The following is a 57,671-nucleotide window of genomic DNA, read 5'->3' on the forward strand; positions in this document are numbered from 1 at the left end:
CGCCTAACTATGAATGGGGGCCTGAAACTGTCCCCACCGAAAGTTATCTCGTTTTTGGCGATAACCGTAATAACAGCGTTGATAGCCATGCCTGGCGTGAGCCGTTTTTGCCTGAGGATCAGATTATTGGCAAAGCTGTTGTCCGGTTTTGGCCTCCCAGTCGAGTAGGGTTACTCAACCGAGACTAGCGATTGAAGCTGAGCCAGGCCAGTCTCAGCTTGCTGAGTCATTTTGAGCGGTATTGCTGATCCTCAGGATGGCTTTAGATATGAGAGACTTTTAATTTAAATAGCAACGGTTCTAGACCGGTTCATCTTCTAAATCAGCCATCGCTTTTGAGTTTTCAGTTAACTGTCTGGCTGCAGCTGTGAAACCCAAATTTGTTTCGCTTTCCCATAAACGGTTTGATGGGCATACGGAGTGTTGATGGCATCACAGTTCAGCGTGTCGGCAGTAACAGTCCAGGCATGGTTGGGGTCAAATAGGACCAGATTAGCGGGACTATTAATCTGACAAGTAGCGGGCTCGATGGTCAGACATCGAGCCGGGTTTAAGCTGAGGTAGCGCCACAGTTGCAGAGCGCTCCAACGCTGGGTTGTGACAAACGTCTGCCAGAGAACGGGTAGAGCTAGCTGCAGACCCATGGCTCCTGGTGGGGCAATCCCAAAAGGAACAGCTTTTTCCTCGTAGGTATGGACACAGTGATCAACTGCGATCGCATCCAAGGTGCCATCTTCTATACCATCAATTAGTGCTGCTCGATCCTCAGGCGTACCCAGCGGGGGATCTAGTCGTAAACTTGGGGCATAGCTATCTAGCTCAGTCGTACTAAACAACAGATGTAGCCAGGTCACACTAGCCGTAATCGGTAACCCACGGTTCTTAGCGGCACGGATTAGCTCAACGCTGCGTGCCGTAGAAATTCGCATTAAATGTACCGGACGATGGGTGGTGGCCTCCTCCTCTATTAATGCTGTCAGGGGTATCGTTTCAGCCGTAGCTGGCAGCGGCGATAGCCCCAGGCGAATAGCGTCGGCTCCATCGCGACAGGTACCAGTTTGGTTGCGATCACACGCCCACAGCGCTACCGGTAAAGATAACGCCTGGGTGTAATCCAGCAAACGCTGCACCATCAATCCATTGAGCAGAGGCTGGCCATCACAAAATCCTGCAACCCCAGCTGCACTCAGCTCCATTAAATCCGTCAGCTGTTTGCCATCAGTTGCATAGGTAATAGCCCCCCATGGCAAAATTTGAGGCTGATTTGGCCTGCGATGCGCCAGACGCTGCACCACCTGGGCCAGGCTATCCACAGCAGGTGTTGTATTGGGCAACAGGCCAACTCGTGTAAAGCCCCCCTGAGCAGCAGCAGCTAGTAGTTGATCTAAAGTCTCGCGCGACTCATGCCCTGGTTCACCTGTCTGACTATACAAATCAACCAGCCCTGGCCCCAGCACACACCCCTGACCATTCACTTCCGTAATCTCATCATCAGCCACATCCAGAGAGTCACCCATGGCTTCGATGGTGCCATTACGTATCAGCACATCTCCTATCTGGTCCCGCTGAGTCAGTGGGTCCAGTATACGGACTTGTCGTATCCAGCTATTCATATTCCCTTAGGGCATCCCAATCGTTTCCTTACAGTGCACCTGCTGCCGTTGTATCAAACAGACTGCCGGATAGATGCGCGGTAATATTAGCAGCGCTCAGCATCGGCTCACTGCCAGTACCGTCTGGATAATCAATTACACTAACGGCCCCATTCCCCTGCTTAAAGCGCCAAAATGCATCTGGTCCCAACCCTGTGACATGGCACAAAATTGCTTTATTGATAGCATCATGGGCCACTACAAGCACCGTCTGAGGCATCTCATGTTGGTTATACTGCGCAACAATTTCGTCCCAAGCTTTAACCGCTCGCATCCAAACATCCTGCAGATTTTCACCATCAGGCATCTGAACCGTCTCAGGTTTTGTCTGCCAATCCTCTAACATACCTGGAAAACCGGCTTCAATTTCATGCTCAAACTTGCCTTCCCACTGACCATGACTGATTTCCCACAGTCCATCAGTCACCTCTAGAGAAACATCAGCATGAGGCTGCAAAATAATTTCAGCAGTTTCTTTAGGACGCATCATAGAACTGGAAACCGAACCATCAATAGGGATCTCCTTAAGAAACTCCCTTGCTTGAGTGGCTTGAGCGCGCCCGTTGTCATTTAAAGGAATATCAATTTGTCCCTGAAAGCGTGACTCTCGATTCCATTCAGTTTCCCCATGGCGTACAAGCAATAGCCTTGGCCCTTTAAATCCACGACGTAGAGCAGGCAATGAAGCTCCCGTATGACTCGTAATATTCATTGACTCCAGCTGAGCAGGCTCTCCCCAAGCCCCTGGGAAATTGAGCACGCTGATACCACAGTTTGCCTGATACAAACGGTTCAGCGCTTGGGGACCCAAACCAATAGCAGTACCGACTAAAGCGCGATTAATCGCACTATGAGCGACAACCAAGACAGTTTGTCCCCGATGCTGATTCAGTAATTCTTGCCAGAATTGAGCTGCCTGTTGCCATATAGTCCGCACTGGATAGAAATCCTGAGTTTCTCCATCCGCTTGCAGCAACGCCATTTTAAATTCATTAGGCTGATATCGCCAGGCTCGATATTCTTCAGGGTACTGAGCTTCAATATCAGCAAATGACATTGCCTCCCAGAGAGGAAGACTTATTTCCTTTAGTAGGTCGGTTGGTTGAGGCGTATGCCCTTGTTCCAGCGTTTCTGTAATCAACGCAGCTGTTCGCGCAGCCCGCTTCAAGGGGCTGCAATAGACAGTATCAATATCAATCCCCTGCAAAAACTTCCCTACCTGGCTTGCCTGGGCCTCACCTGTTGCCGTCAGTAGTGACTCATCATGGTGCCCTTGAACAATACGCTTGACATTAAATGTACTTTCACCATGCCGAACCACAATCACACGGGTTTTCAAGGGTCTATCCTCTCTCAACTGTACTGTACTAGATCAATCAAACAGTGTGATTGTACGTGATATCCACCAGCCAATGGGGAGATTTCTCAAACTGAATCATTGAGCGTTACTATGACAATTTGCGCAAACTAATCCGATTATTAGCCGATGTTTTGTTATTTTTTGAAGCGGTTATAGGTAGTAGAAAAGAAATCTTTTAACAAGCTTAAAAATATTGACTTTCTCAGCTTAATATCTAGTCGTTAGAATTACGACAAGTCGTCCAAACGTTTCTTGAGACCTCAATCACAGAGAGTCTCCGCGTCCTAAATTATAATTTCAAAAATCAGGCATCTAAAATCCATAGTTTCACCCTGACAGTATTCGTTCACTCTGATGAACAATTAAACATATACCTCTATAAAGACAGCAATATGAGTTCTAAAAACAACCCTTTAGGATTAGAAAATAACGAGCATGCTAAAAAGAGCGGGAAAGGTCAGTCTTCTGGCACAACAGAGTCTGCACGAGGCAACACTATTTCTCTGGTCTATCCTGATGGCCGGGTAACTAATGTCGAGGTTCGTCAGAAATAGCCCTAGGCTCAGAGCTTAGTAAGGTAACTTCAGCAAGGCTCATAGACGGCATGTCATTATCCAGACTACTAAATCGGTTGACTCAGGTCTTCCTGGCGAGTCCATGTCCACTTTGTCAGCGCTCTGCCTCATCTCTGCCACTGTGCAATAGCTGCTATCAACAGATGCTTATATGTCAGTGGTCTGACTCTAAACAAATTCACTCAATTCAACGTTTATCCAGCCAATTAACACTACCTGACACCGCTGTCGTACCAGTTTTCTCGTGGGGAAAATACCAGGGGGTCCTCAAACACGTCCTCGCATCATTAAAATACGAGCATCAAGCCGAGCTAGGCTTTTGGCTAGGTTGTCAATTAGGCCAATGCTGGCAGTTGAGTCTTAGTAAAGCGATTCCTCAGAGTATCTATCGGCAACGCCCCATAGTGATCCCCATTCCACTACACATTCAGAAACTTAAGCAAAGAGGGTATAATCAAGCCGCTTTGATCGCAAAGGGATTTTGTCGAGTAACAGGACTGCCTTTAATAGAGGATGGTCTAATTCGCATTAAAGCCACTGACGCGATGTATAGACTGGGAGTAAAAGCCAGGCAAGCAAATGTGACAGGTACATTTCAGCTAGGTCAAAATCTACCGCAACAGGGGAGACCGCTCCTATTGATTGATGACATTTACACGACAGGAAGCACCGCCAAGGCTGCAGCTGTTCCTCTAATGCAAGCAGGCTACACCATCATGGGTATTGCTAGCATTGCTCAAGCGGGTCTATCATCCCTACCGATCGCCTCAGCAGAATCCGACCCTGATCGTCAAATACTAGACTTGCATCCAAGCCTGTAATTTGCTCAAACTGTCCCGGCGTTAATGTTACGTTTATGGAGTCAGGATTTATAGGATTAGGATCAGCAACTCGTACCTCTATAGAGGTACCCCCTAACGTAGATGTTGGGGCAGACTTGCATGTACTGGATAACTGGGAAGATGGCCAAAGCTCAGGCTGCCAGGCACGTAGCCGTTCCTGCACACCCTGAATAAATGGCATACCTCTTTGCATAGGTACCTCTGACCAACCTTTAACAATGCTTTCTACCAAGGCAATCTCGACTAGAGATTGAGGGTAGATTTCCAGCAACTTAGTCAAATTATCTGCAAACGCATCGACATCACTACCATCTAGCCGATAGCTCTCAACAATATGCTTAACTCGCTGGCGGGTGATACGTTCTTGGATATCCATTATGCCTGGAGCTTTAAAGGTAGCAATGTGTGCAATCTGGCATGACAGGTAGAGGTGAGCAAGGGCTATCGAAAGCAGAAATTTCCTCAATACTGGTAACGGTATTTTTTTGAGGAAAGCTCCTCAAGCATGAAGGGCAGCCGCAATAATAGTCTTATTTATACTAGTCAATAAAAATTAAACCATTCAAAAAGTCTAACAATCTAGCATATCGCTCTATTTAATAATAGGTATAAAATACCTTACCCTGTCAATATTTAAGAGATACGATATCTATTCTTTCTTCGATTTTATAGTTTCTTTGGTTAACGCTCATCAGAGGAATTCAGCTTTTTCAGCTCTTTGTTCTTTCGAGAGAATGGTTGGGATTACTGGTTTGAGCATGATACAACGCCAGAAATACTTAACGAGGCTAGCGGCGATTTTTTAAGCTTATTCCTCTATTCTTACTGTTCGAGCACCAACCTCGAAAAGGCAAGAATGACTCTGAATCTATCGACTACTCCTCTTTAGAGGATAAAGCAGTCTTGAGAAGATTTTCGTTATCGCTTCTGAGAGTTCGGGAAACTTAAGGGAGCATTAATGGTTATTCGCCCATTAGTGAGACAGTTGGGCTCGACGATATTGTCTGCCCAAGAGGTTGCCTGGAACGTATTAAATATACTGGTTGGCTCCCTAAAGCCGCTGAGTTTAAGGGACTTTGAGATGGGGGTTCCCACCTACTTTGCAGAATAGGAGAGCATATCCAATGCTAAATACTACCTTTAAAGCACCCTCTAATATTTTAAATCTGCGTGTAGCGTTCCGTTGGAAAAGGTTATCTGTAAACGCTGTATTGAGAATGGTGATGGAGCGTATAAATGTCCTTAGCACTAGAGCGTTTGTCAACGTTTGGCAGCCAAAATTTGTGGTGGATATTGGGCATTTCCGTAGTTTTTGCCAATAAAACCAGAGCTGGGCATTCAAAAATATGACTGAGTCTGTACTTAATGTGCTGCCGTTAGAACATGAGTTTTCAGTGGCTACACTGACTAAAAACATCAAGGCGATTATTCAGACCCAGACTAATGGTTATATTCACTTAAAAACGATTACTGGGGAGCAGTGGTGGCTTGATTTTCGAGTTGGGCGGCTGCTATGGGCTGGTGGTGGGCAACATCGGTTTCGACGGTGGCAACGTTTGCTGCGGACACATTGTCCAGACTTACCGCCAGATGAGGTGCGGCTAAGGGAATCGGAAGTATTTGACCATTGGGAATATGTAGCGCTTTCAGTGCTAGTACGGAGACAACAGATGACGCGTGAGATTGCGATCGCTATCATCCAAGCCACCCTAACAGAAGTACTCTTTGATATTTGTCAGGCAGTCAGCAATATCACTCAGATCGCACACTCTATGGATCATCAGGCCCGATTAAGTGAACCAATGGCAATTTTGAGTAGTACAGCGCTGTTTTATCGAGTGAGGACAGAATTACAATCGTGGCAGAACGCAGAACTCAATGAAGCTTCGCCCAATCTAGCTCCAGTGATTATGGATGCTGAACGGTTAAAGCAATGTACCCAGCCACGTACGTATCAAATTTTGAAGCGGTTACTGCACGGTACGCGATCGCTGCGAGAACTAAGCCAGATTACAGGTCATGAAGTTTCTTCACTGGGATGTATGATATCGGCTTACGTAGACCGAGGTATGGTGATACTCCACCGCATTGATGATTTACCCAACCCATACGCTACGCCAGCCCCAAAAGCTCCCCTAAAAGCTGCCCAAAAACTACCGCTGATCTTTTGCATAGACGATAGTCCTCAAGTAGGCTATCTCATCGAGGAAGCACTGCGCCCAGCAGGTTACCGCTGCATCAGCATTCAAGACTCTATTCAGGCGCTAGCACAAATTATTCGGCATAAACCTAGTTTGATCTTTTTAGATTTAGTCATGCCCGTAGCCAATGGCTATGAGATTTGCAAGCAAATTCGTCGAGTCAAAACATTTCGCAAAACACCAATTGTAATTTTGACTGGCAACGACGGCATTGTCGATCGAATGCGAGCAAAAGCAGTAGGAGCAACAGATTTTATGCCTAAACCAGTTGATCCAGTAAAGGTCATTGAAATGGTGAGATATCAGTTGGCTAACGCAGAAAAGACCAATGAAGAAAATCTAAGATAGTCATATTTATTCAGTCATTTCTCTCACTCTTTGCTATCGCAAGCATTCTACCCTTAAACCAAGATACTATCGTTTTCTAACAAAGATTCACACTTCTGCAGCTTAGAATCGCTAAGATAGGAAAAATTTACTAGCGAGGCAGAAGTGACAAAAAAGCTAGTCCTACGATTAATCATTTTATTGGGCTTAATTCTGCCGTTTCTTCTACGCGAAGTCAGTAATAGTCTTGAGCCATATCCAGCCGTTTTACAACCATCAGGAGCAACAAAAATATCGACCTCAGAAGGAGTGCTCAGATTTTATAAAACCGAACTCCTTGCCATTGGCAATGATGGTACTGAACAGTTCCTCGATCCACGTCAATTTTTCAATACAATTCCTCATCAATATTGGACCCACATTGCCCGTAATGGCTTTGGTCTCAGTCAACCAAAATCCAGAAGCTTTTCAGTAGGCATTTGGACACTGAGTGCTACAACCATACTAGAAGCCTCTCCCGAAGAGCGAATAGCAGCTCTGGACTGGATGAAGGCACGACTAATTGAGTTGGAGATGCCAGAAACAGAGAAACTGAGGGTTCAACAAGTCAGAACCCTATTCGATATTGATAAAAGAATGATAATAGAAAATGAGATTACCGAACAAACAGATGTTGAACTTCGTTAGTAACTCATTATATTTCTTAGAAGAACAACTCAAACAAGCAACCCGCATTGACACTCAATCTCTTTGTTTATTTCGAATAATCTTTTGTTTGTTTATTTTATTCTTCAAATGGAGTAACTTTAGCTGGATCGGCACGATCCCCAATGCGTTTTACAATCCACCAATTCTCAGCCTATCGTCTTTATTCTCCAGCTTCCCGCATCAGTTTTTTTTCTATAGCATTGATTTCTTAATCGCAATTTTCACGATTACTCTATTAATCGGTTTAGCCACACGATTTTCAACATTTTCCCTGTTGCTGCTCTTAATCGTTGCTAACAGTTTTCAATATTCTCTTGGGAAAATTGATCATGACGCAGTGCTTTATCTCTGCGTGCTACTGGTAATGTGCTTTAAAGACTGGGGCAGATATGTTTCAGTTGATCATTTTCTCTTTTACAAAAACCGCAACCTACCTGAACCTGAACCACCTCAAGACAATCTTTGGCTGCTAGCCATACTAATCTCATTTAGTTTTTTTTCAGCAGGCTTTGGCAAAGCTCTTATCTGGGTCGATTTCGACTTATCTACCAGTGGTTTCCTCAGCTGGCTATATTCCGGCTACTTTAGTTTCGGTCGCACCCACTTACTGGCTCCACTGATTGTGGGTCTAGATTTACCGCTACTTTGGGAGCTAGTAGATACATCAGCTGTAATCTTTGAACTAGGCTTTTTAATCGCTATGTTCTGGCGTAACGCTTGGTATGTATGGCTCACTATAGCCTGTGTTTTTCACTTATCCAACGTTTTACTCTTAAATATTCCTTTTAATGCAAATGCCGTAGCTTATTTAGCGTTTATCCCTTGGTCACAGCTTGGCTGGTTTAGCCCTATTCTGATTTCCTTGTTCCGTCGATGGGTGTGGCTACTCATTGGCTGCTGGGCACTTACCCTTACTCTTAGCTTTTCCTTAGGTCACTCGTTCTCCGGTTTAGCTTACTATCTGGGTGAACACGTTGGCATTCCTATAGCTGGATTATGGATTAGTTGCCTATTATGGATTAGCTGTCTTGCTCTCTTCACATGGGTTATGGTAACTGGCAAACAGGACTACCCACTTGAGCCTGCTAATTTTCAATCTAAAGCCAACTAAAGCCGACTTTTTAATGACGCCTACCTCCGACCTGATCACTACTATCACTGCACATATTCAGTCTGCCCCACAACAACAGATTACCTTTGCGTCCTATATGGACCTTGTCCTCTATCATCCTAGTTATGGTTACTACACAACTAAGGCATCTGTTCTAGGACCTGAGGGAGATTTTATTACATCCCCTCACCTGGGTCATGATTTCGGCGAACTCCTTGCTGTTCAATTTGCAGACATGTGGTGCTCACTTGATCAACCGACTCCATTCCACTTGGTTGAAATAGGCGCAGGTCAAGGTCTGATTGCAGGTGATGTCCTCGCTCATCTACAGCAAAACCACCCCGATTGCTATACAGCACTTCGTTACATCATTATTGAAAAATCTCCCATATTACGAACCTTACAGCAAAAACTTTTAACCCACGAGAAAGTAAGCTGGAGTACTTTGGAAAACCTTCCACCAATTACGGGGTGTCTCTTCTCCAACGAACTGATTGATGCGTTCCCTGTTCATGTGATTCAAAAACACGACAACCAGCTTAGAGAAGTCTACGTTACTGTCGAAGACAATACTTTACACGAAACACTGGGTCCCTTGTCCAGCAATAGATTACTCGAATACTTCAAGCTGATCGGTATAGATCTGCTTACTGACGCCTATCCTGATAGTTATCGCACCGAGGTCAATCTGGCTGCCCTTGATTGGTTAGATACTGTTGCCAACAAGATTGATAGAGGCTTTCTACTAACAATTGACTACGGCCACACTGCCCAACGATATTACAGCCCCGCCCGCCATCAGGGTACTCTCAAATGTTATTATCAGCACCGTCATCACGACGATCCTTACGTCAACATCGGCCAACAAGATTTAACTACTCATGTAGATTTTACTGCTTTGGAACGTTACGGTGTAAAAGTTGGCCTTGCCCCCCTGGGCTTTACCCAACAGGGGCTCTTACTTATGGCACTTGGTCTTGGCGAGCGAATTGCAACTCTCACCCAAACAATCACTCCTGGACCTGATAGCTTTAACCAACTTATTCAGCGACGCCAGGTTCTTCATCAGCTCATGGATATGAGCCCTATAGGGCTCGGCACCTTTGGGGTGTTGATTCAAAGCAAGAGATTAACCGATAAGCCTACCTTAAAGGGACTAACCATACCGCCTTTGGGTTAAATACTGTTCCAAATGCACTGGTATTTCAATGCCATCAGACAGTTTGGGATCTACAATTGGCTCTCCTGGCTGTAGCCTCAAAGGAATCACTCCAGCCCAATAAGGTAACTCATAATCAGCGGCATCATCGGTCGGTGGTCCTGTTCTAATCTTTGCCGATGCCTCATTAATTGGCAGCGCCAATACAGTTGTTGCTTGCAGTTCTTGTTCATTCGGATCTCGCGTTTCAGCCCATCGTCCTGGCATAATATGTTCTGTCAATGCATAGAGTGCCTGTTGTCTTTGCTTCTGTTCACTGACCAACTCTGCTGTTCCAAATAACATTACTGAGCGATAGTTCATCGAATGATGCATTGCTGATCGAGCCAATACTAGTCCATCTAGTAATGTTACTGTGACACACACCTCAATCCCCTGCTGCAACGTTTTCAGCATACGACTGGCCGGTGAGCCGTGAATAAACAATCGATCATCCTCACGACCATAGGCCGTAGGAATTACATATGCTTGCTCGTCTACGACAAACCCTATGTGACAAATTAGGCCAGCGTCTAGGATAGAATAAACTGTTTCAAGATCGTAATGCCCTCGCTTAGGTACACGCTTTATCCGAGTACGTGCTGCTCTCATATCTTTACCTCTGTCTAAAGAACAACAATTCAACCGCTACATTAACTTTGCTAATTGGTCTCTGGCTAGAACCAATTTAAGATTTAATTATCAGTCCAATTTTGATAATCACCCATGGAATTGGCGTTAGTTATTGATGCTGCGTTGCCAGCGCCTCTGCATCAGCAGATTTATAGTCAACTACGATTGGCGATACTCTCAGGGCGGCTAAGGTCTGGGCAACGTCTGCCTTCCTCACGGATGCTAGCTAAGTCTTTAAGTTTATCACGAACAACGGTCATCCAAGGCTACGATCAGTTAATCAGTGAAGGTTACCTGGAGACTCGACCAGGGTCAGGCACCTATGTATGCAGCCAGTTACCAGAAATATCCTTAGAAGTAGGAATAGTGAATTGCCAACATCAGACCGATGTTCCAATCACCCTATCTATCAATGGCCAGCGGATAAAGCAGGCACAGTTTAGAACCTTTAGAAAGTCTTGTGAGATTAGCTTTCGCTACGGACAGCCTGCCCTAGAGCTGTTTCCAGTAGAACTATGGCGAAAACTGTTATCAAAACACTGTCGGGCAACAACCCAATGGCTTGACTATGCTGAAAATTCTTTGGGCTACTGGCACTTACGCAAGGCTTTAGCAGACTATCTGCAACATTCACGTGCTGTCCGCTGCACACCTAATCAAGTAATTGTTACTAACGGCAGTCAGCAGGCATTAAATCTGATTACCCAATTATTGGTAAATCCTGACGATAGTATTGCTATTGAAGAACCTGGCTATCGGGGTGCACGACATATATTGAAAGCGAGTGGAGCAAAACTGTTGCCTATACCATTAGACCGTGATGGGCTGATTGTTGATAAATTATCAGAGTATGATGTCTCCCCTCGATTAGTCTACGTCACCCCTTCTCATCAGTTCCCCACAGGCGTATTAATGTCATTACATCGACGATTAGCGTTATTGCAGTGGGCTTGGAGGACAGGAGCACTGATTGTTGAAGATGATTATGATAGTGAATACCGTTATGGTGGCCGACCGATTCCATCTCTGCAAGGGCTGGATAGTCATGCATCTGTACTATATGTAGGCACATTTTCCAAGGTCTTGTTTCCCAGTATCCGTCTTGGTTATCTAGTATTGCCAGAGACTTTAGTCAACGTATTTGGTACAGCTAAGTGGCTAGCCGACCGTCAATCACCCAGCCTGACTCAATACGCATTGAGTGAGTTCATTATAGATGGTCATCTAGAACGCCATATTCGTAAAATGCGTTTGTGTTATGCACAACGACGTGAGGCATTAGTCAACGCTTTACATACGTACTTCGGTACGGACGTGGAAATTTTGGGTGATAGTGCTGGTCTCCATGTGATGGCAAAACTACCGGTTAGCCTAAGTGATGATGAGGTAATCGCAAGAGCAGCAGGTGTTGGTGTAGAAATATGTAGCGCTCGTGTGCACTATGAAGTACCCAGTAATACAGGGGAGTTCGTATTTGGCTACACGCTTATGAATGAAGCGCAGATAGAAGAAGGCATACACCGAGTTTTTAAGGCATTACGGACATAATCTAACATTCGTCTCTACGATTGATGACGCCATGCTTGAGTTTGCAGGAACGTGAACCATTGATAAGTTTTTTGCCTAGACTAATACTCCGTGGAGAAAATATCTAATATTAAAATTGATAGCAACATTTGAGGACAAGGCTTTGGATATTACACTGCTTGCCCTGCTACTTATCAGCATGATTTTGTTTGGGCTGCACATGCCCTATGCGGTCCTAACCATGGCTTTGATTATTGTGCTTGCCACTGTAGCAACACGCTTATCTTGGTCTGTACTAAATGCTTTTGAGTCGATTGAAATCGATTAACAAAGAGCGATTTGTTGAGCAGCTTTACTTCTAAAGAACAATTACCCCTAGCAGTTCTGATGAGCTACTAGGGGTAATCATTTATTCTCCTATTGACTCAATCAACACCATCCTCTAATTAGCTCTAGGTGAAATGGTGCCAATCAGTGAGTAAACAGATAGGTTGCACTGGCTGCGTCTAAGCTATGGGGAAGTTAAGTGGTGAGATTGGATTACATAGACTAGAGATGTATCAGATTAAACCTGGCATACATCATCACTTCATGTCATGCCTGACAAACTGTCTGCCCTAGAATGGTGCATCCTAGTTTTAGCTCATTCATATGATTAGCAAACATGTAATCAAATCCTCACTATTCTTAACTTTGACCTAGCAACCGGCAAATGCACCCTTACAATGGATCGGTTGTATTCTGCGACACTAGTTTTGATTGAACGTTACACCCTGCCCGAGATGGGCGAACTCTGGACCGATGAATATAAATTCAAAACCTGGCTACAGGTTGAGATCGCCGTCTGTGAGGCCCAAGCCGAACTGGGCCGTATTCCTCAAGCAGCGGTGGATGAAATCAAAGCCAAGGCAAAATTTGATGTGGCAAGAATTTTGGAAATTGAAGCCGAAGTTCGCCACGATGTAATTGCATTTTTGACTAATGTCAACGAGTACGTTGGCGATGCAGGTCGTTATATCCACTTGGGTATGACTAGCTCTGATGTATTAGATACAGCACTATCTCTACAGATTGTCGCTAGTCACAAGATACTTTTATCCCATGTGGAAAAATTAATTCAGGTCATTCGCAACAAGGCTCAGGACCACCGTAATACTGTGATGATTGGGCGTTCTCATGGTATTCATGCTGAACCCATGACTTTTGGCGTTAAGTTGGCAGGGTGGCTAGCTGAGGTATTACGCCACCGTGAACGTCTATGTCGTATTCAAGACGAAATTGCCGTTGGACAAATTTCGGGAGCCGTGGGTACCTATGCCAATATTGATCCAGAAATTGAGGCTCTAACCTGTCAGAAGCTTGGATTAAAGCCTGATACGGCCTCCACCCAGGTCATTTCTCGAGATATCCATGCAGAATTCATGACGACCTTAGCGGGATTAGCTGCCTCGATCGAGCGGTTTGCAGTCGAAATTCGTAACCTCCAACGCACCGATGTGCTAGAGGTTGAAGAATTTTTTGCCAAGGGTCAAAAAGGCTCCTCGGCTATGCCCCATAAGCGCAATCCAATTAAATCTGAGCGTTTGACTGGCCTGGCACGAATTATTCGTACTAATGCTTTGGCTGCATTAGAAAATGTTGCGCTATGGCATGAGCGTGATATTTCTCATAGTTCCGTAGAGCGGGTTATCTTCCCTGATAGCTGTATTCTGATGCACTTTATGCTGGTAGAAACAACTAAACTCGTGCAAAACCTGCAGGTTTACCCCGAAAACATGAAGCGCAATATGAATATGTATGGCGGTGTTGTATTTAGCCAGCGGGTGTTGCTGTCTCTCGTAGAAAAAGGGATTACTCGGGAAGATGCCTATCGCATTGTTCAACGCTGTGCGCATGCAGCATGGAATGTTGAGGGTGGTGACTTTTATGGGTTAATTTCTCAAGATCCTCAGGTAAAGGAAAATTTATCACCGGAGGAAATTAAAGCAGCGTTTAACCCTGACTATCAACTCAGAAATTTAGATAAGGTTTACCAACGATTAGGGATATAGGTGAATTTCCTTTGGTGGGGCAACTCATATGGGAAGCCCCCTACCATAAAAAAACAGGGAGATGGTAAACCACTTCCCTGTAATGCCTACTATATGCTCACTAGACGCTTGCTAGTAGTAGGTAGCTCCAACCGTGTACCTACCAAATCTATAGACTTGGATCAATTATGTTTGTTCCGTATCCTCAACATAGTCCGCATCTTCGAAGTCAGCTGATTCAGCATCCATCTCCTCTTTGAATCCTCGTAGAGTTTTCCCAAGAGCATTACCCAACTCAGGAATTTTTTTGGGTCCAAAAATTAAGACAGCGACAATGGCAATAATGCCTACCTCTGGCCAACCTAAACCGAACATGGCACTTTCCCATGGATGTTTCAACTACTATACCGTAGTCAATCGAAGCATTAGCTGCATTGCAAGTGAAATGGGCACTCAAAATTCAACGCGATCTTGAGGCAGCTGGTCAAATTGCGTCGCTGATTGCGGTGTCTCAGCAGGACGATAGTTGACATCTGTTCCAAGGCGCTCTGACTCAGATATTTCTGATGGTCCACTGTAACAAAGGAGGGTCAGATCTAGGACTTCATTGGGACGTACTGGAACAGCTAAGCGCTGATTGTTGCTATCATTGACCAACGTACTGTCATTAAGAAACACTGGACAGGTCTGTGCTTGTATGTCTGACAAATGATGACTATGAGCGTTGATATTGTCCTGAGCATACCCAGCCAAAGCTATGGCCAATGTGCCTAATATTGCATTAGTAACAACAAGCTTAATATTCATAGTTACAGCATCCCTTTGAGCGACCTATATCTTTATTGAATCGCTAGCTTTTGGAGAGGGTGTGTAACGGTTGCAAAAATCAATGTACTTTGAAACACTTTAGAAGTTTTCAGAATACTTAGCTTAGCCTTGCAAATCCTGATACAGATTACAAAGCTAAGCTAAAGTACTAGCTACTGTAGCGCTGTTCTAGCCATACACGCAGCGCTTCTTCGGAATCAAACTGGCGGTGTAGACCACAGCTTGGGTCATATACACACCAGTAACTACCCTTTTTAGTCTCTTTAAGCCAAATCCGGAGCTGATTACCTTCAGTGAGGGATTGCACTAACCACTGACCAGCTGCGCGTAGCAAGTGACCGGATTTTTGTCTGAGGCGCTCTACTGGGGTGGGCTGCCACAGTCTTTCTAGTTGCCGACGCTTGACTTCAAGTTCTTGGAAGTTGGAGGGATAAGTATTCATGGAAACCTCCTGATGGAGTAGCGATTGCATACTCCCTAATCTATGTATGATTTTTTGAATCATCAAAGCATAAGATAGATGGGATCTATTGACGAAACTAATAGAGGTAATCGTTGAGTATGAAGAGTGGGAGAACAGTCAACCTGATGTCTATCGCACTCATCCTGTAAAATACTGGGCGGTCTGTACCTCGTTTGCGATGAGAAAGCTCTATTTTCTCCTACCGGGAACTACTCGCTCATTTTATTGTGGCGGTCTTTTTGCGGAATTAAATACGATTAAGTTAGCTAAACAGATTTGCGAAGTTGAAGTTGTTACGTATCGTCAACGAGAAGAGAATCATCCATTTATTGATGATCTTTTACAGAGGGTGAATCTTAATCATTATATTTTTGTTGTTAGCTGGGGATTTGATGTTCCTAGACAGCTGAAGAAACTCTCTCGTTGTCATGTGGTGTATCATGCCCATAGTTCCGGCTATGGCTTTTCAGTCCCTCCTGAGGTTCCAATCCTTTCTGTCAGTCGTAATACGATGGGGTATTGGGGATCGCGATCGCAAAACTCCCTCATCTACTGGCTACCTAATCAGCTCCCTGCAGAAGTCACCAATCGCCAGACTAATCGCGATATTGACATCCTAGTACAAGCCAGGAAATCGTCTGAGTATGTAAATCGACAACTCGTACCCCAACTACAACAACAATTCAATGTTGTTGTGATTGACTCATTTGTAGATGATCTGATGGCTTTATTTAATCGAGCCAAGATTTATCTCTACGACTCAGCTGAGTACTGGGTCCAGTATCGTTTGACGGAAGGGTTTGGTTTACCACCGATGGAAGCTTTGGCCTGCGGCTGTCAGGTGTTCTCTAGCATCAATCACGCCCTGGCCGACTATCTCGACCCTGGTGCTAATTGTCATAAAATTGCAGGGTATGCCACTGGCTATGACATCCAACGAATTACAACGGTGTTGGAAAACTGGCAGCCCAACAATCTGCCCGAAAGTTTTTTTGAACCCTACCGTTCCAAGCAATTAGTTCCTCGATTAGAGACCATTTTGATTGAACTCAACCAGTTCTTTGACTATCGACAGCAGTACCCTTCAGATATTCCTAGCCTCACCCGACAGCGACGGGTTTATCTGTTTTATAAACGCCTTCAGTCAAAACTAGTAAAACTAAGAAAAGCAAAGACTTAAAACACTATGCTCTCCCGCCACATTTCTCTCGCATCTTTTTTATTTGCATCACGAGAGCATCTGTACGCCCCAACTCAGAGCGATGATAGAGGCGCTCAAACTCCTGCTTAAAATGTTGGGCAACTGTTCTATTCTCAATGATTAACAAGTTCTCGTCATTCTTATGATTAGCAGCCTTACTCCAGTTGTGAGACCCGATAATCACAGTCCGATCATCCAATAGGGCAAATTTATGATGCAGTTTGTCACCGTCTGCCAATACTGGATAACCGACAGTTTTAAGAGCCGTACGCCATGGTCGATTATCTGTTTCATAGTTACAACGATGATCAGGTAAGGCCATCCCCAACATGTCCAGGGCTTCGCTGTGGTAACGATAGATAAAACTCCGATCGATCAAGGTGCGTAGTCGCAGATTAGGACGGGCAGCAAGCGTATCGACAATCCCCTGATCGGTAAAGACAAATAAGGCTAAATCAACGGATTGACTGGCTTGGCTCAAGGTCTGAGCAATGACACCATTAGTGGTTTGCTCACGTGGTGCATCAGCTCGGTGCGGTGAAAACTGGACCGTAATTTGGCTATTGGGAAGGGCAATGATTTTGGGTGGGCGGGCTGGTTTTGGAGAACCAAATAGGCTATTGGGCTGGATGCCAGGGCCATCGCCCCACATCAGATCAAATTCATGGGTGTAGGCTGCTGCTAGCTCCGGACTTTGAATATCTAGCAGGGCATTAGCATTACCCAGGCTTTCGGGAATCAGCCAGTCTCCATGCATACCAGACAGGGTAAAGTTGGCAGTTCCAGTAATGACGCGACGCTGATCGACAACGATGAACTTGTGATGCATCAGTCCGCTGCCCTTGGTGCCGTCATCAGTGTCATCCACAATCGGGATATCAGCCTGACGTAGCATCAGAATGGCATCGCGTTGGGCGGCTTCATCTAACGAAACATGACCGTTGCCATCAATGTCACCAAATGCCCACAAATTTTCGTATTTGCCGCGGCTGTAATCATCCTGTTGGCGAATCCAGTTGCGATCGCGCTGACTCCATGGGTCACTGTACTGATGCTCTAAAATCACCCGCACGGTTATCCCAGCCCGAGCCTGCTCAATCAAAGCATTGGCCACCTGCGGCAGATTTAGTTCCTGCACAGCTACATCAACGGACATAGTCGCCTGGTTAATGGCATCAAGCAAGACCTGTTCAAGATTATCCCCAGACCGACGCATACGCCGATAGGGGTCTTGATAGCGGCTGGTTTCCGACTGGTTAAAGAACACTTGAACATGGGGATCTTGAGGTAAGGGCTGTAGCTCTTCTCTGCTTTTCCAACCCAGGTAACCCAGCCCCAGCCCTGCCAAGACAACGGTAGACAAGCTGAGATACACCACTTGAGATCGTTTCAGCATTGCATCTCGATAAATTCTCTAGACAGTATTTAGTGAGCCCTCACCATAGAACGGTCTAACCTAATGATTGAAAGCAAGGAAATAACCTGTTATTCAAAAGGTATTGACCCATGAAAAGGTGTCCACTGATACGATTAATCGAGTTATGCTGATTACACATCAAAAGCGCTAGTTTGCTATGCCAACTCCTGAATTCTTTTTAGAAGCAACCAAGTGGATGGGTCTCACCACGCTAGCTTTTGCAGCATTGGCAGCACTGGCGTTTATTGCCAAGTGGGGTATTCGCTTTAGGCTAGTCGGTGTAACCGGATTCTGTGGTGTACTGACAGCAGGGCTGTTTGGCCTTAGTTTTCAGCCTTTAATTACCACTACAATTAAAGGCTCAGTGCCCTACACCACTGTTTATGATTCCGGGGCCGCTCAGCTTGTGATTTCAGTTCCTGCGGACATTACAGATGCTGAGCTAGAGGCAACATTGCAACAGGCAGCAGTCAATTCATTTAATCCCAGTCGATTAGGGGGTGGTGGCCAGACGCCTATGGTGCGGGCCCGCACCATTGTTCACCGTGATCCCGGCATCTCAGATTTACTATATGTGGGTCAAATTCAGCCGGATGCGCAGTCAGAGTCAGGCTATAGCATTACGCTATCTCGTTCTGCATTGGCTAAGACGCGAGCGGCACTCCAGGACAGTTAGCCTGAAGTGGGATAGGCTACTGTTCTGGCAGAACCCCATTTTTGTTAATCCCTAACGTGATAGTCAGACTGTAGGTTACAGATACTGTTTCAGTAGCCATCATGTTTCCCAAGATTTTTACTGATTGCTAAGAATCAACTATGTCTACGTTATCTACGTTGATGGTCGCTCCGGCTCAGGTGGTACGTGGCTCAGGAATTTTATCTGAGTGTGGTCCCCTAGTTGCTAGGTTAGGACAACGTCCTTTGTTGGTGGGGGGAGATCGCACCCTGCAAACAGCCATCCCTTTTTTAACTGAGATGCTCAGTGGCCTCAAAGTTGCGCAGGCGTCTTATCAGACTGACTGCTGTGAAACGGCGCTGGCAAAGTTGCGTCAGGCCGTCGCAGAACATGCGGCTGATGTGATCATTGGGGTGGGGGGCGGCAAAGCGCTGGATGCCGCTAAGCTGTTAGGCCATCAAGTTAAACGGCCAGTGGTCACAATCCCCACCTCAGCTGCAACCTGTGCGGCCTGGACGGCATTATCCAATGTATATTCTGAGCAGGGAGCCTTTCGTTACGATGTCGGGCTGCCGGTTTGTCCGACTTTGTTACTGCTGGACTACGATCTAGTAGCAACTGCCCCTAAACGCACGCTAATAGCGGGAATTGGGGATGCGATCGCAAAGTGGTACGAAGCCTCCGTTAGCAGTGGTCATTCCTCCCAAACCCTGATTATTGGAGCCGTGCAGCAGGCGCGAGTGCTGCGAGATATTCTCTTTCAGAAATCAGTCACAGCCTTAGAGAATCCTGGTGGAGATGACTGGCGCGAAGTGGTAGATGCTTCAGTGCTCATGGCTGGCGTCATTGGTGGCATGGGTGGAGCCCAGTGTCGCACTGTTGCCGCCCATGCGATCCACAATGGTCTCACCCAAATCCCTGCTAGCCACAACATGCTCCATGGCGAAAAAGTAGCCTATGGTATCTTAGTTCAACTGCGCTTAGAGGAAATGGAATCGGGCAATGCTCTCGCTGTAGCTGCCCGTCAGCAACTACTTCGGTTTTATACCCAAATTGGTTTGCCCATGACCCTGGGAGATCTAGGTTTAGGAGAGATGTCCTTAATTGAATTACGACAGGCTGCTGAGTTTGCCTGTCAGCCGAAGTCAGACATTCACCATTTACCGTTTGAGGTCAGTCCTCAGCAAGTAATGGCTGCAATGGTCTCAACGACAGCTCCCTGTAGACGCGCCCCATCGCCCGCGTCTACTTTAACCAAAGTCTAATCAACGTCACACTAGTCATGAGGAGGTAGGCCATGACCCCAGTTTGGATGAAAAAGGCACAGCGACTCGAGCAACTGCCTCCCTATGCCTTTGCGCGTCTAGATGAACTTAAAGCCAATGCCCGAGCCCAAGGTTTGGATTTAATTGATCTAGGCATGGGCAATCCCGGTGGTCCCACTCCCGCGCCAGTGATCGAAGCAGCCCAAAAAGCATTGGCTGATCCCAACCACCACGGCTATCCTCCCTTTGAAGGCACTGCCAGTTTTCGCAATGCGATTACGGCCTGGTATCATCGCCGCTATGGTGTCAGCCTTGATCCCGAGGGAGAGGCGCTGCCGCTGCTGGGTTCTAAAGAAGGGTTAACGCACCTAGCCTTGGCCTATCTTGATCCCGGTGATACGGTGCTGGTACCAACGCCGTCGTATCCGGCCCATTTTCGGGGACCCGCGATCGCCAACGCCCATATCCATCCCCTGATGTTGACCCCAGAGAACGACTGGCTGATCGACATCTCCACAATCCCAGAGCACGTAGCGCGTCAGGCTAAAGTCCTGTACTTCAACTATCCCAATAACCCGACTGGGGCTACCGCTCCCCGTGCATTCTTTGAAGAAATTGTCTCCTTCGCCAAGCACTACGAAATCATGCTCGTCCATGATCTGTGCTACGCCGAACTCGCCTTTGACGGCTATCAGCCCACCAGCGTCCTTGAAATTCCTGGTGCCAAAGAATTCAGTGTCGAGTTCCACACCCTATCCAAGACCTATCACATGGCTGGTTGGCGCGTAGGCTTTGTGGTTGGCAACCGCCATATTATTCAAGGGTTGCGCACCCTCAAAACCAATCTTGACTACGGTATTTTCTCCGCCATTCAAACTGCGGCAGAAACAGCCCTAAACCTCCCCGACTCCTATCTGGAAGAAGTACGTCACCGCTATCGCACCCGACGAGACTGTCTGATTGCCGGGCTAGCAGAGCTAGGCTGGGACGTCCCCAAAACCAAAGCCACTATGTATCTATGGGTGCCATGCCCTCCAGATATGACCGCGGCTGATTTCGCGTTCCATGTTCTGCAAACAACAGGGGTGGTCGTGACTCCAGGCAGTGCCTTTGGTGAAGGCGGTGAAGGATTTGTGCGCGTGAGCTTGATTGCTGAAGAAGAGAGGTTGCAAGAAGCGCTCCAGCGCCTCAAGCAAGCCGGAGTGCATTATCCGTCTTCGGTCACAGCTTAATAATGCGCGGATTTGCAACCAACGTTGTTACTTAAGTAGATAGCTCGTGCTGAGTCGAAACGCAGCACAAGGTTGTCTGCCTATGGTCATGGAACAGATAGCAATTTCCAGCTCTTAAGCAACTAACGGTTGCTCTGAATCTTCACCCCCTGACAAACTAGTCAGCTCAAAATTACGTGCTAATCTGAGCTGCAAAGGTCCCAAATCTCTAGCATCACTAAAGTCAGTTTCCCTGATGTTGGCCTGACCAAAATAGGCTCGATTAACCACAGTATCGGTGAGATTCGCCTTTTCCAAATTGGCGTGCCCAAAATAGGCCTCAGTCAAATTTGCCTGGGACAAATAGGCATGGTACAAATTCGCATTGGCTAAGTAAGCTTGCGTTAAATCAGAACCAATTAGACAGCAGTGGCTCAGATTCGCACCCTGAAAATTAGTTGCTCTCAGGTTGGCTTCAAAGAGATAAGCCCGGCTCAAATCAGCACAGCTTAGATAAGCCTGCTGGAGGTCAAATCCGGTTAAATCAACGCTTTTGAGATCGGCGGCTCTCAGATTTGGACGGATTTGGGCATTTTGTTGACGCCAGCGATTCCAAACTCTAACCCCAGCGTGCAAGAGTTCCAAGTGTTCTGGGTGGGCCATTTTGTGCGAAAAGTCAGAGACTTCAGGTTTTCAACAACGGCTTATAGCGCTGGTGACATCACCGTCGACCAGGTCGCTATTAGGAACACCACTGTTGCAATCATAGACAATATTCCGGCAATGACGTTTCCTAACAGGGAACTAACCACAATCGCCAGGCTGACTTTTGCTCCCAGTTGACATCGTGCTAACAATCCTAAGTCCCGCCGATGCAACATTTCACCGACAAACGCGCCCAGCATTGAGCCAAACAAAAGACCCAAAATAGGCCCGCCAATGGGGAGAGCAGGCAGAAAACCCACAAGGCCTAATAGCATACCAACCAAGGCCCCAATCTGTCCCCAGCTACTGGCTCCTACCTTTTTCGCACCGACATACCCAGCCAGGTAGTCAATCGCCGTTGTGATAGCAAATATGGCAATGGCAACACCTAGCGCAATATAGACTGCTTTTGTAAAACCTGCGGTCGCACCCCAAACGACAATGGCTGCAACAATTAAACCAATACCTGGAAATACAGGAATCAAGGAACCAACAATGCCAGCTGCCATGACAATGAGCAGGACCCAATAGAGAATAATTAGTCCTATAGCCATCTATGTCTATCTTGAGCACACGACTATGTGTACTCTAACGGGCGATGGATCAGCCTGACAATGCCACTTACTTCGGTATTCCCTACTGGCTGAGGGCTTTCAGAAACTTTTGCAGTTCACCGAGCAAGCTTTTTTTCGGCTTAGGAGCATCGTTATTGTCGTTATCTTCACCGTAAAGGACTTTTTCAAGCACTTCGCTAGAAGGACGTTCGGGCAGTTCGGCTTTAAGCTCATACTGGTCCCCCACTTCTTGCAAAACTTGCCAACCCTGAGGGTGACGACGCAGCACCGCAGCATCGGGCATTGGGCGGTAATAATAGGCCGAAGTCAATGTGCTTAAGAAGCGCTCACGCAGCTGACGAGCGGCGTAGCCAATGCCAACAATGCTGACATCTTCTAACTGAGGATTGAGTAAAATAACGGGGCGATCTTGAGCTTCATTACAGAGTTTTTCCACGTCCTGCACTTCAACAGCAGAAGGATTAACTATCAGAAAAGCCTCATCATCAGGAGTAATCCCAGCCTGACTTTCGTTGATCCCCCGAATCGTAAAATCTGGGTTACCCCAATCCCGCTTAGCCAGAGCTGCTGCCCCGGCATCAGGAAAATAAACCTTGAACTGCAACCCTAGATCTTGGAACAAGGTTAGGAAACGCTCAGCAATGGGCTGCTGCTTGAGTTCTGGAATCACCATTTCCACCTGCAAACGGGTGATACCATCTTCAATGGCTGCCTTAGTCGAGGCAATAGCTTGATCGATGGTTTCCTCAAGGCTAGTCGGCAGGTCAGACATGGTTAGATTTTTCGTTTCCAGAAATCGATCAACTTTGATTATCAGCTTTTTTGGAACCAAGCGTTTGAATTTCGTTATGGGATTATCATTGATATCCTGATCTAGCCATCACGGGCTGACTCGCCATCTCACGATCAACAATCTGCCTCAGCACAATCGCCGTCCAATCAACATCTGCTGCGGTTGTCTGATGCCCGAGGGTCAGACGTATACCGGTCTGAGCCTCTCGATCACTAAATCCCATGGCTTTGAGAATCGGACTCGGTGTGAGCTTGCCACTATGACAAGCCGACCCTGCACTAATGCCAATACCAGCCAGATTCAACTGACGCACCAGGGTTCTACCAGAGATCCGCTTCCCATCTGCATGGGGTAGGTAAAAGCTGACATGATGCGGTAACCGCTGCTGTAGGTGGCCAGTCAGCATTAACTCAGGATGATCGTGCAAGCGGTCAATTAAACGATCGCGCAACTTCAGCAATCGCGACTGTTCCTGAGCGAGTTCCTGACCAGCCAGGTCAGCCGCCACTCCAAACCCGGCAATGGTGGCCACAGCCTGAGTCCCCGATCTCAAATTATTCTCTTGCCCACCGCCATTAATCAATGGCAGCAGCTCAGTGGCCGGTTTCACATAAAGTGCTCCTGCCCCTTGTGGGCCATAAAGCTTGTGGCTTGAGATGGACAGTAAATCTACGCCCAGTTTTTGCACATCGATCGGTAATCGGCCAAGCACCTGAACAGCGTCGGAATGGAAGAGCGGCTTAGACAGGTGATCGCTCTCTTCGATCACATCGACTAGCTGTGCAATCGGCTGTACTGTCCCCACCTCGCTTTGCCCATAGATAATGGACACCAGGACAGTATCTTCACGTAATGCCCTAGCTAAATCTTCTGGATTTACCTGACCATAGGAATTCACTGGTAATCGGGTGATTTGCCATCCCCACTGTTCGAGTAGTGCCGCAGGCTTTGCGATCGCAGAATGCTCAACCGCCGAAATAATCATATGGCGCGGCTTACGATACTGCTGCGCCACCCCCATAACCGCCAGGTTATTGGCCTCGGTACCACTGGCAGTAAACACCACCGAATCTGCAGGGGCACCCATCAGATCAGCCACCTGCATCCGTGCTGTTTCCATAACCGTAGCTGCCCGACTACCCCAGCTGTGTAAACTCGATGGATTACCCCAGCTATCTTTCATCACCGAAGCCATCGCAGCGATGGCTTCGGGTCGCGGCGGTGTAGTGGCACTGTAGTCTAAATAGATCTGCATGACATGCTCTGTAGTGCCTATCTATAATAGTTTGCCGTTAGAGTGGCCAGAGCCCTATTCAGGCAATTGTCAGAGACTGCCTCGCCTAGATATCTTCTGGCTCCTTACCAGAAACAACCGGAGCTGTTTTACTCAACGCCAGTTTCGGATGATCCCCTTCCACTTGCTGACAATTCCACTCATTACGGAACAGCAACACCGGACGGCCATAGCTATCTTTAACGGTCACCGTATTAAACAACCGACCAGCCTCTTTTAATGCATCCCAGCCCCCCGTCACCCAGCGAGCCACACTGTAGGGCAAGATTTCCAGCATAGTCTCAACGTTATATTCATTCTTCAAACGGAACTGCACCACCTCAAACTGCAGCTGCCCTACCGCCGCCAGAATTGGATCCCGCTTCGACTCATCTGCCGAATACATAATTTGCACCGCCCCTTCTTCCCGCAGCTCAGATACCCCTTTGCGAAACTGCTTAAACTTAGAAGGGTTGGGATTCTTCAGGTAGGCAAATAACTCAGGTGAGAAAAATGGGATACCCTCATACTCCAGCTTTTTGCCCTGATAGATAGTGTCCCCAATGGCAAAGACACCTGGATTATTGAGACCGATGACATCGCCCGGGTAGGCCGCATCTAAGGACTCACGTCCTTGACCAAACAACTTTTGTGGATGAGATAACCGTACGTTTTTGCCAGATCGGGCATGGTTAACCACCATATCTTTTTCAAATCGACCCGAGCAGACCCGAACAAAGGCCACGCGATCTCGATGGCGCGGGTCCATATTTGCCTGCAGCTTAAATACAAACCCAGAAAACTCTTCTCGGGTAGGAGGTACTGGACCAACGGTGCTTTCTCGGGGACCTGGCTGTAGCGCAAAATCTAAAAACGATTGCAAAAACAGTTCCACACCAAAATTAGTCATGGCGCTGCCAAAGAAAACAGGAGTCATTTCACCTGCATGCACCAGCTCCAAATCTAATTCAGGACCTAGCTCATCTAGCATTTCCAGTTCTTCTAAAAACTGACTATAGACATCATCGTCATCAATCAATTCTTCAATGCGGGGATCACCCCATTCCAGCACTGTGTTAGCAGCGGCTTTACTACCGTGGGCCGAGCGCTCAAACAAATGAACTTGTTGCTTACGTCGATCAAAAACCCCTTTGAAGCGATCTCCCATGCCAATGGGCCAATTCACAGCATATGTAAATAGCTCCAGTTCTTTTTCAATTTCATCCAAGAGGGCCAGCGGCTCTTGACCAGGGCGATCTAATTTGTTGAAGAAGGTAAAAATTGGCAAACCACGCATCTTACACACTTCAAACAGCTTGCGTGTCTGAGGCTCCAATCCTTTCGCCGCATCTTCCAACATGACAGCGTTATCCGCTGCGGCCAGGGTGCGGTACGTGTCTTCACTAAAGTCTTGGTGACCTGGGGTATCCAGCAGATTGATGCGATAGTCACTATAGTTAAACTGCAGCACCGTCGAGGTAATCGAAATCCCCCGCTGCTGTTCTAGTTCCATCCAGTCAGAAACAGCATGGCGTTGAGCCCGACGAGCTTTGACCGAACCGGCTTCATGAATAGCACCTCCGTACAGAAGTAGCTTTTCAGTCAGGGTTGTTTTACCAGCGTCAGGGTGGGAAATGATCGCAAAATTACGACGCTGCTCAACAGCGGCATCAATAGTAGCTGGAGACGATAGGGTGGAGGTCATGGGGGTGATTCAGCTCATTGAGCGTTACACGATCCCCAGGTCTAGACAGATCTGAGGTAAATCCCATTGTACTGTCCAGTGCCTACTGTCTGGGAGACTACCAGTCAGCATCATGATGCTCAACCACCACACCTTGAGTAGTAACCACCGTGAGCGGTAACTCGGCCTCTGACTCACGCCGAGTAAACTGAACAACTTGCATACCTTGAGCGTCAGGCTCTACCACCATGACATAGTGATCATCCTGCCACTGTAAATCAACAACGTGATGATGTAATAACCAGGCTTCGGCCAGGGTACCATCATTAATGGCACTGCCCTGATCATGGCTATAGCAGCTGGCCCAAATATCGTCGGTCACAGACCATAACCCTGATAGGTTAATGGGCTCCATACGAGCACTCAGACCATAGGTTGTAAAACTCAGGACATCATGCTGCCAAAACTGATTGGCTAATTGCTGAAAATCTTTATCTTGCAGGAGTTCACTGTAACGTTCATCGTTAGCCAACTGCTTCTGTTGTTGGTCCTGGCTGGGGCGCTGCCAGTCATTGGCTTCACTACAGACAAAAAACTCCGTGGCACTTTGCACAGCGGCATTGGATGTCGCCTGGGGCTGGGTCATAACGGCATCTGCGACATTAATAAATTTGCTGGCAGCTTTAATGCCTCCGATGAGACTGACTATGCCTAATATGAGCAATCCCTGCTTACTTAGCTGCCCTAGTTTAGATGCGACCATAGCTGATTCCTATTCGCCCCTGTAACAATATTCTCTTTCAACCTAAAGTGACGACGTTTTAAGCACCTGAAAAACTGTGAGTACAGCCGCTGCTACTAAACATTCGATCAGCTTGAGGAAAGTTACTGCTTTTAACCTACGCTGGCGCGATCGCAAAACCGAACATTTCAGTCACTTCTCACTCAAAAAGATGCTGAGACTGACTCGATTTCCTAAAACCAGCATTTTTTTAGCTATACACAGTAAGCTCCAGACCTTGCCAAAGCTCCCCAGTGGCACCTGCATCAGGAGCACTAATGCAAGCCCTCAAACCAACAGAAAACTTGACTTTAAACAAGACAATATCTTGTTCACAAGTGCCTAAGATCACAAATACTAAGATTGGACGTTAATAATTTGCAAAATCAAGTCCAATCAATGATTGCCGCTGTCATCAAAACAGTGTTGTGCCGTCTCGAACGATATTCCCAGTATTTACGTAGCTTTCGCTAAATTTATGTTCCCATTATGGGCTACTCCTGGCGGCATATATGTACCTCTAGGACAGTTTTTAGAATTTGTAATGACTGGTCTACGCCGAAAATACTGACTGTTTAAGGCTTTAAACAGTCAACGGGTTTTGCTCTGTCTTCACAGTATGGTTTTATCAAACCTGTTCTAGAGCTAAAAATCTACAGAACAAGTAAGACTGCTAAGTTTATCGTCCTTGCTGTCGTCGGGCTTGTTGTTGAGAACTTAGACTATTGCGTTCCCAGAAATACCCCCCAGCGTATCCTTGAATTTCAGGCTGGGAGTCGGCTAAATTCAGGCGCTTTTCAGCCATGCAAGCATATTCCTCATCCATTTCAATCCCGACATAGCAGCGGCTGAGTTTTTTAGCCACTACCGATGTGGTGCCTGAACCCAAGAAGGGATCGAACACCATATCTCCTGGTTGACTGCTGGCTAAAACTATTTTGGCAATCAGTTTTTCTGGTTTTTGGGTGGGATGATCCGTATTTTCTGGCATTGACCAAAATGGAATCGAAATATCTGTCCAGAGGTTAGATGGATGGGTAATCCTGAACTTACCGTTGTCTGTCGTTTGCCAGTCTTTGGGATTGCCGTTGCGATCGCGATAGGGAGCCAGTACTCGACGTTTCAGCTTAACCGCCTCAACATCAAACCAATACTCCTTAGATAGAGTGCCAAACCAGATATCTTCCGACGCATTTTTCCAGTTTTGTTTTGATCCCCGACCTTTTTCCCGTTCCCAGGTAATCCGACTACGAACAATAAAATAACGAGAGAAGACACTGTATACCGCAGGCGACGATTGCCAGTCACAGCAAATATAAGCAGATGCATTCGGCTTAAGTAATCGAATAACCTCTGACATCCAGCTATCTAACCAGGTTTCATAAGCTTCTAGCGAGCGGTGGGTAAATGTGGAGCGATTAAAAACCTTAAACCGGTTGTAAGGGGGATCAACAACTAGTAAATCGACAAACTTACTAGGTAATAGCGGCAATGCCGCAAAGGCATCCTGCCAAATAGTTATATTTTGAAACGTCTGGTGCGATGCATTATCTTGAGTGAGCTGAACGAGTTTCTGACGATAGGTGCGACGATCATCTGCACTCAAGACTAACGTCCGATTATTCGGCGCTCGTTTTTTATCCCCGTTCATTCGTTTGAAGTTTGCATCTAAAGCAGCATAGCAAGTGTTTGCAGGTTCGATATTCGGTAGACGGGAGAAAGCGATTAGTATGGAACAATACTCCGGTTAACCGATTTCCCTTCTTCCTATGTTTGAAGCCCTCTCAGAACGATTTGAATCTGCTTGGAAGACCCTACGCGGTCAAGATAAAATCTCAGATTCCAATATAAAAGAGGCACTGCGGGAAGTTAGACGTGCATTATTAGAGGCCGACGTCAACTTTAACGTCGTTAAGGATTTTGTCACTGACGTTCAGGAGAAAGCTCAAGGGGCTGAGGTCGTTGCCGGAGTGGCTCCCGATCAACAGTTCATCAAGATTGTCTACGACGAGCTAGTCACCCTGATGGGGGATGCCAATGAACCTCTGGTTGATACCAAAAGCAAGCCGACCGTGGTGCTCATGGCCGGTCTACAAGGAACCGGTAAAACCACTGCATCCGCTAAACTAGCCCTCCATCTGCGCAAGCAGGAACGCTCAGCAATGCTGGTAGCAACAGACGTCTATCGTCCAGCTGCCGTTGATCAGCTCATTACTCTAGGTAAGCAGATCGATGTGCCTGTCTTTGAGCAGGGCACCGATGCCAATCCTGTTGAAATTGCTAAAGCCGGAATTGCCAAAGCTAAAGAAGATGGCGTCAATACAGTGATTGTCGACACCGCCGGTCGATTACAGATCGACCAAGACATGATGGCTGAGCTGGAGCAAATAAAAACAGCCATTCGTCCTGATGAAGTCCTGCTGGTAGTAGATGCCATGACAGGACAAGAAGCAGCTACTCTGACCCAAACGTTCCACGAGCAAATTGGGATCACCGGGGCCATCCTCACCAAAATGGATGGAGACTCACGCGGCGGTGCAGCTTTATCAATCCGACAAATTTCAGGCAAGCCGATCAAATTCATCGGTATTGGGGAAAAAGTAGAAGCATTACAGCCCTTCTACCCGGATCGTATGGCCTCTCGTATCTTAGGGATGGGAGACGTACTCACTCTTGTAGAAAAGGCGCAAGAAGAAGTCGATATCGCCGATGCGGAAAAGTTGCAGACTAAAATTTTAGAAGCGCGATTTGACTTTAACGACTTTCTCAAGCAAACTCGCTTGATGAAAAATATGGGCTCATTAACCGGGATCATGAAATTGATTCCGGGTATGTCTAACAAATTATCTGCAGACCAGCTGCAACAGGGTGAAACCCAGCTCCGTCGATGTGAGTCCATGATTAACTCCATGACCAAGCAGGAACGAGAAGATCCAGATCTGCTGGCCAACTCTCCTAGCCGTCGTCGCCGAATTGCCAAGGGCTCGGGCTATGGTGATAAAGACGTTAGCAAGCTAGTCAGCGATTTCCAGAAAATGCGTTCCATGATGAAGCAAATGGGCCAGGGGGGCATGGGAGGTCTTCCCGGCATGGGGGGCTTTCCTGGCATGGGTGGCGGCATGCCAGGTATGGGGGGCGGTATGCCTGGTATGGGCATGCCCGGTATGGGGGGTGGTCGGCCAGGTTTTCGTGGCTATAGTGCGGGCTCCAAAAAGAGCAAAAAAAAGAAAAAGAAAAAGGGCTTTGGCACTCTTTAGGAACTAACTCAGACGCTGCCGTGTCCCGATATGCTTGTCGCTTTAAAGAGTTCGCTATGTAGGCTTTCTAAGCGGTCAGTTCATTCTCCAAATGAGCAACGCTTATAAAGAGTATGTTCGCAGCATAGCTCCAGGATCTATGTGGGCATACTAATCAACGAGATTTGAAACCACCAACAGGAGCTATGAACAAACGTATTGCCTTTGGCTTGCTGACCCTAGGGATAAGTTTGCCGACTTTAATAGCTGCAGGCCCCAGCTATGGTTTGCCAGGATATTCTGTGAATGAAGTTAAAACCTGGATTCAGGGGCATCCCACGTTACGGGCCGATAGTCGTGAAGGGTTACGCGTGCACCGGGCAGATATTCCCTCGCGTCGGTTTACATTTCAAGCCAGTGTTTTTCCCATAGGTGGTTTTCAACGAGCTGGAAATAATGGCATTTGGTCTTCAAACAGCAGACAACGAAGTTTCAACATCGTACGTCGAGAAGAATTTACGCTAGTAGATTATGATCAGCCAGTTACTGTGAGTCGGCTAGAAGATTCCCTACGTAATCTTTACGGACCAGATATCTATGCCGACTATCGTCGCGCTCAGGCTATCTATAGCTACTTTTCTGAGAGCAGTACTATCGAGGGTGAAGTGCGTTTGGGAAACCTCTACGCCTATTGGGTTGAAATTACTCCCGATGCCAACGGTGTGAGCACCACAGGCAAACTAAATGTTCTTTTGGCTGAAGATGTTGATCGCTTAGAAAGCTATCTCCAGCAGCAATACTCGTCGGATAGTTAACCGTTCAGCTGAGTAATTCCTATCTTTTCTAGTCGCTGCTTGATGCCACGCTGCACCATGAAACAGGGGCTGATCAGGCTAGCGATATAAAGTGTGAGTTCACACGCGGCGACATCATCATAGATAACATCCTGGCGATAGCGAAAACAATGACGTAATATCTTGCGGACATCGTTCGCGACGTATAAAGGCATCATCAATGGACGTTGCCATGGTGCAACGCTCAGCATGCGAGTTCGATAACGACTTAACCCAATACCACAGCACAGTTTTCGGAGGTATTGTCGGGTTAATCGAGAGCTAGGAATTTGATGTTGCAGACGCATTTTGGGGTTATACCAGACTTCCCACCCTGCCCGTTGCATATGCAATATTGATTCCGTATCTTCACCAGTTAACATGCTGGTGCTAGTCCGGCCTGTCAGCACTAGTTCTTGAGGAACATGATCGAGCCATGCTCGCCGTCTCACCACCATCCCCGCTGATGGTGGAATCACCTTGTGTTGAGGAGCATACAGCAGCGGCCGAGAACCACGCTCAGTCAGGGCTAATAAAGAGGCTATACGCTCAAAGTTTTTAGGGGGCGTAGTTTCAAAGTTTCCACGAATGCGACTAGCGATCACACCGGCCTGCGGATGCTTTTGGGCGAAACGATAGGCTGAGACGATCCAGGTCATGTCAGGCAGCGTATCATCATCCAGAAATCCCACGATTGGACTTCTTGCCATCTGAATTGCTTTCTGACGAGCATAGGCAGCACCTTGCTTGGATTCAACCCCATAGCGAAGCGGCACCTGCGGGCTCCACTGACGCTGATAGTGCTGAACGATACTGGCCGTGTCATCCGTACTATTGTTGTCGATAACAATGACTTCCCAACTAAGTTCATGGGTATTTAGCTGCCAGCGCAAAGACTCTAGTACCCTAGCTAAACGCTGAGCACCATTGTAGGTAGGAATAGCGACAGAGAAATCTAAATTAACTTTTTCAGGAAAGAAGCGGCTAAATGTATGTCTTAATCCAACTAAGCGATCGCAATGCTCTAAGACACTAATCATGAAAAAGGGACCCAAAGAATAGTTAGGTTGCCGAACTGACAAGACTCCAGCTGCAGTTAAGTCCAGCGCATGTTACTTTCAGCGTTCCCCTCGATTGGTTTAGAGTCGCAAATTATACCCACACATTTCTGCACACCTACAGGTGATCAATGTCCTGGGATACCTGAAGATAGCAATACTTTTGGGACGGTGCATATAAAGACTGGCTAGAGCGATTACACCGGCACTCATTCGCATTAATTGACACATGGCAGAGGACATTTCCTTAAATCTGGGTGCAAATATAGCAACGGGAGCAGGGTTGGTTAGAACAATTTAGAGCCTGGAAACGTGACCACTGCAGGCACCTACTTCATTCATCCATCCTCATGCTTTCGTCCTGAGCTATATAGGTGCTATAGCCCCGACTGCCAGGCGATCCCCGTTGACAGTCTAAAGTTGGTTAGCTATATTGTTTTGCCAAACCATAGGTTGACTCACCATGAAAGCATCTGACTGGCTAGAAAACCTACCTGATAGATTAATCGCTGCAAGGAAGCTTGTATTTCCAACCATGACTGATGCTGCTAATGCTCTTGGTGTTAGCAAACAAGCCCTTGAACAACGTGAGCGTAAACGCTATAAGGGGGCCAAGATAGAAACCCTGATCAGAATGCTGAAACTGCTTGAGGAACAAGCAATCATAAGTCCGCCTGGCGAAAGTAGTCAGTCTCCAGATTAATTGAGCCTATTGGGCTGAGTTATGAAATCGTCTCAAATTCAGGCTCATTTTGCCAAAAACTGCTATTGGCCTTCAGATTTATCAAACGGACCCTACTGGATTCGAACCAGTGACCGACCGCTTAGAAGGCGGTTGCTCTATCCACTGAGCTAAGGGTCCTCAACATTAGTAGGGCAATCTTTTTTTGCCCTCATCCAGGTTTATCTCAATAAATGACCAATCCTATATTCAGTAGGCAGCTATTGATTACCCAGAATCTAATCACTAAGTGTAGGCGATCTTAACCATAATCTAGCATGGCTAATGATTATCTCGGATGCAGTCTGTGCACTGAAGAACAGCGAACTGGGTACGCTGGGGTCACAAATTGGTTTTAATCAAAGGTTTTTCTACTATCGTTTTTCTACTATCGTAATGAGTTAGGTTTAACTTACTCATAGGATTAAAGACAGAAAAGCAGATCAATAGACTAAGGGTTTACTCGCTCAAGCTAATAGCGTGGGCTCCTCGGGTTAGCATTTATTAGCGGCACCATGTTCATCTTAAAGCGCCAGGATGTAGAAATCGGTAGTTTTCAGCATCCGTCGAAAGAGCAAAAGATTCCGATTTTGTCGTATCAAGGGCAGACCTTTCGTTTACTGAGCGTTTTTAACGCTGCTCAAGAAGAAGAAGCGCGTACTCTCTGGCGAGATTTGACAGACAACCGTGGTAAGGCCTGCGTTCTACTCGAAGAACCTGAGCGTTTTAGCGTGTGGGGCAAAATTCAACTAGAGCAGTCATCGTCTGAAACAAGAGCATCTGCAGCTTCTGCCAACGGTGTTAGCACTGTATATGTGAGAGCAGGGGTGTTAATCATTCAGGCAATGTATGAAGATATCGAAGATCTGATGGGTGGCAAACAGGCTAAACGCTTTGAGGGGGATTTAGCGGAAATTGGGCAACAGATGCGGCTGCCTCAGATGACTTCTGCAGAATTAATCACAGGTCTATTAAAGCTAGATCCCTTTTCAGCGGCTTTGCCAGCGTGGCAAACCAATCATCTCAACATCATATTTAAAGAGCTATATCGTATTGGTAGAACCTACTTCGGGAGATCTAACTTCACAGCACGTGCTTTGGAAGCATTGGATGATCTCTCACCGACAGAACGAGATGCGTTTTTAACTTGGTTAAAACAGCTATCGAGTGGTCAACTGTGGAACTAATAGCAGCACTGGACTAAAAACCCTAGGCTTACGCTTTTTTTACCGTTGATTTTTTTTGCAAACCAGTGTTTTTGGCATACGGTACGGGTATGCTGCGATCGCATAACTTGTTTTGCCTTCAGATTAGTGGTTACGATCGCTGCAGTTCGGCAAGCATAATGGCGGGATTCTTGTTAGAGAACCTCACCATTGATTTATAGTTACTTACTGGCCATCGTTGGCCATGGTACGAGTAATTTTGATCGCCCCAGGGCGTCATTTTTGGTGTTATCTCATTAGGGAGTAGAGCATTGACTCAGTCCGCCAAGGCTTCTACGGCCAAATCAGGCCAGTCTGCTTTGATACTTTGCCTGGGGTGGGGCATAGTGTCTGTCCTTTTCTTTTTACTATTTGGAGCGCTCGCACCCGGAGAAGATGCAAGACCAGATTGGTTTTTAATCTCAATTAATTTCTTGGAGATTTTTGCCTTTCTTTTAGCAGCTACATTATGTTTTCGAAATTCTAAGAGTTCACAAATTATTAGCGGCAGAACTGTGTGGCTGGCATTGAGTATCGGGATGCTAGCCTATGCAGCCGGTACCGTTTTCTTCTTCTTATGGGGTACGGTTTGGGGCTTAGATCCTTCTGTATCAATGGGTGATGGCTTCTATTTTATTAGCTACGTTGCCATGGTGTTCGGCATGTTAACCGCCGCATTACCACGCCGTATTGATTTGACAGTACCTCAATGGACTATGATTTTTGCGATCGGTGCAGTGGGTATTGTGCTCGCCTGTGTGCTGAACTATGGGTTTCCGGCTTTAGCATCTCAGCTCTCACCACAACCGGCAATGGCGGCTGAGATGCATCTAGTTCAAGCACCGGCTGAAACTGAACCCTTGGTAGCGCCCGTAGAGGAAACCGTGGAAACTGAACCGGCTGCTGAGACTGAACCGGCTGCCGCTGAGACTGAACCGGCTGCTGAGACTGAACCGGCTGCTACTGAGGAAGCAATAGTCGCTGGACTATTGCCAGCTCCGGGCTGGGCTCAGGCTTTAGATGCAGCGCTTGAGCAGTTTGAAGACCCAGTGGTGTTGATGTATGTAGTAGCTGACTGCTTCTTAGTTGTAATCGCAGCAGCACTATTAGTTGCATTTTGGGGCGGACGTTTTTCACAGTCATGGAAACTGATTGCGATCGCAACTTTCTGCCTATACATTGCCGATATGGCCTTTGCTGCTGCTGGCGACAACTATATTGAAGGGGCCTGGTGGGAAGTTTTTTGGACGTTGTCCGCGCTTTTCTTTGCAGCGGGAGCAACCATCGAATATAACGTTTCTAAACGGTCACGCCGGGGATCACGTCGTCGGGCGTAACAGCAGACCCAAACCTGGCATACTAGAAAGACATTTTTACCGCCCCTTAGGTTTGTTGCTAGTATGGCACCGCGAAAACTGTCTGAAGCCGATAAACGCGATGTAATTGAGATATATCGGCAGCCGGGAGAAACCACCTCTACCATTGCTAAACGCTATGGTGTCAGCACTAGTACCATTAGCCGTATCTTAAAAACGCAACTGCCCGAAGAAGAGTATCGAGCACTGATTTCTCAGAAACGTTCTTCGACGGCAGAAAAGCCGTCGGTACCAGCACCAACGCCAAAGACGGAAGAGAAACCTGCATCCGCAAAGCCTGTACGACGAGTTCGCAAACGCTCTAGATCCGCTGAGGTCGACAGCCAGGCTGAAGCCGAAGATATGGGTCAGCTAGAGCTATTAGCCGCTGAAGAGGAGACTGACATAGCCGCCCCTGTTCCTGCTGCCACATCAGATGATGTACCAGCCGTTACCAGGGAGCTACTGGAACAGCCACGTCTTCGTCGTAAGAATACAGATAATAGCGAAGATGAGTTAGAGGATGATGTTGAAATCGACGATCTCGATGAGGATTTAGATGACCTTGATGATGATCTCGATAGTGAACTAGATGCTGAATTTGACGACGACGAGGAGGACGACGACGAGGACGACGGCGACGAGGAGGACGGGGAGGATGAACCCGGTCTTTTGGGACAAGCCGTCGAAATTATGCCTATATCGGACGCGGTTTTTCCTCGTACCTGCTACCTAGTCGTTGATCGCCTATCAGAATTAATTACTCATCCGTTAAATGAATTTGCAGAACTCGGCAACATCCCTGCTGAGCAAGAATCGGCTCTAACCTTACCCATTTTTGAAAATCATCGCGTCGCGAGACGATTTTCACGACGTAATCAACGGGTGATTAAGGTGCCCGATGGTCAGCTAATCACTAAGGCAACGTCTTATCTGCAAGCCAAGGGAATCACGCATTTGCTGATTGATGGCAACATTTATTCCTTATTGGGTTAAGAAATACCTTACAAATCAAAATTAAATCCCGTTTTTCGCCGTGCTGTGTACTTAGCTTGATCAAATTGATAGAGCTGAGCAGCGCGGTGACCCACATTGGTTTCTTTTTCATCAAGGGCAATAAGGATATCGAGTTTGAGTAACTTTTTACGAAAGTTGCGCTTGTCAAACGGTCGATCTAGAACAATTTCATACAGTCGTTGAAGCTGGGTCAGGGTGAATTTTTGAGGAAGTAGCTCAAATCCGATGGGACGATGACGAATAGTCGTGCGCAGAGTTGAAATCGCATCATCCACAATCATCTTATGGTCAAAGGCTAGCGATGGTAGCTGCTCCATTGGCCACCAACGAGCCTGTTTAGCATCAGTCGCTGCTTTAATCTGATAGTCCCAAAGATTAACCAGCGCACAAAATGAGATCGTCACCGTATGCCCCCTGGGATCGCGCTCAGGCCGACCATAGGCCTGTAGCTGCTCCAAAAAGAGACCTTTAATACCTGTTTCCTCATGCAGTTCACGACGAGCCGCTTGCTCCAACGCTTCATCAAGCCGGACAAAGCCCCCTGGTAACGCCCACTGGTCAATAAAGGGAGGCAGCTGTCGCTGAATCAATAAAACTTGTAAACACTGGGTTTGATCAATACCAAAGACCACACAGTCTACTGTGATGGCAGGTCTGGGATAGTCATAGGTATAGGCCATGGAAGCTGTTGACATCTAGATGCGATTTAGCTATAAACAAGTTACATCTTAGTGTAATAAATACACTATTAGTTTTTCCTTCTTTTTATGCTCGGCGCAATTACAGGCGATGTCATTGGCTCCGTCTATGAGTTTGAAGCTCATAAGACTAAGAATTTTTCCCTATTTACTGACCAAAGCACCTTTACAGATGACACAATTTTGACGGTGGCGGTGGCCGATGTTTTGCTCCACGGCGGAACCTACACAGATGTCTTTAAGCGTTACTATCGACGCTACCCTAACCCATCGGGGGGATATGGTGCTCGGTTTCAAGCCTGGGCAGCTTCGACCGATAGCCAGCCTTACAATAGTTGGGGCAATGGCTCGGCCATGCGTGTCAGTCCTGTAGCCTATGCCCACCAGGAGTTAGAGCAGGTTCTCACAGCAGCAGAACAGACAGCGATCGCAACCCATAACCATCCCGAAGGAATTAAAGGGGCGCAAGCTACCGCTGCCGCTATCTTTTTAGCCCGTCAGGGACAGTCTAAAGCCACTATTAAGCAGTATATAGAGACTCAGTTTAGCTACGATCTAAACCGTAGCCTTGAACAGATTCGTCCCAGCTACAGATTTAATGAATCCTGTCAGGAAACAGTCCCTGAGGCGATCATTGCCTTTTTAGAATCTACGAATTTTACCGATGCCATTCGGAATGCTGTCTCCCTAGGAGGAGATGCCGATACCCTCACATGTATCACCGGTAGTATTGCTGAAGCTTTTTATGGAGAAGTGCCGGGGGCGATTGCCGATCAAGTCTGGGGATTGCTGCCAGAGGATTTAAAGACTGTGATTGTGCAGTTTAGAGCCACCTATATGCCTGTACTCAAAGCATAAGCACCTACCAATACTCTGGAGAAATCAATCACATCATGTCTCCCTCTCTGCCAATTCCTGATTTTTTTGCCCCTGACCGCGTTGGGAAAGTGTGGCGTGTACCCTATGAAGAACGGGCAGTTCAGGCCCAAGCTTGGACTCAAACTCACGGTATTCAACCTGCAGATACTGATCGCCCACGGCTGTGTTTACTGGCAATCGATGTGCAAAACACATTTTGCATTCCTGGGTTTGAGTTATTTGTGGGGGGTACGTCAGGTCAGGGAGCTGTAGACGACACACACCGCCTTTGTGAGTTTATTTATCGTAATCTAGACCAAATTACAGAAATTGTGCCGACGATGGATACCCATCGAGCCATACAAATTTTTCACGCCGCCTTTTGGATAGATGCCAATGGTCAAATGCCTGCACCCATGACCATGGTGGCATTAGACGATGTCCGCAATGGGCGATGGCGGGTAAATCCTGGAATTGTGGCCAACTTGGGAGGTTCTTTAGAACAGCTGCAAGCCTTTGCCCTGCATTATGTTCAACGACTCAGCGATGATGGGAAGTATCCGTTGACGGTGTGGCCCTATCACTCCATGCTGGGTGGCATTGGCCATAGCTTGGTGTCAGCATTCGAAGAAGCCTGCTTTTTTCACAATTTGGCTCGTCAATGTCAAACGCGGTTTGAACTGAAGGGCAGTAATCCGTTGACAGAAAATTATTCGGTGTTGCGTCCAGAGGTCTTAGATGATCCAGATGGCCAGCCCGTGGCGAAAAAAAATCAGGCACTGATTCAGCATTTGCTAACTTTTGACGCGGTTGCGATCGCAGGTCAAGCTAAAAGTCACTGTGTTGCCTGGACCATTGACGACCTACTCAGCGAAATTCAGCAAGTGGATGCGACACTAGCTCGCAAAATCTATCTCATAGAAGACTGTAGTTCACCGGTAGTAGTACCAGGCATTGTAGATTTTTCCGAAGCCGCTGAAGCTGCGTATCAGAAATTTGCAGCGGCTGGGATGAATATTGTTCAATCCACTAGTTCAATCGCCAGCTGGTTTTCTCCTTAAAGGTTTCAGCCTAGTACTCTGTGGCGTAAGTTTGCCCACTATTTAGATGTGGATGGGTGGATGAAATAGCGGCCAAATTTCTACTATCGCGGGTACTAGTTGTTTTCGTAAGTTGTTAGGGTAAGCACTTGAGGCGGTGTAGCATCGGGAGGGTACAAAAATTGCACTTCCATAAAGCGTTCTTCGCCAGGAGCCAGCGTGAGTTCAATTAACGGCGGCCCTATCTGACCTCGGCGTTGCACAAGATGAATATAGTCAGCCCGACGTTCCCCCTGGTCATTGGTATATAAAAACAACACAGTGCCACGAAAGAAAATGCGAGAACCGTGAGGAGTTAAGAAGGTCAGCGCATTTTTGAGATTTTCATTTTGCAGGGGTGTCTGTATAGACAGGGCAATTGTTTTAGGCTGATCGGTTGGATTATAGAGCGGTAGGGTCAGATCATATTCAGTGCCATAATTCCCATGGGCCCGATAAGCCGTATCGCTATAGCGTCTGAGCATCGGAGCACTTTGGATCTGTCCTGTTCCAAAGGTATTGTGATCAACCGTGCTAATAGCATAGGAAATCTGTTGTCCTTTGGGGGGAATGGCAAGCTGTGATGAGCCCCGATCGGTCAAACGAGCCTGCCACCGAGACCCTTGGCTAACCCCAGCCACTCGACCATAGATAAACCGATCGGCCTGACGACCCGGTTGAGTGGGTTTGAGATCCCGAGGGGTGGCCAGACTACCATTGATTAAAATTTGCAGCCATTCCGCCAAACTGGGCACCCGTTCACCACCCGCTGTCAGCGGTGCCAACATAGTGAGGCTAGCCACGTAAACCGGGCCATCGCTTGATAGGCGCAACAGAGTAGATCTAGCATTACTGCGATCGCCCCTGAGGCTTTTAGGTAGAGGGGGTAACAGCTCATCATCCTCCGTCAGACTACCGTCAGTTGCTACAGAAAGACTGCGAACCGGCAACGGCGCATTTAGCAGCAGATGGGTTTCTCTGGGGGAAATTGTAATCTGATCAGGCCAAAACAGCTGACGGCGATCTCGGAGAATATCGTTCATCAAGCGACTGCCAGGCCCTGAGAACTGGTTGCTCGCCAGGTTAAACTCTACGTCATTACGACCATACCAGGGGGCTTCTTGGCTAAGGTAGCTAGCCGCTTCACGAAAGCGGAGGGTGACAGGTCTGTTGCTAGGATTATGAACCACAATCCCCAGATAGCGAGTGCGCGTATCGCTGTCATCCCGTGCCCTGACAACATGATGATCAAAAATATCAAAACGCCCCTCAAAGGCATAGTCTAAATGGGCTTCAGGATCAGCCTTACCTCGAGTTGGAAAAGTAGACAGCAGAATCCCGTCGTTTTCAATCAGCTCAGGGCTATTGCTATTGAAAACAGGTACATCATCCAACTCCCCTGGCAAAGGGCGCACTTCCTGAATGTATGGAATAATTTCCGGGGCCGTGGTTTGCGTAATCAGATCACGGCTAAACGAGTCTGGTGCCGATAATTCCAAAGGTTGAGCTGACAAATACTCCAGTTCTTGCTCAATGGTGAATGGAATCGAAAATGGAGCAACAGAATACAGCGTGAGCAAAAACGGCAATAGACTCATGGAGCTAACAGTGACTGAGGTTGTTTTCGACGACAAAGCAATGGCTGTCGCCTAACCTACCATTCAAGTGACCGTTAAGGGTATGGACTGTGATATTCGACCGTTTTCTGGGAGCTAACTGGCCTTAGAACTGAGCAAGCTCTGAATTGCTTCAGCGGTTAGTTGTTCGATGTGGGGTACCACCAGCGAGGCACCAGCATCTTTCAACGTTTGGCAATAGCGATTTTGATAATCGCTATCTGTTTGGACGTGGGGCGGCAGCACCCCTACTCCAAACCACAAGCGCTCGGGGAACTCAGCTTTAGCCGCCCGCACCGTAGCCATATCAGCCACCGTATCTCCCGCATATAAAACAGGTAATCCAAACGGTTCTGTTGCTTCGAGTTGGGCAATGGCCATATAAAGACCAGTGGGATCGGGTTTACTGGGGGCATCAGCCATGGCTACTAAAATTGGCTCAACCAAACCAATCCGTTGTTGCAAAATATAGTTGGCTGAGCCCCGAGTCGCCCCACTAAAAAAGGCAGATGGGACACCGCCCTCAGCTAGATTTTCTAGGTATTGAGCACTCATAAGCACAGGCTCTTGGGTGATATAGCCTGTCCATTGACTGGGGTCATCCCCGCGGCCACGATAGCGTTCTTGGAAATAGGCAACAATCACCTCGTAGTCGATGCTATATGCAGTGGCTGTAGTTTGACCGTGGCGCTGGATGAGTTCTTGAGACGCTTTCCAGTCGTTGTTCCAAATGCCTTCACTTTTCAGGCGATCGATGTCGGTGGGTGTAGGTCGATAGTGTCCTTGGGTAAAATATTCAACCGTATCTGCAATGGCCCGCCGGTAGGAACCGCTTACGTCACGAACAACGCCATCAATGTCAAATATAGCTAGGGCAATAGGGTTAGACATTCTTTAGTAAGAGAAACTAATTTTCGATGTACTAGGGCAGGGAATGCGCTAGAATTGTAGACCGTGTAGTTTTGAAGCCAAGAGGCGTACAGCGGAGGTTTGCATTGTCTCGATTTATCTTAAAGGTTCTCTGGCTCGACAAGGACGTGGCGCTCGCCGTAGATCAAGTAGTGGGCAAGGGATCGAGTCCGCTGACCTCTTACTTTTTCTGGCCTCGTAATGATGCGTGGGATCAGATGAAATTAGAGCTTGAGTCTAAAACTTGGATTGCTGAAGAGGAACGTATTGAGCTTCTGAATCAGGCCACTGAAATCATTAACTATTGGCAAGAAGGTGGGAAAGCTCAGCCTATGCAAAAAGCGGCTGAGAAATTTCCCGACGTCGCTTTTACTGGTAGTTCATGATTTGAATCTGAGCCTCATTTAATAAGAAGTAAAAGCCCGCTTTCTCTAAGGAAAGAGCGGGCTTTCTTTTAGACCAAAAGACCGAACTACCTTTAGCAATTCAGTCTTTCACTGTATATGTGACACACAATCTACTAGTGAATCAGTTAGTTGGGTTAGATACTTCCACCTGCTGCTTGAACACGCGCTCGCGCTCTTTTCAAAGACTTTCTTGCCTGAATCACAGCCTGCTTGTCTTCTGAAGAAACACTGTCGGCGTCTGACTTGGCAGATGTATATTCTGCTTGGGCGTCAGATAGGTTGATGGCGTCGCCTCGCTCTGCGCCGTTCACCAAAATGGTAACTTCGTTATTTTCTACTTCTGCAAAACCGCCCATCAGTGCGATCGCAACCCAGTCCTTATCAGCCCGCACTCTCAACACGCCGATATCCAAAGCTGTCAACAATGGAGCATGACCGCTCAAAATACCCAGTTGACCAGTCGTGCTCGGTAGCACAACTTCTTCAGCCTCAGCATCCCAGACAGTTTTGTCAGGAGCTACCACACGTACTGCTAATGCCATAAAACTCTAAGAATCAAAGTGAATAGTGAGTAGCAAGTAGTGAGTAGTGGCAAGGGATAAGACATTTAACTGTCCAACAAGAATTAACTTGCTACACAATTCACCGTACCCTTCAGTCAGCCATCCAGGCATTCACACTACTCACCACTCACAAAGCTATAATCTGCGCTCAATCAGTGAGGCGGCTGTTTAAGCTTCAGCCTTCATCTTCTCAGCAGTCTCAAGAACCTCAGCAATGCCACCTTTGAGGTAGAAAGCTTGCTCAGGAATCTCATCTAGCTCACCAGAGAGAATCATATTGAAACCCTTGATTGTGTCTTCGAGAGCCACATACTTACCAGCCAAACCGGTAAAGATCTCTGCTACGAAGAAGGGCTGAGAAAGAAACTTTTCAATCTTACGGGCCCGAGCAACCGTCAATCGGTCTTCTTCAGAAAGCTCGTCTAGACCCAGAATTGCAATAATGTCCTGCAATTCCTTATAACGCTGCAGTGTTGACTGAACAGCCCGAGCAGTTGAATAGTGCTCGCCGCCTACAACATCAGGCTGCAACATGGTGGAAGTAGAATCCAGAGGATCTACAGCGGGGTAGATGCCTTTGGACGCTAACCCACGAGATAGCACAGTTGTAGCATCCAAGTGGGCGAACGTAGTTGCAGGAGCAGGGTCAGTCAAGTCATCCGCAGGTACATATACTGCTTGAATGGAAGTGATCGAGCCTTCCAGAGTAGATGTAATACGCTCCTGTAGATCACCCATATCTGTGCCTAAAGTAGGCTGATAGCCTACAGCGGAAGGCATACGGCCAAGCAGTGCAGATACTTCAGAACCAGCTTGTACAAACCGGAAAATGTTATCAACAAACAACAGAACGTCCTGCTTGTTGACATCACGGAAGTACTCGGCCATGGTCAGAGCCGATAGAGCCACACGCATGCGGGCTCCAGGGGGTTCATTCATCTGACCATAGACTAGGGCTACCTTGGACTGGCCCAAGTCATCGGCATTGATTACACCAGAATCAATAAATTCGTTGTAAAGGTCATTTCCTTCACGAGTACGCTCACCAACACCAGCAAACACAGAAACACCACCGTGCTGAAGTGCGATGTTATTAATCAGCTCTTGGATCAGTACGGTTTTGCCTACACCGGCACCACCAAACAGACCTGTCTTACCACCCTTACGATAAGGAGCCAAGAGGTCAATTACCTTAATACCTGTTTCAAATACGGAGGGCTTAGTCTCAAGTTCGGTCAGCTTGGGAGCTGCACGGTGAATTGGCAAGGTGGTGGACATATCCACATCACCTTTCTCATCCACAGGCTCACCCAGAACATTAAAAATTCGGCCTAGGGTAGGAGCGCCAACCGGGACACTAATGGGTACACCTAAATCAGTGACCTCCATTCCCCGAACGAGACCATCGGTGGATAGCATTGCTACAGCTCTCACCTGGCTGTCTCCTAGTAACTGCTGCACTTCGCAAGTAACAGCAACAGCTTGACCAGCGGGATTAGTACCTTCAATTCTGAGCGCGTTATAGATACTAGGTAGTTCGCCAGCGGGGAACTTAACGTCTACAACAGGGCCAATAATCTGAGTGATATAGCCAGTATTTGTTTTCTCTGCAGTGGTGACCATGCTTGCGCCTTATCCTAAGGGTATTAGCTACTGCGGCGACTTTTAATTTTATTTTTACTTTCAAAGTGCCATGTAAAAGATTATCACTAGATGTATCACCCATGGCACTGGTATTTGCTATAGTCGGAGGTCTCCTGCGCTACACCCAAGGAAAAGTATTTCTCTCCCTAAAGCCTGATCAGCTACATTTACCTACGCTGTCTTACCCATCTGCCCCAGAGAATGACCAATGCTCCCATGATGGTTGTTGACGGTTCGGGTATGGACTGAGAGGGTTCAGAGTTTATTGGAAGCAATTCTGTTTGAGGTTGAACAGCCGGTCGGTTGACGACAGGTTGAGCTCTATTGTTTTTGGTATCGGTGAGGCTACAGGCGGACGGGCAGGTTTAGCAGGTCTGTTAACTGGGGCCGGAGACGGTCTTGTAGGTCTTGGCGGGGCGCTTTGTCTGGGTGGCTGTGGTGAGACCCTGGGGGTAGGCGTAGTATTAGTCCGATAGTCGGGGCGCTGACGAATATAGAATCTTCGATTAGGAATTGTGTCGGTAACAAAATAGTTAAATCGAACGGTTTCACCAGGACGTACACCAGCCCCTCGATAAAAATTTATAAAGTCACGTACATCTGTTATTTCGTCGGCTCTTGAATAGTGGCTTGATGTATATGGGCGTGCTGGTCCAATGCCTTGGGCAAATGATAGCCCGTCATTCTCACCACTTGCATAACCCGCTGTCTCCTGTAGCTCATGGTCGTAAAACCGCCCAAAAGCCCCTGTGAGATTGCGCGACACAATACTGATGGCAAAGCCTGGTCGATTAAATACTGAGTGCTGTGGCGTCCGAGTCAGATTATCGACCGCTACTGAAATATCTAGCCCCCAGATATCTTGGTAGACCACAAATGGATTATTAGGAGTGCCGCTGCCGGTCACATTGGTAATTCGAAAATTTTGTGATGCTTCACTAAACACAAGACCGTCTTGACTACAGCGACCTGCTAAACAGGCTGCCTCAGCAGGAATGCTAAGGAATGCCAGTAATCCAGCACTGATAAGACTAGCCACGCCAATTTGACGGGCATCGGTGGTGAAAATTCCCATGGATAACGTACCAGAAGTTTGGATATGCCTAAATTTCTTGATGTATCAAAAAATACTCACCTCGCTATTGGCTATTGTTCAAAGAGTCTTGATTTCTAGGGGGCTTAATCCTCTTTTATGCAACCTTTTGAGGCTATTCAAGAGTGACATTTTTTGTTAGAAACATCCCTGAAATTACGTAAGTTTTATCAAAAATAGACATAAAATTTTCTTGAAACGAGGTGTAAATACTGAGATTGCCTCTGTCATAATGGCGTTGCTACGGGGACGCCATCAAAAAAGCGGGCCGTTTGAACAACGACTCCGCTTTAAGGCATGTGTGATTGAAGATGACTTAGATCTTTTGTTGTTAGTTTGCTTTGTATCTACCTGGTGGTATTACCAGCGGGCTGTCGGATATCAACGTCAACACCTGCATCAATAGAAATGATGCCGTCTAAATCAGATGAGCCACCTGTCGCAGTTGCTTCACCATAAAACTGCACAGTGTCATCAGCCCATATGCTAATGATGCCAGCCCGTGATTCTGCAGAGTTAGCAGAAACGTTAGAGTTACGATCGACCAAAACATATGCAGCATTAAAGCTATCTTCTATCGGCATGCCACCAATGGAAATAGTGCCTGCATGGCTAATGCCGTCAGCGGAAATATGGCTCTCGATTAGATTAATTTGGTCACCCAGAATAGTGACCTGACCTGGTGAACCAGAGGCTCCAACCGGAGTGTTGTCAGACACATCTATGCTGCCTCGTGCCAGTACGGTGCCAGCCTTGGGTGTAAGGGGTGATGGTTCGCTAGTTAACGTTTGGGAGCCATCTGCATTGACTTCAATACGGTTTGCGCCCTGGTTGTTCCCTCCTGTCAGAAGCTGTGCCAAATCTGTGTTTGGTAGGGCTGCGATCGCAGAATTGTCTGACAAGGGAGATACCAATGCCAACGTATCGGCTGGCACCACATCCAGAGTAATTAAACTTCCGGGTGGGCTAAGGCGCAATAAATTATTGCCAGAACTGGCTGTTAGAGTAACAGCGCCGCCTGGGGCAACAATGTCACCATCATTTTGGACGTATTGACCAATCAGAGTGATAGACGATCTCGGGGAAACCTCAAGCTCACCCTGGTTTTGAATACTGCCTGTGGGGAGTGTTGCCGAAAATGGATCGGACGAACTGGCTGACTCAGTCAGCATTAGATAGCCGCTGGGGGTACCGTCTAAGTCGGTAATCGACGGTGTAGCTGAACTGGATGCACCACTACGGTTGGGGAGGGCTATTTCGCTAACTGCCCCATCCACCGCCAAGAGGTATCTGTCTTGAAACAACAGCCCTGATGCTGTGGTGGCAGTCAAGTTAGCAGGGATGTTGAGTCTGACATCTGCGCCAAAAATTACGCCTGCTGGATTTACTAAGAAAAGGTTGGCATTGCTTTCTAGATTTGGTTCATTGCCGATTAGCTTGAGCAAGCCGTTGATAGTTGAGGGTTGGCTATCGTTGATTAAACTAATGACATTTGCAACATCAGAATCGATCACAAAGTTAGCGGTATCATCAGCATTCAGATTAAATCTCTCAAACTGATGAATCACATTTGCATCAGCCCCACCAGTGCTCTGACCCCCCACAATATTGAGCTGATTGGATTGCCGCACAACGGTTGTATCGGACGTTGCGGGTTGAATGCTGGTTGGCATTGAATCGGCTGTGCCTGTCCCTGGAGAAGCTTGAGCGAATGCTATTCCCTGAAAGCTCAGTATCCATAGTGGAGCAGTGTTGAGAAATAAGTGGGAAACTCGGAAAGGCATGAAGTTAGCCACTGCTAGACGATGTGTCAGCATATGCACTAGGCAGGAAAGTATCAAGAATTACAAATGGCACCCACTGTATAAATATTACGAGTAATTTTTAATCAAACCTGAAGCGCATGTGAAGATAACTATGTTGAAACCGTGAAGTTTATCTAAACGACGTCGGTAGCACCTGAGTTCGGGAACCCGTACCCCTAAACGTGTTGCGATCGCTTCTCTTCAAACGATAAATTAGCACTCGGCAATGGAGAGTGCTAAACCGTGTCCAGGTTGCAGCTTCTTTCCCTCGAGAACCATTTCAGGTAAGAAAAGGGATTGCTCAGGCAGATGATACTGCTTTGATGCAATTGCCGAATGATTGAATCTATCAAAGTTCGGAGAAAACTATGGCAGCCATTTCTTTGAGTGTTTCGAGCGTCACTCCCCTAGGTGATCGCGTTCTAATCAAAGTCAGCGCTTCTGAAGAAAAAACCGCTGGCGGCATTTTGCTACCCGATACCGCTAAAGAAAAGCCCCAGGTTGGCGAAGTAACCGCTGTTGGTCCTGGTAAGCGTGGCGATGACGGCAGCCGTCAAGCCCCCGATGTAGAAGTTGGTAATAAAGTCCTCTACTCCAAGTATGCAGGCACTGATATCAAGCTGGGTGGTGACGACTACGTCCTGCTTTCTGAGAAGGACATCCTGGCAGTTGTTGGCTAGTGTGTAGCGCAATTTTGAGTTTGAAGTGTTGAGTGTTGAGTTACAAAATATGGCGAAAAGTCAGAGGCAGTTGACTTTTCTTGACGGCTCAAAGCCGCTCCCTTTTTAACGGAAAACTCAACACTCAAGGTTAAGAACTTAGGAAGCTCGCTCCTTTTACCCCAGACCCATTTGAAACGTTCTGACATATAGGTTGATTCATGGCTAAGCGCATCATATACAACGAGAATGCTCGTCGTGCCCTTGAAAAAGGCATGGATACTCTGGCTGAGGCCGTTGCTGTTACCCTTGGCCCCAAGGGACGCAACGTTGTTCTTGAAAAGAAATTTGGCTCTCCTCAAATCGTTAACGATGGTGTCACCATCGCTAAGGAAATTGAACTTGAGGACAACATTGAAAACACTGGTGTGGCTCTGATTCGTCAAGCTGCTTCCAAGACTAATGATGCGGCTGGTGACGGTACTACCACTGCAACTGTATTGGCCCACGCCATTGTTAAAGAAGGTCTACGTAACGTAGCAGCGGGTGCTAATGCGATCGCACTCAAGCGCGGCATCGAGAAGGCCACTGCTTATCTGGTAGAGCGTATTGCTGAAAAAGCCCAGCCCGTTGGCGACTCTACTTCTATTGCCCAGGTTGGTACCATCTCCGCTGGTAACGATGAAGAAGTCGGCAAAATGATTGCCGAGGCCATGGAGAAAGTAGGTCGCGAAGGCGTTATCTCCCTGGAAGAAGGCAAGTCCATGACGACTGAGCTGGAAATCACTGAAGGTATGCGCTTTGATAAGGGCTACATCTCCCCTTACTTCGCTACTGATACCGAGCGGATGGAAGCGGTTCTCGATGAGCCTTACCTGCTGCTGACTGACAAGAAAATTGCCCTGGTACAGGATCTAGTGCCCGTACTTGAACAAGTTGCTCGCTCCGGCAAGCCTCTGCTAATCATTGCTGAGGATATCGAGAAAGAAGCCCTTGCAACTCTCGTTGTTAACCGTCTACGCGGAGTACTCAACGTAGCTGCTGTTAAGGCTCCTGGCTTTGGCGATCGTCGTAAGGCCATGCTAGAAGATATTGCTGTCCTCACTGGTGGCCAGGTAATTACCGAGGATGCTGGCCTCAAGCTGGACAGCGTCAGCATTGAAATGCTGGGTACCGCTCGTCGGGTCACCATCACTAAGGACAACACCACCCTGGTAGCTGAAGGCAACGAAGCTGATGTTAAAGCTCGCTGCGAGCAGATTCGTCGTCAAATTGAAGAGTCTGATTCTAGCTACGACCAAGAAAAGCTGCAGGAGCGCTTGGCTAAGCTCTCTGGCGGTGTAGCGGTGATCAAAGTGGGTGCGGCTACAGAAACCGAGATGAAGGATCGTAAGCTGCGCCTGGAAGATGCCATCAACGCAACTAAGGCTGCCGTTGAAGAGGGTATCGTTCCTGGTGGTGGTACGACTCTGGCTCACCTGGCTCCCGGCCTTGAAGAGTGGTCTAACGCGAACCTATCTGGGGAAGAGCTGACAGGTGCTCTGATTGTGACTCGTGCTTTGACAGCACCTCTGAAGCGGATTGCTGAGAACGCTGGTCAGAACGGTGCAGTTGTCGCTGAGCGAGTTAAGGAGAAGGAGTTTACCATCGGTTTCAACGCTGCTAACAACGAGTATGTAGACATGCTCAGTGCTGGTATCGTTGACCCCGCTAAGGTAACTCGCTCTGCAACCCAGAATGCGGCTTCCATCGCGGCTATGGTGCTGACTACTGAGTGCATCGTCGTAGACAAGCCTGAACCGAAGGAAGCAGCTGGTGCTGGTGCTGGTATGGGTGACTTCGACTACTAATTCCTACCACTAGAACCACCGCTAGTACACGCGAATAGTGGCTAGCTAAAACCGGCAGGTGTTGCTTAACACCTGCCGGTTTTTAATGGACAGGCGTGTATGGATTAATCATGGGGGGCGATATCACCCGAATATTCTTTTAGGCAAAGGTTTTTTTCGAAAACCTGTGTAATCCAGTCAATAGACTCTACAATGACAGCAAAATTTAAGTTGAGTTGCTAGAGCCGTCTTAATTTAGTTGGTGCCTTGTTAGAGCCGTAGCCCCAAAGATAGGCTGACCCATATGTATTTTGCAGGGCAGCTTTAGCAAGTTAAGCCAAATAGGATATTTAGATGTCTGACGTCTGCCGTTAAGACAGTCAGACGCAATGTGGGTTTTATCAACACCGCATTGAAAGTTTTTTGGTAGGTTCCCGAGCTGTTCGGGAAAGCTCTATCCACTAATAGCCTCAACCTTCTGGGACACTGCTGCTAATGACTGCTACGCCTACTAATTCGAAGCAATTTGATTCAGCACCGCTGGATGCTGGACAGGAGGCGTCTGCTTTAGTTGAGACTAAGGTAACCGCATCAAAGGGTCGGCAGACTTGGTTTTGGTCTGTGGTATGGCTCCTGTTACTGGCGACATCCAGCGCTCTGGGGATCTGGGCCGTAGCTTTCATCACCCGGCTTCCACCTTTACCCAACTGCGATCAGATTTCGGTATTTAGTGCCGATAGTGAACGACTTTACTGTGCTAGACAGGCTGCCGTATCTGGTTCTGAACAGGACTTAGTGGCAGGCATACAGCTTATTTCTGCTTGGGATGATACCCATCCGCTGTATCAAGACTCTCAGGAGATCGCTAATCGCTGGTCTAAAGGGCTATTCAAGCTGGCTCAGCAGCGCATGCAAAGAGGGCATCTAGAACGAGCTACTCAGCTTTTAGGCTATGTTCCGGCCAGGGCGGAAATTTATGAAGAAGCGCAGGTGGCGACAGAACGTTGGCAGCGGGAATGGTCTAAAGGCGAAGAGATCACGACTGCGGTAACCACAGACGCCAGGAATCAAAACTGGAGCGGTGCTCGCAAACAGCTCCGTGAGATCAAACGATTGACTAGCGATTATTGGCTTAAAGAGCGGTATCGCTATCTGGGACAGCACATTCAGCAAGAAGAAGATGCTCGCCGCATGTTAATTCAAGCTAAAACTCTGGCCAGCGATCGCAACATGGAGACTTTGGCTGAAGCCTTGACCTTAGTGCAGCAGATTGAGGTGCAAACCTATGCGTGGCCTGAGGCTAAACCTTTGATGACAGAATGGGCAGAAGCCTTGCTAACCTATGGGTTACAAAAATGGGAGCAAGAGGAGCTAGATGCGGCGATCGCAGTCATCCAGAAAGTCCCCGCTGATCTCGCCACTAACCCAGAGACCCAAGATCTAGTGCAATTTGCCCATGCTCAGCGGCTGGCAACATTTCGTCAAGATTGGCAGCCAGCCTATGGAGACATCCTCAACTTAATGGATGCCATCCAGGCAATGCAGGGGATCAAGGATGGTAGCCCATTTTATCCAGACGCCCAGACAAAACTGGAGCTGTGGACCAATCAGCTTAGTGACCTGAAGCAGCTTTATGGCGCTACGCTGGTGGCCAATTTCAATCAAAAGGCATCATTCCAGACCGCGATCGAGCAAGCTCAGAGCATTACGGCAGATCGACCTCAGCGGCAGCAAGCGCAAACGTTGATTGCCCATTGGTCCAAAGAAATTCAGCGGATTGAAGATCGGCCTTTCTTGGGTCGAGCACAACAGCTAGCTGAGAATGGGGATAAGGCAAGTTTGCAAGCGGCCATTGCCGAGGCAGCTAAAATTGAGCAGGGCAGAGCGTTACGTATCGATGCCCAAACTAAAATTGCCCAATGGACTAAGCAAATTCAGGTCTTAGAAGACCAGCCGCTCTACAGCAAGGCACTGGATTTGGCCAGTAAGGGCAAGCTGCAGGATGCCATTACAGAAGCACGTAAAATTCAGAAAGGGCGAGCATTATATAGTCAAGCTCAGGATTCAATTAAGGATTGGACAAACCGTATTCAAGTAGCCGAAGATCGACCAATCCTGGATGAGGCTAAGGAACTCGCCTATCAAGGTCGATTGTCGGATGCGATCACAGTTGCCGCCCGGATTGCCCCAGGCCGTGCTTTATATCGTGAGGCTCGCAATGCGATCGCGATTTGGGATGCAGAACGCTCCTATATCCAGTCGCTACAACAGCCGATAGAGGATATCTACTACGAAGAAGAAGAGCCAGACTATGAGTAGTCATCAACTCAGATACTTGTGTTCCCAACGCATATAGTCGTCAACACCGCAAACGGTAGCCCGTGGGGGATACTAGAAAGGTGAGACGCAAACAGCGAGACAGTATCAGGCGGCATGAGTGAACCTCCCTTGCAATTAATGTTGGTGGATGAAGACCCCACCTTTCGGTTAGGATTGCGGGTTTGGCTAGAGCAACTGCCTGGCTTCCAAATTGCCGCTGAAGCTGCCAATGCCGCTGAGGCTATGGGGATGATCAGAAAATGCGATCGCACCCAAGCTAATGCCTTTGCCGACCCCACCCTACGTAGCCAGCGTCCCCTCAACTTAGTCATCGTAGATTTAGGACTGGGCGCTAGCGAAACCAAAACCGAACCAGTGAGCAGCTCAGGATTACAGCTATGTAAATCCATCAAAACCGAGTTCCCCAAGCTGGCCGTACTAGTACTCAGCGCCCGCGATGAGCCCGTACTAGCAGCCGCAGCCCGTCAGGTTGGGGCCGATGGTTATGGCACTCGCAGTATGCCAGTGCGTGAGTTAGCCCAGCTGATTCGCACTGTAGCCCGAGGCGTTAGTAGCCCATCTATGGAGTCCAAACCCCAGTCCCCACCTCCGATTCCCGATCCGTTGACAGCAATGCGGCTAAGTATGCGGCTGACAGGTCTAAAACAAATTGAGCAGCAGCTAGCCAAAACAGCCGCAGAGCTACGTCGTCCTCGTCTATCGTGGCTAGAACAGCAAGTATTAGCCGGAAAAATGCGTGAACTCAAGGCAGCTCGATGGTTTGTGCGGCATCTGTGGACCACACGCAACTATCCAGATGCTAGCTGGCTGAAAAAAAATATTAGACCCCGTGGACGCACCAGCCCCACCACCGGACTCCCTGCCCCACGACCTAATTCTGTTGGTGCCGCCGCCGCCATCACTGTGCCTGAGCCTGCCACCTTAAGTCTGCGCAGCGGAGATGTGCAAAACATGGTGTTTGAGGCCGTCTTTGCTAAGCTTCAAACTGATTTAGAAAACACCACATCAGAGCCCCTCGAAATTGACATCCTGCGTCTCGACAAAAAGCGGGAGCTCCTGTTTATTATTCTGCGTCGATTTGAAGATTTGCTGGACGATTTGCGCCAGTCTGCACCACAGCCAGGTCAGCTAGATGACAAATCGCCTCAAGTATTAAGAGACCTATGGGTAGCCACAATCGAAGAATTCTTTGGTCGTTACTATACCGTGCCTCTTAACGGTGTCGAACAAGAGTTGGTGGCTGTGCTATACCAAGAAAAAGACATCGTTGAGCGGGAAATTCTTAAGCAGATTCCCCTAGTCCCCGAGTTATTAGCTCACTGGTTATTTCAAGACGCCATGATCGTAGATGGCAACAGCTATATCGCTACCACTCCTGAGGCCTTAGCCCACAGCGAAAAACTGCTGGAAAACTTATTGATTCAGATGGGTAATGCGGTAATGCAACCCTTACTCAACCGATTGGCTGATGTGGAAGTGATCAAAAAAGGGTTGTATAGCCGTCGCCTGATTTCCACTCGAGATATTGAACGATTCCGCAATGACCTATCCTGGCGCTACCGCTGGCATCGTCTAGTCAATGAGCCCACGGACATTTTTGAAAGTCAGTATCGGTTATATACACTAGGGCCACGCGGCATCATGCTGACGCCTGTCTATGCACCACGTCGGCCAGAACTTGAGCAACTCTCAGGCTTTCCCTGGGCCATGACTCTACTACTAGAGACTCGTGACGCCCTTAGCCCAAGGGTACGAGCTTTAATTGCATTAGTCGGCAGCAGTGTCGTGTACGTACTCACCGAAGTTATTGGCCGAGGCATTGGCTTAGTAGGTCGAGGAATTTTGCAAGGCATTGGTAGTGCTTGGCAAGATACCCGTCGAACCCGACAGCGACAGACTCCACCTACATTTAATGAATGGGAGTAGTGAGTGTGTGGTTACACATATTCATGCTGGGACTACAAACGCCCCAGCATGGAATACTTACTGTTTGTTAAATCTTGATCCAACCAAACCAGGAGAGGATCACGGCGACAACACCACTGGTAAGGACAACGGCACCCGCAATTGTAATGACGGCACCCAATTTTTGGATTCCCTCGGAAGGCAGACCATCGCTGATTACGCGATCGCCAGAGAAATCATTGCCTAAAGCTTTCAGGGTATCTAGATGATCGTTACCGTAACGGGGCATACGCTCAAAGGGGAGCTCACCCATGCTCTGCTGAGGCAAAATCCGTCGCCGCTGATAGGGTACGATATCTTCGCCAAAAGTCTCCATGTACTCATCACTGTCTAGCAGGCCATCGACAAAGCCTTGAATACCCTCAGTTGCTAGAACAATTGACCAGGCTAGGGTTTCGCGCTGGTCGTAAACCTGACGCCCCAACACCCGTTGGACACACATTTCCACAAAGCGATAGTTATTGCTGCACTCGTAGTTCAGCCGTCTAAAGGATTCAGAGAGCAGCAAACCACGAATAAATTCTCGTACGGATATCTGAGAGCTACGTAGCTGAGATTCTAAAAAGCGATCGCGATGACACGCTAACAGCTGCTGCTCATTAAAAATGCGGCGATAGGCTGCCAGAATCAGAGTCTCAAGTTCCTGAGCATCGAGCAGTAACGTAGTGGAGAAGATGCGAGGCTGTTCATCACCAGGGATTTCAAAACCCTTCACACGCTGGTTTTGGGAACTGGTGGGGTAGCTCAATAAAGGCAAAGTCATCAGGTTTTAATCCTTTTGCGTTTCGAAACCTTTTATAAGGCGTGCCAAGAGAAAAACTGCAGGGCAGCCTGTAAGACCACCCAGAATGCAGTTATATATTGGAGTTCTCGTCCTCCTATTCGTTATTCAGTCTAGGAATGAAGGGAGAACCATCAGAAAAAACCGTACAGAAACTCAATCAAAAAATACAAAAGTAAATGATTCCCTAATCAACCATAGATAGACACCCTGGTTAAGCCGAGACTGAGCCAATACACTGCAAAGTTCACGACCAGAAAGATTAAGTAAAAATACTTAGTCAATTTACAGCTAAAAAGTTAGCTTAGATTTTTGAACAAGGTTAGGGATCAATTATGAGAATCCGTAATATCCCGTTACTCTTAACGGCGACGTAGCTTACTCATCATTTTGCGAGACCAGCGCAGCTGGAGATCTTCCTCACTGGCCCAGTCTTGCAGAATCCGAAAAAAGATTTGGCGATCGCTAGTCTGTAATACAGCCGTTTGATCCGCAGTCTCAATAGCATAAGGATACCCACCGCCGACGATGGTTTCGGCCCTGACCCAGTTAAGTACACGCTCAGTCATACCAACTTCATGCATCCAAAGAGGCATTTCTAAACGGGCAGGGTATCCCTGGTTGGTCTTGAGATAGGTAAACGTGATGCGCTTGGCGTGATCCACCGGGTGATTTTTGTATTCAGACAAAATACCCATGCGATCGCACTGAAAAATCGGTGTGCAGTCTCCCCACCGCATATATCGATTTAATAGTTGGGCATCCGTCACCTTGGGAACCGTCGCCACGCTAGCAGAATGATGTTCTAGCAAGGTGGTCAAATCATGGGCAGAACTCGTATCCACATAGCCCACCAGGGGCACCCGATACTCCTCACTTGCCTGGAGTAGAGCCAGCAACGCCTCTATATAATCTTTACGATCCTCATCTTCATAGGCATCGGCAAATGTAGCCACCAAGGCTCCATCAAAAAACACCAAACAGTGTTCAGGATCGCTAACCTGCTCGATATACTCCACCAGTCGCCGGGTTTCCATCTGAAATCGATGTTTATTGACCAGCCGATCCAAAGGTTTTGAAGTATCCCCCAGTTCTAAATCCCTCGGCGTCATCACATCTAGTTCAATGTCTTTGGTGTAGTCAGCTGTTGAAGTATGGGGATTTTCAAACCAGCCAATTTGAACCAGGGCAATCGGCGGAGCCAAATCTTTACTCGGAAAAATCTGAGAGCCGTCAACCGCAAACGTGGTCACACCGCTGAGATGCTCATTGACCCATTGCAGACTGTGCTCACGGTTGCCCCACTGCAGCCCGCTACGACAAATACCCTGGGTTTTCTGGTCTAATGACTCCAAAGGACGAGCACCAAGATTGCCACGCTGACCTGTGAGCCAACGCTCTAATTTTTCTGTAGGCATCTGACACAACGACTGCCAGGCCATTTGATACATATCCAGACTCGACCGTTGACCGTTCTCAAAGGTCTCAAAATGGCTCCGTTTGTGCTGCAGAATTGCCTGGATTTGGGACGGTTTGATGGCCATAGGCAGAATAGGGCATTTGTACTGCTATTGTGCCATGGGTTGCTCGTGTAAGGGGCGTTCCATGGAACGCCCCTTACACGAGGTCAACGACGTGATTGTAATTTTCGGTATACGTCTTTAATATCTACGTTGTGATGGGCTAAGGCTACAAGGGTGTGATAAAGCAGGTCAGCCACCTCTCCAGCAATGTCATCAGGGTCGTCATCTTTGCAAGCCATAACGACTTCAGCCGATTCTTCGCCAATTTTTTTGAGGATTTTATTGTCGCCGCCTGCAAACAATTTGTTGGTGTAAGAGTCGGGTTTGGGATTGGCTTTGCGATCGCAAATCACCCCATACACCTGGGAAAGCGTATCAGCGGCAGGAGGCGTAATTCCCCCATCCACCTGATGAAAACAGCTGCGTTCCCCGGTGTGGCAGGCAATATCCCCAATTTGCTCAATGGTCAGCAACAGCGCATCGCTGTCACAGTCGTAGCGAATAGCCTTAAGTTTTTGCAAATGGCCAGATGTCGCCCCCTTATGCCATAGCTCTTGACGGGAGCGGCTCCAGTACCAGACATCGCCGGTTTCCAGAGTTTTTTGCAATGCCTCCTGGTTCATCCAGGCCATCATCAGTACCGTGCCATCGAGATAGTCTTGTGCGATCGCAGGAACCAGCCCCTGATCGTTGTAGCGAATTTTGTCAGTGGGGATAGCGCCTACAAAAGAAAGCGGAGTACTCATGATCCGTATTAGTTCAGCATCAATTCAGCTCAGTGCAGCCCTATTGTCGCAGTTCATGGGCTTTTCCTGCTTTGCTACATTCCTTAACATATTGCAATCAGGGGAATCACAAACGATAGGATTGAAAATACTGCAATCTTCGCCATCACCGAATTAGTGCCGCTCATCAGATGGCCAATCGCTCCTCTGATGAGATTTTCATCCAAATTATGGATTAGGCATTTCACAGTACCCATTCACAATGACAGCTATAGAAGGCTGTTATCCTATCCCTTCGACAAACGACTTTAACCATAAGGAGAGCCCGTTGGTTACCACCACATCATTAAAAACGACGAAATCAGATGAGATTTTCGCGGCTGCCCAAAGCTTAATGCCCGGGGGCGTTAGCTCTCCCGTGCGTGCTTTTAAGTCCGTTGGCGGTCAGCCCATCGTATTTGACCACGTTAAGGGGTCCAAAATATGGGACGTTGACGGTAACGAATATATAGACTACGTCGGCACTTGGGGACCTGCTATCTGCGGTCATGCCAACGATGAGGTCAATGCCGCTCTGGCTGAAGCCCTACAAAAGGGCACCAGCTTTGGTGCCCCTTGCTATCTCGAAAACGTATTAGCCGAGATGGTAATCGATGCGGTTCCCAGTATCGAAATGGTACGCTTCGTCAACTCTGGTACCGAAGCCTGTATGTCGG

General features: G+C 47.5%; 54 protein-coding genes and 1 tRNA gene (2 of these 55 cut by a window edge). 28 read left to right on the forward strand and 27 right to left on the reverse strand.

What is annotated here, in order from left to right; all coding sequences use genetic code 11:
• On the forward strand, positions 1 to 188 hold the end of the coding sequence (gene lepB / locus N836_RS52945) for a signal peptidase I (RefSeq protein ID WP_023072950.1). The gene continues 370 nt to the left of window position 1, outside the view; 188 of the gene's 558 nt are visible here — the last part of the coding sequence; its start codon lies off the left edge, out of view; its stop codon occupies positions 186 to 188.
• 159 nt (positions 189 to 347) lie between these two features.
• On the opposite strand, the gene N836_RS52950 is transcribed toward lepB, so the two are convergent.
• Together N836_RS52950 and N836_RS52955 are read right to left on the reverse strand one after the other, a co-directional pair.
• Positions 348 to 1,613 (reverse strand): dihydroorotase, encoded by a 1,266-nt coding sequence (locus tag N836_RS52950; protein WP_023072951.1) that lies wholly within the window; start codon positions 1,611 to 1,613, stop codon positions 348 to 350.
• Between the two features lie 28 nt (positions 1,614 to 1,641).
• The gene (locus N836_RS52955; protein ID WP_023072952.1) at positions 1,642 to 2,991 is read right to left on the reverse strand and encodes a histidine phosphatase family protein; all 1,350 of its coding nucleotides are present in this window, start codon (positions 2,989 to 2,991) and stop codon (positions 1,642 to 1,644) included.
• A gap of 413 nt (positions 2,992 to 3,404) precedes the next feature.
• On the opposite strand from N836_RS52955, the gene N836_RS76520 reads away from it, so the two are divergent.
• A complete protein-coding gene (locus N836_RS76520) occupies positions 3,405 to 3,566 on the forward strand; it encodes a hypothetical protein (protein ID WP_023072953.1) in 162 nt (53 codons plus the stop codon).
• 747 nt (positions 3,567 to 4,313) lie between these two features.
• On the opposite strand, the gene N836_RS73345 is transcribed toward N836_RS76520, so the two are convergent.
• Complete coding sequence (locus N836_RS73345; protein ID WP_023072954.1) at positions 4,314 to 4,805, reverse strand: hypothetical protein; 492 nt, start codon at positions 4,803 to 4,805, stop codon at positions 4,314 to 4,316.
• A gap of 582 nt (positions 4,806 to 5,387) precedes the next feature.
• Here N836_RS73345 and N836_RS76525 point away from each other — a divergent pair.
• The 5 genes from N836_RS76525 to N836_RS52975 all read left to right on the forward strand — a co-directional run bounded on the left by N836_RS76525 (position 5,388) and on the right by N836_RS52975 (position 9,956).
• A complete protein-coding gene (locus tag N836_RS76525; RefSeq protein ID WP_161634969.1) occupies positions 5,388 to 5,540 on the forward strand; it encodes a hypothetical protein in 153 nt (50 codons plus the stop codon).
• Positions 5,541 to 5,775: 235 nt separating this feature from the next.
• Positions 5,776 to 6,978: a response regulator gene (locus N836_RS52960; protein WP_023072955.1), complete on the forward strand. Its 1,203-nt coding sequence runs from the start codon at positions 5,776 to 5,778 to the stop codon at positions 6,976 to 6,978.
• A 144-nt stretch (positions 6,979 to 7,122) separates the two neighbouring features.
• A complete protein-coding gene (locus N836_RS52965) occupies positions 7,123 to 7,644 on the forward strand; it encodes a hypothetical protein (RefSeq protein ID WP_023072956.1) in 522 nt (173 codons plus the stop codon).
• Positions 7,628 to 8,776, forward strand: a complete 1,149-nt coding sequence (locus N836_RS52970) for a hypothetical protein (protein ID WP_023072957.1) — start codon at positions 7,628 to 7,630, stop codon at positions 8,774 to 8,776. Before N836_RS52965 ends, N836_RS52970 begins: the two co-directional genes overlap by 17 nt.
• Positions 8,777 to 8,789: 13 nt before the next feature.
• Entirely contained in the window at positions 8,790 to 9,956 is a 1,167-nt protein-coding gene (locus N836_RS52975) for a class I SAM-dependent methyltransferase (RefSeq protein ID WP_023072958.1), read from the forward strand.
• Here N836_RS52975 and N836_RS52980 read toward each other — a convergent pair.
• Positions 9,933 to 10,586: a pyridoxamine 5'-phosphate oxidase family protein gene (locus tag N836_RS52980; protein ID WP_023072959.1), complete on the reverse strand. Its 654-nt coding sequence runs from the start codon at positions 10,584 to 10,586 to the stop codon at positions 9,933 to 9,935. The two genes, N836_RS52975 and N836_RS52980, sit on opposite strands and share 24 nt — an antisense overlap.
• A 114-nt stretch (positions 10,587 to 10,700) precedes the next feature.
• Between N836_RS52980 and pdxR the strand changes: the two genes are divergently transcribed.
• From pdxR to purB, 3 genes are all read left to right on the forward strand, one after another.
• Positions 10,701 to 12,155 (forward strand): MocR-like pyridoxine biosynthesis transcription factor PdxR, encoded by a 1,455-nt coding sequence (gene pdxR, locus N836_RS52985; RefSeq protein WP_023072960.1) that lies wholly within the window; start codon positions 10,701 to 10,703, stop codon positions 12,153 to 12,155.
• A 142-nt stretch (positions 12,156 to 12,297) separates the two neighbouring features.
• A complete protein-coding gene (locus tag N836_RS76530) occupies positions 12,298 to 12,462 on the forward strand; it encodes a hypothetical protein (protein WP_161634970.1) in 165 nt (54 codons plus the stop codon).
• A 397-nt stretch (positions 12,463 to 12,859) separates the two neighbouring features.
• Positions 12,860 to 14,185 carry an adenylosuccinate lyase gene (purB, locus tag N836_RS52995; protein ID WP_023072962.1) on the forward strand — a complete coding sequence of 442 codons (1,326 nt, stop codon included), beginning with the start codon at positions 12,860 to 12,862 and terminating at the stop codon, positions 14,183 to 14,185.
• A 165-nt stretch (positions 14,186 to 14,350) separates the two neighbouring features.
• Here the strand turns inward: purB and tatA are convergent, their stop codons facing one another.
• The 3 genes from tatA to N836_RS53010 all read right to left on the reverse strand — a co-directional run bounded on the left by tatA (position 14,351) and on the right by N836_RS53010 (position 15,434).
• Complete coding sequence (gene tatA, locus N836_RS53000) at positions 14,351 to 14,539, reverse strand: twin-arginine translocase TatA/TatE family subunit (protein WP_023072963.1); 189 nt, start codon at positions 14,537 to 14,539, stop codon at positions 14,351 to 14,353.
• A gap of 78 nt (positions 14,540 to 14,617) precedes the next feature.
• Positions 14,618 to 14,971, reverse strand: coding sequence for a hypothetical protein (locus tag N836_RS53005; protein WP_023072964.1), 354 nt, complete (start codon positions 14,969 to 14,971; stop codon positions 14,618 to 14,620).
• 169 nt (positions 14,972 to 15,140) lie between these two features.
• Complete coding sequence (locus tag N836_RS53010) at positions 15,141 to 15,434, reverse strand: hypothetical protein (protein WP_023072965.1); 294 nt, start codon at positions 15,432 to 15,434, stop codon at positions 15,141 to 15,143.
• A gap of 88 nt (positions 15,435 to 15,522) precedes the next feature.
• On the opposite strand from N836_RS53010, the gene N836_RS53015 reads away from it, so the two are divergent.
• The gene (locus tag N836_RS53015) at positions 15,523 to 16,635 is read left to right on the forward strand and encodes a glycosyltransferase (RefSeq protein ID WP_327058702.1); all 1,113 of its coding nucleotides are present in this window, start codon (positions 15,523 to 15,525) and stop codon (positions 16,633 to 16,635) included.
• A gap of 4 nt (positions 16,636 to 16,639) precedes the next feature.
• Here the strand turns inward: N836_RS53015 and N836_RS53020 are convergent, their stop codons facing one another.
• Entirely contained in the window at positions 16,640 to 18,052 is a 1,413-nt protein-coding gene (locus N836_RS53020; RefSeq protein WP_023072967.1) for a phospholipase D-like domain-containing protein, read from the reverse strand.
• A gap of 178 nt (positions 18,053 to 18,230) precedes the next feature.
• Between N836_RS53020 and N836_RS53025 the strand changes: the two genes are divergently transcribed.
• The 3 genes from N836_RS53025 to N836_RS53035 all read left to right on the forward strand — a co-directional run bounded on the left by N836_RS53025 (position 18,231) and on the right by N836_RS53035 (position 21,246).
• Complete coding sequence (locus N836_RS53025; protein WP_023072968.1) at positions 18,231 to 18,749, forward strand: Ycf51 family protein; 519 nt, start codon at positions 18,231 to 18,233, stop codon at positions 18,747 to 18,749.
• A 140-nt stretch (positions 18,750 to 18,889) separates the two neighbouring features.
• Positions 18,890 to 20,014 carry an iron-containing alcohol dehydrogenase family protein gene (locus N836_RS53030; RefSeq protein ID WP_036053277.1) on the forward strand — a complete coding sequence of 375 codons (1,125 nt, stop codon included), beginning with the start codon at positions 18,890 to 18,892 and terminating at the stop codon, positions 20,012 to 20,014.
• Between the two features lie 32 nt (positions 20,015 to 20,046).
• On the forward strand, positions 20,047 to 21,246 hold the full coding sequence (locus tag N836_RS53035) for an aspartate aminotransferase (protein ID WP_023072970.1): 1,200 nt from the start codon (positions 20,047 to 20,049) through the stop codon (positions 21,244 to 21,246).
• Positions 21,247 to 21,360: 114 nt separating this feature from the next.
• Here the strand turns inward: N836_RS53035 and N836_RS53040 are convergent, their stop codons facing one another.
• From N836_RS53040 to N836_RS53070, 7 genes are all read right to left on the reverse strand, one after another.
• The gene (locus N836_RS53040; protein ID WP_023072971.1) at positions 21,361 to 21,888 is read right to left on the reverse strand and encodes a pentapeptide repeat-containing protein; all 528 of its coding nucleotides are present in this window, start codon (positions 21,886 to 21,888) and stop codon (positions 21,361 to 21,363) included.
• A gap of 41 nt (positions 21,889 to 21,929) precedes the next feature.
• Positions 21,930 to 22,484, reverse strand: coding sequence for a DUF456 domain-containing protein (locus N836_RS53045; RefSeq protein ID WP_023072972.1), 555 nt, complete (start codon positions 22,482 to 22,484; stop codon positions 21,930 to 21,932).
• A gap of 82 nt (positions 22,485 to 22,566) precedes the next feature.
• On the reverse strand, positions 22,567 to 23,277 hold the full coding sequence (locus tag N836_RS53050; RefSeq protein ID WP_031292793.1) for a DUF1995 family protein: 711 nt from the start codon (positions 23,275 to 23,277) through the stop codon (positions 22,567 to 22,569).
• Positions 23,278 to 23,362: 85 nt separating this feature from the next.
• Positions 23,363 to 24,553 carry a cysteine desulfurase family protein gene (locus N836_RS53055; RefSeq protein WP_023072974.1) on the reverse strand — a complete coding sequence of 397 codons (1,191 nt, stop codon included), beginning with the start codon at positions 24,551 to 24,553 and terminating at the stop codon, positions 23,363 to 23,365.
• A gap of 85 nt (positions 24,554 to 24,638) precedes the next feature.
• Positions 24,639 to 26,276, reverse strand: a complete 1,638-nt coding sequence (locus N836_RS53060; RefSeq protein ID WP_023072975.1) for a peptide chain release factor 3 — start codon at positions 26,274 to 26,276, stop codon at positions 24,639 to 24,641.
• Positions 26,277 to 26,373: 97 nt separating this feature from the next.
• Positions 26,374 to 27,018, reverse strand: a complete 645-nt coding sequence (locus N836_RS53065) for a hypothetical protein (protein WP_023072976.1) — start codon at positions 27,016 to 27,018, stop codon at positions 26,374 to 26,376.
• A gap of 697 nt (positions 27,019 to 27,715) precedes the next feature.
• On the reverse strand, positions 27,716 to 28,687 hold the full coding sequence (locus N836_RS53070; protein WP_023072977.1) for a DNA-methyltransferase: 972 nt from the start codon (positions 28,685 to 28,687) through the stop codon (positions 27,716 to 27,718).
• A 118-nt stretch (positions 28,688 to 28,805) separates the two neighbouring features.
• Between N836_RS53070 and ffh the strand changes: the two genes are divergently transcribed.
• Both ffh and N836_RS53080 read left to right on the forward strand, forming a co-directional pair.
• A complete protein-coding gene (gene ffh, locus N836_RS53075) occupies positions 28,806 to 30,293 on the forward strand; it encodes a signal recognition particle protein (protein ID WP_023072978.1) in 1,488 nt (495 codons plus the stop codon).
• 185 nt (positions 30,294 to 30,478) lie between these two features.
• A complete protein-coding gene (locus tag N836_RS53080; protein ID WP_023072979.1) occupies positions 30,479 to 31,087 on the forward strand; it encodes a hypothetical protein in 609 nt (202 codons plus the stop codon).
• Here N836_RS53080 and hpsE read toward each other — a convergent pair.
• Positions 31,084 to 32,145, reverse strand: coding sequence for a hormogonium polysaccharide biosynthesis glycosyltransferase HpsE (gene hpsE, locus N836_RS53085; protein WP_023072980.1), 1,062 nt, complete (start codon positions 32,143 to 32,145; stop codon positions 31,084 to 31,086). The genes N836_RS53080 and hpsE overlap by 4 nt on opposite strands.
• Before the next feature lie 481 nt (positions 32,146 to 32,626).
• Here hpsE and N836_RS53090 point away from each other — a divergent pair, with 481 nt between their 5' ends.
• The gene (locus N836_RS53090) at positions 32,627 to 32,866 is read left to right on the forward strand and encodes a hypothetical protein (RefSeq protein WP_023072981.1); all 240 of its coding nucleotides are present in this window, start codon (positions 32,627 to 32,629) and stop codon (positions 32,864 to 32,866) included.
• 86 nt (positions 32,867 to 32,952) lie between these two features.
• On the opposite strand, the gene N836_RS53095 is transcribed toward N836_RS53090, so the two are convergent.
• Positions 32,953 to 33,025, reverse strand: a tRNA-Arg gene (locus tag N836_RS53095).
• 374 nt (positions 33,026 to 33,399) lie between these two features.
• Between N836_RS53095 and N836_RS53100 the strand changes: the two genes are divergently transcribed.
• The 3 genes from N836_RS53100 (at position 33,400) to N836_RS53110 (ending at position 36,440) form a co-directional block, all read left to right on the forward strand.
• Positions 33,400 to 34,071, forward strand: a complete 672-nt coding sequence (locus N836_RS53100; protein WP_023072982.1) for an Npun_F0813 family protein — start codon at positions 33,400 to 33,402, stop codon at positions 34,069 to 34,071.
• Between the two features lie 533 nt (positions 34,072 to 34,604).
• Entirely contained in the window at positions 34,605 to 35,426 is an 822-nt protein-coding gene (locus tag N836_RS53105; RefSeq protein WP_235071095.1) for a hypothetical protein, read from the forward strand.
• Between the two features lie 63 nt (positions 35,427 to 35,489).
• Positions 35,490 to 36,440 (forward strand): helix-turn-helix domain-containing protein, encoded by a 951-nt coding sequence (locus N836_RS53110; RefSeq protein WP_023072984.1) that lies wholly within the window; start codon positions 35,490 to 35,492, stop codon positions 36,438 to 36,440.
• 8 nt (positions 36,441 to 36,448) lie between these two features.
• Here N836_RS53110 and N836_RS53115 read toward each other — a convergent pair whose 3' ends face one another.
• Complete coding sequence (locus N836_RS53115) at positions 36,449 to 37,156, reverse strand: NUDIX hydrolase (RefSeq protein WP_327058704.1); 708 nt, start codon at positions 37,154 to 37,156, stop codon at positions 36,449 to 36,451.
• A 72-nt stretch (positions 37,157 to 37,228) separates the two neighbouring features.
• Between N836_RS53115 and N836_RS53120 the strand changes: the two genes are divergently transcribed.
• Both N836_RS53120 and N836_RS53125 read left to right on the forward strand, forming a co-directional pair.
• Positions 37,229 to 38,017 carry an ADP-ribosylglycohydrolase family protein gene (locus N836_RS53120; protein WP_023072986.1) on the forward strand — a complete coding sequence of 263 codons (789 nt, stop codon included), beginning with the start codon at positions 37,229 to 37,231 and terminating at the stop codon, positions 38,015 to 38,017.
• A gap of 35 nt (positions 38,018 to 38,052) precedes the next feature.
• Complete coding sequence (locus N836_RS53125) at positions 38,053 to 39,078, forward strand: isochorismatase (RefSeq protein ID WP_023072987.1); 1,026 nt, start codon at positions 38,053 to 38,055, stop codon at positions 39,076 to 39,078.
• A gap of 95 nt (positions 39,079 to 39,173) precedes the next feature.
• Here the strand turns inward: N836_RS53125 and N836_RS53130 are convergent, their stop codons facing one another.
• Positions 39,174 to 40,694: a DUF3370 domain-containing protein gene (locus N836_RS53130; protein WP_023072988.1), complete on the reverse strand. Its 1,521-nt coding sequence runs from the start codon at positions 40,692 to 40,694 to the stop codon at positions 39,174 to 39,176.
• Between the two features lie 114 nt (positions 40,695 to 40,808).
• Positions 40,809 to 41,603: a TIGR01548 family HAD-type hydrolase gene (locus N836_RS53135; protein WP_023072989.1), complete on the reverse strand. Its 795-nt coding sequence runs from the start codon at positions 41,601 to 41,603 to the stop codon at positions 40,809 to 40,811.
• Between the two features lie 71 nt (positions 41,604 to 41,674).
• On the opposite strand from N836_RS53135, the gene N836_RS53140 reads away from it, so the two are divergent.
• The gene (locus N836_RS53140) at positions 41,675 to 42,007 is read left to right on the forward strand and encodes a 30S ribosomal protein PSRP-3 (protein ID WP_071789054.1); all 333 of its coding nucleotides are present in this window, start codon (positions 41,675 to 41,677) and stop codon (positions 42,005 to 42,007) included.
• Positions 42,008 to 42,162: 155 nt separating this feature from the next.
• On the opposite strand, the gene atpC is transcribed toward N836_RS53140, so the two are convergent.
• The 4 genes from atpC to N836_RS53160 all read right to left on the reverse strand — a co-directional run bounded on the left by atpC (position 42,163) and on the right by N836_RS53160 (position 47,145).
• A complete protein-coding gene (atpC, locus tag N836_RS53145; protein WP_023072991.1) occupies positions 42,163 to 42,570 on the reverse strand; it encodes an ATP synthase F1 subunit epsilon in 408 nt (135 codons plus the stop codon).
• Between the two features lie 189 nt (positions 42,571 to 42,759).
• Entirely contained in the window at positions 42,760 to 44,214 is a 1,455-nt protein-coding gene (gene atpD / locus N836_RS53150) for a F0F1 ATP synthase subunit beta (RefSeq protein WP_023072992.1), read from the reverse strand.
• Positions 44,215 to 44,497: 283 nt separating this feature from the next.
• Positions 44,498 to 45,310 carry a hypothetical protein gene (locus tag N836_RS53155; protein ID WP_023072993.1) on the reverse strand — a complete coding sequence of 271 codons (813 nt, stop codon included), beginning with the start codon at positions 45,308 to 45,310 and terminating at the stop codon, positions 44,498 to 44,500.
• Between the two features lie 365 nt (positions 45,311 to 45,675).
• Positions 45,676 to 47,145 carry a two-partner secretion domain-containing protein gene (locus tag N836_RS53160; protein WP_081716860.1) on the reverse strand — a complete coding sequence of 490 codons (1,470 nt, stop codon included), beginning with the start codon at positions 47,143 to 47,145 and terminating at the stop codon, positions 45,676 to 45,678.
• 356 nt (positions 47,146 to 47,501) lie between these two features.
• Between N836_RS53160 and groES the strand changes: the two genes are divergently transcribed.
• The 4 genes from groES to N836_RS53180 all read left to right on the forward strand — a co-directional run bounded on the left by groES (position 47,502) and on the right by N836_RS53180 (position 53,887).
• On the forward strand, positions 47,502 to 47,813 hold the full coding sequence (gene groES, locus N836_RS53165; RefSeq protein WP_023072995.1) for a co-chaperone GroES: 312 nt from the start codon (positions 47,502 to 47,504) through the stop codon (positions 47,811 to 47,813).
• A 200-nt stretch (positions 47,814 to 48,013) separates the two neighbouring features.
• The gene (gene groL, locus N836_RS53170; protein WP_023072996.1) at positions 48,014 to 49,642 is read left to right on the forward strand and encodes a chaperonin GroEL; all 1,629 of its coding nucleotides are present in this window, start codon (positions 48,014 to 48,016) and stop codon (positions 49,640 to 49,642) included.
• A 474-nt stretch (positions 49,643 to 50,116) separates the two neighbouring features.
• Positions 50,117 to 51,940 (forward strand): hypothetical protein, encoded by a 1,824-nt coding sequence (locus N836_RS53175; protein WP_023072997.1) that lies wholly within the window; start codon positions 50,117 to 50,119, stop codon positions 51,938 to 51,940.
• A 114-nt stretch (positions 51,941 to 52,054) separates the two neighbouring features.
• Positions 52,055 to 53,887, forward strand: coding sequence for a DUF3685 domain-containing protein (locus N836_RS53180; RefSeq protein ID WP_023072998.1), 1,833 nt, complete (start codon positions 52,055 to 52,057; stop codon positions 53,885 to 53,887).
• Positions 53,888 to 53,954: 67 nt separating this feature from the next.
• On the opposite strand, the gene N836_RS53185 is transcribed toward N836_RS53180, so the two are convergent.
• The 3 genes from N836_RS53185 to hisIE form a co-directional block, all read right to left on the reverse strand.
• Positions 53,955 to 54,689, reverse strand: a complete 735-nt coding sequence (locus N836_RS53185; RefSeq protein ID WP_023072999.1) for a phycobilisome rod-core linker polypeptide — start codon at positions 54,687 to 54,689, stop codon at positions 53,955 to 53,957.
• A gap of 380 nt (positions 54,690 to 55,069) precedes the next feature.
• A complete protein-coding gene (locus N836_RS53190; RefSeq protein WP_023073000.1) occupies positions 55,070 to 56,251 on the reverse strand; it encodes a DNA double-strand break repair nuclease NurA in 1,182 nt (393 codons plus the stop codon).
• An 83-nt stretch (positions 56,252 to 56,334) separates the two neighbouring features.
• Positions 56,335 to 56,976: a bifunctional phosphoribosyl-AMP cyclohydrolase/phosphoribosyl-ATP diphosphatase HisIE gene (gene hisIE / locus N836_RS53195; RefSeq protein WP_023073001.1), complete on the reverse strand. Its 642-nt coding sequence runs from the start codon at positions 56,974 to 56,976 to the stop codon at positions 56,335 to 56,337.
• Positions 56,977 to 57,283: 307 nt separating this feature from the next.
• On the opposite strand from hisIE, the gene hemL reads away from it, so the two are divergent.
• Positions 57,284 to 57,671, forward strand: partial view of a glutamate-1-semialdehyde 2,1-aminomutase gene (gene hemL, locus N836_RS53200; protein WP_031292797.1) — the beginning only. The gene runs 914 nt beyond the window's last position; the window shows 388 of its 1,302 coding nt (coding positions 1-388); it begins with the start codon at positions 57,284 to 57,286; its stop codon lies off the right edge, out of view.

The organism is Leptolyngbya sp. Heron Island J (genome assembly GCF_000482245.1).
Classification (GTDB): domain Bacteria; phylum Cyanobacteriota; class Cyanobacteriia; order Phormidesmidales; family Phormidesmidaceae; genus Leptothoe.

Coding starts and splice junctions, on each gene's coding strand:
- N836_RS53045 (WP_023072972.1), bottom strand. CDS start 22,484: ATGGCTATAGGACTAATTATTCTCTATTGGGTCCTGCTCATTGTCATG.
- N836_RS53190 (WP_023073000.1), bottom strand. CDS start 56,251: ATGGCCATCAAACCGTCCCAAATCCAGGCAATTCTGCAGCACAAACGG.
- N836_RS53180 (WP_023072998.1), top strand. CDS start 52,055: ATGAGTGAACCTCCCTTGCAATTAATGTTGGTGGATGAAGACCCCACC.
- N836_RS52975 (WP_023072958.1), top strand. CDS start 8,790: ATGACGCCTACCTCCGACCTGATCACTACTATCACTGCACATATTCAG.
- N836_RS53160 (WP_081716860.1), bottom strand. CDS start 47,145: ATGCTGACACATCGTCTAGCAGTGGCTAACTTCATGCCTTTCCGAGTT.
- atpD (WP_023072992.1), bottom strand. CDS start 44,214: ATGGTCACCACTGCAGAGAAAACAAATACTGGCTATATCACTCAGATT.
- N836_RS53080 (WP_023072979.1), top strand. CDS start 30,479: ATGAACAAACGTATTGCCTTTGGCTTGCTGACCCTAGGGATAAGTTTG.
- N836_RS53135 (WP_023072989.1), bottom strand. CDS start 41,603: ATGTCTAACCCTATTGCCCTAGCTATATTTGACATTGATGGCGTTGTT.
- N836_RS53155 (WP_023072993.1), bottom strand. CDS start 45,310: ATGGGAATTTTCACCACCGATGCCCGTCAAATTGGCGTGGCTAGTCTT.
- N836_RS52960 (WP_023072955.1), top strand. CDS start 5,776: ATGACTGAGTCTGTACTTAATGTGCTGCCGTTAGAACATGAGTTTTCA.
- N836_RS76525 (WP_161634969.1), top strand. CDS start 5,388: ATGGTTATTCGCCCATTAGTGAGACAGTTGGGCTCGACGATATTGTCT.
- N836_RS53120 (WP_023072986.1), top strand. CDS start 37,229: ATGCTCGGCGCAATTACAGGCGATGTCATTGGCTCCGTCTATGAGTTT.
- purB (WP_023072962.1), top strand. CDS start 12,860: ATGGATCGGTTGTATTCTGCGACACTAGTTTTGATTGAACGTTACACC.
- N836_RS52980 (WP_023072959.1), bottom strand. CDS start 10,586: ATGAGAGCAGCACGTACTCGGATAAAGCGTGTACCTAAGCGAGGGCAT.
- N836_RS53110 (WP_023072984.1), top strand. CDS start 35,490: ATGGCACCGCGAAAACTGTCTGAAGCCGATAAACGCGATGTAATTGAG.
- hpsE (WP_023072980.1), bottom strand. CDS start 32,145: ATGATTAGTGTCTTAGAGCATTGCGATCGCTTAGTTGGATTAAGACAT.
- hisIE (WP_023073001.1), bottom strand. CDS start 56,976: ATGAGTACTCCGCTTTCTTTTGTAGGCGCTATCCCCACTGACAAAATT.
- N836_RS53060 (WP_023072975.1), bottom strand. CDS start 26,276: ATGACCTCCACCCTATCGTCTCCAGCTACTATTGATGCCGCTGTTGAG.
- N836_RS53070 (WP_023072977.1), bottom strand. CDS start 28,687: ATGAACGGGGATAAAAAACGAGCGCCGAATAATCGGACGTTAGTCTTG.
- N836_RS53005 (WP_023072964.1), bottom strand. CDS start 14,971: ATGAATATTAAGCTTGTTGTTACTAATGCAATATTAGGCACATTGGCC.
- N836_RS53030 (WP_036053277.1), top strand. CDS start 18,890: ATGTCTACGTTATCTACGTTGATGGTCGCTCCGGCTCAGGTGGTACGT.
- tatA (WP_023072963.1), bottom strand. CDS start 14,539: ATGTTCGGTTTAGGTTGGCCAGAGGTAGGCATTATTGCCATTGTCGCT.
- N836_RS53115 (WP_327058704.1), bottom strand. CDS start 37,156: ATGTCAACAGCTTCCATGGCCTATACCTATGACTATCCCAGACCTGCC.
- N836_RS53065 (WP_023072976.1), bottom strand. CDS start 27,018: ATGGTCGCATCTAAACTAGGGCAGCTAAGTAAGCAGGGATTGCTCATA.
- N836_RS53125 (WP_023072987.1), top strand. CDS start 38,053: ATGTCTCCCTCTCTGCCAATTCCTGATTTTTTTGCCCCTGACCGCGTT.
- N836_RS52970 (WP_023072957.1), top strand. CDS start 7,628: ATGTTGAACTTCGTTAGTAACTCATTATATTTCTTAGAAGAACAACTC.
- N836_RS53035 (WP_023072970.1), top strand. CDS start 20,047: ATGACCCCAGTTTGGATGAAAAAGGCACAGCGACTCGAGCAACTGCCT.
- ffh (WP_023072978.1), top strand. CDS start 28,806: ATGTTTGAAGCCCTCTCAGAACGATTTGAATCTGCTTGGAAGACCCTA.
- atpC (WP_023072991.1), bottom strand. CDS start 42,570: ATGGCATTAGCAGTACGTGTGGTAGCTCCTGACAAAACTGTCTGGGAT.
- N836_RS53040 (WP_023072971.1), bottom strand. CDS start 21,888: ATGGCCCACCCAGAACACTTGGAACTCTTGCACGCTGGGGTTAGAGTT.
- N836_RS53055 (WP_023072974.1), bottom strand. CDS start 24,553: ATGCAGATCTATTTAGACTACAGTGCCACTACACCGCCGCGACCCGAA.
- N836_RS53050 (WP_031292793.1), bottom strand. CDS start 23,277: ATGTCTGACCTGCCGACTAGCCTTGAGGAAACCATCGATCAAGCTATT.
- N836_RS53175 (WP_023072997.1), top strand. CDS start 50,117: ATGACTGCTACGCCTACTAATTCGAAGCAATTTGATTCAGCACCGCTG.
- N836_RS53130 (WP_023072988.1), bottom strand. CDS start 40,694: ATGAGTCTATTGCCGTTTTTGCTCACGCTGTATTCTGTTGCTCCATTT.
- groL (WP_023072996.1), top strand. CDS start 48,014: ATGGCTAAGCGCATCATATACAACGAGAATGCTCGTCGTGCCCTTGAA.
- N836_RS76520 (WP_023072953.1), top strand. CDS start 3,405: ATGAGTTCTAAAAACAACCCTTTAGGATTAGAAAATAACGAGCATGCT.
- N836_RS53010 (WP_023072965.1), bottom strand. CDS start 15,434: ATGAATACTTATCCCTCCAACTTCCAAGAACTTGAAGTCAAGCGTCGG.
- N836_RS53025 (WP_023072968.1), top strand. CDS start 18,231: ATGCCAACTCCTGAATTCTTTTTAGAAGCAACCAAGTGGATGGGTCTC.
- pdxR (WP_023072960.1), top strand. CDS start 10,701: ATGGAATTGGCGTTAGTTATTGATGCTGCGTTGCCAGCGCCTCTGCAT.
- N836_RS53090 (WP_023072981.1), top strand. CDS start 32,627: ATGAAAGCATCTGACTGGCTAGAAAACCTACCTGATAGATTAATCGCT.
- N836_RS53100 (WP_023072982.1), top strand. CDS start 33,400: ATGTTCATCTTAAAGCGCCAGGATGTAGAAATCGGTAGTTTTCAGCAT.
- N836_RS73345 (WP_023072954.1), bottom strand. CDS start 4,805: ATGGATATCCAAGAACGTATCACCCGCCAGCGAGTTAAGCATATTGTT.
- N836_RS52950 (WP_023072951.1), bottom strand. CDS start 1,613: ATGAATAGCTGGATACGACAAGTCCGTATACTGGACCCACTGACTCAG.
- N836_RS53020 (WP_023072967.1), bottom strand. CDS start 18,052: ATGCTGAAACGATCTCAAGTGGTGTATCTCAGCTTGTCTACCGTTGTC.
- N836_RS53185 (WP_023072999.1), bottom strand. CDS start 54,689: ATGACTTTGCCTTTATTGAGCTACCCCACCAGTTCCCAAAACCAGCGT.
- groES (WP_023072995.1), top strand. CDS start 47,502: ATGGCAGCCATTTCTTTGAGTGTTTCGAGCGTCACTCCCCTAGGTGAT.